Genomic DNA, 53859 nt, shown 5'->3' with positions numbered 1-53859 from the left:
GGGGGTGCTCGGCGTGAATGTGATCGCGCAGGCGGTGGCGGCGCGTGAGACCGCCAGCGGCATCGAGCTTTCGCTGTCCAGCAACCCCGACGTGACGTTTGAGCTGGCGCAGCGCCAGGCCGAAAACGGCCGGCCGCTGCTGAAGGTGGGCGTGATCAACCGGCAACTGCCCTTTATGCCTGGGCCGGCGATCACGCCGCCTGGTTTTTTTGACGTGTTGGTGACCGACGCCGCCGCCACGCACACCCTGTTCGCGCCGCCCAACGGCAAAGCCGGCACGGCCGACTACGCCATCGGCCTGCACGCGGCCAGCCTGGTAGCGGACGGCGGCACGCTGCAGATCGGCATAGGCGCGCTGGGCGACGCGATCGCCCAGGCCCTGATCGTGCGCGAGCGCGCCAACGCCGACTACCGCGGCATCATGGCCGCTCTATGCCCCAACGGCCCCGGCAGCCTGGACGGCCGCGAACTGGGCGGCTTTGAACAAGGCCTCTACGGCTGCTCGGAAATGTTCGTCAATGGCTTTCTGCAGCTCCTGCAAGCCGGGATTCTGCGCCGCGAGGTGTTTGACGACGAGGCCGTGCAGCGCCTCGTCAACGAGGACCGGATACCCGGCCTGGCCGTCACCCCCGACACCCTGGCCGCGCTGCTGGAGGCCGGGCGCATACGTCCCGCGCTGGATGCACAGGACCTGGCCTTTCTGCAAGCGCTGGGCGTGCTCACGGCCAAGGTCAGCCTCAGCGCTGACGGCAACCTGGACGTCCAGGGCCGGCGCATCCCCAACCGGCTGGACGATGCCGCGGTGCGCGCGGCGCTGCGCGACGCGGGCGGCCTGGGCCGGCGCCTGGCCGGCGGCGTGGTGCTGCATGGCGGCTTCTTCCTGGGCCCGACCGATTTTTACGAAGGGCTGCGCAACATGCCGCCCGAGGCGCTGGCCCGCATCGCCATGACGCGCATCGATTTCATCAACCAGCTCCACGGCCGGAGCGCGCTCAAGGCGGCGCAGCGCCGCAAGGCCCGTTTCATGAACACCACCATGATGGTCACGCTGCTGGGCGCGGCCGTGTCGGACGGGCTGGAGTCGGGCCAGGTCGTCTCTGGCGTGGGCGGCCAGTACAACTTCGTGGCCATGGCGCATGCGCTGCCCGATGCGCGCTCCATCCTGATGCTGCGCGCCAGTTATGAGCACAAGGACGGCCTGCGCAGCACGCTGGTCTGGAACTACGGCCACGGCACCATCCCGCGCCACCTGCGTGACGTGGTGATCACCGAATACGGTGTGGCCGACCTGCGAGCCCAGCCCGACGGCGAAGTCGTCAAGCGGCTGGTCGCGATTGCCGATTCGCGCTTCCAGGACGCGCTGGTGGCGCAGGCCAAGGCCGCCGGCAAGCTGGACGCGAACTATGAAGTGCCGGAACAGTACCGCCAGAACCTGCCCGAGGTGCTGCACGCCCGCCTGTTGCCCTGGCGGCAATCAGGCCTGCTGCCCGACTTTCCCTTCGGCACCGACCTGACCGAAGGCGAAATCGAGATGGTGACCGCGCTGCGGAAAATGCAGCAGGCCACGCGCCATCCCGTGGAACTGGTCGCCATGGTGCTCAAGAGCCTGGCCGGCACACGCGAGGCGCCGCCGGCCTACCTGCAGCGGCTGGGGCTGGACGACGCCACCAGCTTCAAGAAAATGTTTTTGCGCAAGCTGTTCGCCGGCAACCTTTGAGGGGACCACAGTGAGCGCCCTGCCGCCTTTTAGCGCCACACCGCCGATGGCCGACGCCCGTGCACGCGAAATCGCGGCGGCGCTGGACCTGCGCACCCTGCCACCGGATTTTTACGCCAACCCCTATCCGGTGTATGCCGCGCTGCGCGAGACCGAGCCGGTCAGGCGCATGCCCGACGGCTCTTTTCTTCTGACACGCCACGCCGACCTGGTGGCGGTTTACCGCGACGCACAGACTTTCAGCTCCGACAAAAAAGTGGAGTTCGAACCCAAGTACGGCTCGGCCTCCGCGCTCTTCGAGCACCACACCACCAGCTTGGTGTTCAACGACCCGCCGCTGCACACGCGCGTGCGCAAGCTCATCATGGGCGCGCTGACACGGCGCGCGATTGCAGACATGGAGCCCGGCCTTGTGACGCTGGTCGACGGCTTGCTGGATGCGATCGAGGCCAGGGGCGGCGGCGACCTGGTGGAAGATTTCGCTTCGGCCATCCCGGTCGAGATCATCGGCAACCTGCTGGGCATGCCGCATGCGGACCGCGCGCCGCTGCGCGGCTGGTCGCTGGCGATACTGGGCGCGCTGGAACCCAGATTGACACCGGAGCAGGAGGCCCTGGGCAACCAGAGCGTGCGCGAGTTCACGGCCTACCTCAGAAACTTGGTGGCGGATCGCCGCCAGCACCCGGGCGACCCGGAGCATGACGTGCTGACACGGCTGATCGGCAGCGAGGGAACGGGTGAGCAGCTCAGCGAAACCGAGTTGCTGCAGAACTGCGTGTTCATCCTCAACGCCGGCCATGAAACCACCACCAACCTGATCGGCAATGCGCTGGTGGCGCTGCAGGAACGGCCGGCGCCCCTGGCCGGCCTGCTGTCAGGCATGAGAGGGTTGGACGCACAGGGGCTGGAGGCGCTGCTGGTGCCGGCAATCGACGAGTTCCTGCGCTTTGAGTCGTCCAACCAGCTCAGCAACCGGCGCGCGCTGGTCAACGCCAGGATCGGCGGCGTGAACCTGCCCGCAGGCAGCCTGCTGACGCTGTGCATAGGCGCGGCCAACCGCGACCCGGCGCAATTTGCACAACCCGACGAACTGGACCTGGCGCGCCGGGACAACCGCCACCTGGCTTTTGGTTTTGGCATCCACCAGTGCGCCGGGCTCAGCCTGGCGCGGCTCGAAGGCCGTATCGCCATTGGCCGATTTCTCCAGCGCTTTCCGGGCTATCGCTTGACGGCCACCCCAACGCGCGGCGGCCGTGCGCGCTTCAGGGGCTTCCTGAAAGCGCCGTTTTCTATCGCCTAGCCGGCGCTTATCCAATGCTGCGGCGCCGCCGCCAGGGCCTGCAGCAAGGCCCGGGTTGAAGGCAGGTGGGGCGTGGCGGGCTGGCCTCCTGGCTGCGCCAGTGAATCGAGCAGGCGCGACAGGGTCTGCGCATGCGGCAGCAAGGGCCCGAGAAAACGCGTGCCGCCCGCATCGGCGACCAGCAGCGTGGGAAAGGTTTCCACTTCGATGTCGCCGACCAGTTCGGCCTGGTCCTCAATGTCCAGCCAGGCAAAACGGCTGCCGGGGTAGCGCCCCGCCATATCCGCAAAGAGTTCGCCGTAGTCGCGGCACAGGCCGCACCAGTCGGCGCACAGGCAGATGACCCAGTGGACCGGAGAATCCGGGCCGGGCGATACCGCTGGCGGCGTTGGAAGAAGAGACATGCAGGAAAACGCCGCCTGAAGCGGGGGACACGAGGGATTGACTATTATGGCGACGCCCGCAAAATGGTGAGCGACACGGGGCTATCACGACGGTAGCCCGGCTCAGGAGACACACCATGGACACCACGACCACGCATGGCGAGGCGGCGCAAGCCGGTCAACCCACACCAGTCCCACCCGTCGACCCGCGGAGCTTCGACTCCTTCGCGAGCTTCTACCCCTTCTATCTCAACGAGCACCGCAACCCGACCTGCCGCCGCCTGCACTTCACCGGCTCCAGCCTCACGCTGCTGTGCCTGGCGGCCCTGGTCGCCACGCGCAACCCTTGGTGGCTGCTGGCCGGCGTGCTGTGCGGTTATGGCTTCGCCTGGATAGGCCACTTCGGGTTTGAGAAGAACAAACCCGCGTCCTTCAAACGGCCGCTTTACAGCTTTATGGGCGACTGGGTGATGTACAGCGATATGTGGGTGCAGGCTTTAAAGCGCCTTAAAGGCGACTGACAGGCCTGACCTCAAGCGCGGGGCTAATGCGGGCCCTGCGGCTGGAAAGTGCTGGCTTTGAGCGCCTTCAGGCAGGCGGCGCCGGCATGCAGGGCGGCTTCATGTGTCGGATAGGGATGGTCGGAACCTTCGATGCGGACATCGGCGCTGCGCTCATCGGTGGACAACTGCGTAACCACCCAATAAAACAGGCCGACCGAAGGCTCTTTGACGCGGACCGCGAGCGGCCCGGGTGGCAGGGGCAGTGTGGGAGGCATGGCGCTCATAACACCCTCCCGAGTTCATTGCTCACGTCCTTGGCTGCGGGGCCGACTTCGGCCACGGCCACGCGCAATTCGAGTTCACTGCAGGCCAGCGCGGCGACCCAGTAGTTCAAGGAGGCTTGCTGGGTGATATCGATGCGCTGGTTCCTCAGGGCATTCATAGCCGCATCGGCGGGCGTATAAGCAGGTGATGTCACGGTTTCTCCATGGGTTGGTCAGGGATACCGAGCATCTTGGCCCGGACCGCGCGCGAGCCTTGTAAGAATCCGGCCCGCGAATTTGAAGTCACGCCCGAACAAAAGCAACGAAACGTGCCTGTGGTGACAAGGGCTTAACAACCTTGACAAAAGGTTGACGTGCTTAACACCTCTGCTTATGAGCTTCTGCGCAAACAGCGCGCCTGGAACGCTAAGCCTGTTTTTGCGCCGTGCGTTTGCGCGCCACCGGCTTGTCGCCTGCCGCGCCCGTCGGGCGGGAATCGGCGTGTTTTTCGGAGTAGCGTTTATAGAGCTTGGCCGCCACACCGGAGGTGATGGCAAGCACCAGTAATTTTTTCAGCATGAGAAATCTCCATGAAGTGAAGGGCAAGGCCAACTGTCAGCCTGTCTCACATCGTAGGAATTTCACCGCAGCGCGGAGGTGCGCTTATGCCGCAAACCGGTGTGCGGCCAGTCCGACTGGCCGCAGCACCCTCAGGCGCCGGGCTCGCCGTCCACGCGGATGCCGAGCTGCTTGATCTTGACACGCTGCTCCACGGCAAGGCTCCATTGCTCGAAGTCTTCGTTGGTGGGCGCCGGGCCGCTACCGGTCTGGTAGGCCCACATCTTGGCCGTCAGCTCGTCGTAGATCTGCTTGGCATCGCGCTGCTGCTGGCGCTCCTCGGCGATGGCGCCGTCAAGCTTTTCCCGGGCATTGGTTTTTGCTGGCATCTTTCTGTGTGTGCATGGAAAAACGGAGGTTTTTATTTTGTTACAAGGCGCCATCGCCAACAAGTATTCCCCGTCACTCCGTCGGTTTTTTCCGGGCGCGGCTTGCGTCTGGAGCAAATTCTTATAGCGCGTCGCGCAGCCGCAAGTCGGGCCAGCGGGCTTTTTCCCACAAGCCCTGCACCGCCTCGGCCTTGTCGAGCAGCAACTGCCGCATCAGCGGCTCCAGCGGCGTGGCGTCGGGGTCGGCCAGCAGCAGGAAGCGGGCCTCTTCCTCGCCTTCCGCTTCGTTGAGCTGGCCCACCCAGTCCAGCGCCACCAGGGTTTCCAGCACCGGCTCCAGCTGAAGCCCATCCACCTGCAGCCGTTCGGACAACTGAGAGGCGCTCAGGCCTCTTCGCGGGGTGGCCAGCGCCTGGTACAGCTGTTGCAGCGTTTCGATGGCAAGCTGGAAGTACCAGCCATGCGCACTGCCGCGGCGCGCCACACCGGCGAGCAGGCTGGGCAGGTAGGCCGCGATCACCGCGCCCATGAGCACGATGACCCAGGAGACGTAAATCCACACCAGCAGGATCGGCAAGGTGGCGAAAGCGCCGTAGACCAGCGAATAGGTGGGCACGGCGCCCAGGTAAAGGCTGAGCACCCGCTTGGCGACTTCGATGCCGGCGGCGACGAAGAGCCCTCCTACCCAGGCATGCGCCCACTTCACATAAGTGTTGGGCACGTAGCGATACATCGCCGCCATGCCGCCGGCAACCAGGAAAAACTGCAGGATGCTGAGCAGGAAGCGCAGGCTTACCGGCAGGGCACCCACCAGGCCGCCCGAGGCCGACAGCACGTAGGAAGTGACCGCCAGGCTGGCCGCCAGCAGCAGCGGCCCCAGGGTGATGGCGGCCCAGTAGATCAGCACGCGCTGGGTGAGCGGCCTTGCCTTCTTGACGCGCCAGATGCCGTTAAGGGTACGGTCTATGGTGAGGATCAGCGCGATGGCCGTGACCAGCAGCACGGCCAGGCCGGCGATGCCCAGCTTGTTGGCCTGGCGGCTGAACTGCGTCAGGTAGCCCAGCACCTGGCGCGCGATGTTGTCGGGGATCAGGCTTTGCACCAGCCAGGCCTGCAGCGCGCCCTGCAGCTTCGAAAACATCGGGAAGGCCGTGAAAATCGCCAGCGCCACGGTGAAAAATGGCACCAGCGCGATTGAGGTGGTGAAGGTCAGGCTGCTGGCCGTCAGGCCCATGTGGTCTTCGCGGAAACGGTCGCGCAGGGTCAGTGCCGTGCCGCGCCACGGGAAACGCGACAGGTTGGCCAGGAGGTCCCGCAGGGATTGCTGAAATTTCATCCCCGGTATCATGCCATTTAGATTCTTACGCTCATGAACAAAACAACACAAATCGACCTCACCCGCCGCTTGGCGCTGGCCAGCCTGCTGGGCCTCATCGTGCTGGGCCTGGCCTGGGAAATGTGGCTAGCGCCGATACGGCCCGGCGGCTCGCTGCTGGCGCTCAAGGTGCTGCCGCTGTGCATCCCCCTGGCCGGCATCCTGAAAAATCGCATGTACACCTACCGCTGGGTGAGTTTGCTGGTGTGGCTGTACTTCACCGAAGGGGTGGTGCGTGCCTGGAGCGACCGCGCGCCCGGCAACTACCTGGCGTTCATCGAGGTATTGCTGTGCCTCACGCTGTTCGCCGCCTGCGCGCTCCACGTGCGCGTACGCCTGAAAAACACCCCGGCCCCATCAACCCCCTAACCCTAACCCGAGCCCGAACATCGTGAGCACGTACAACCCCCTGATCGAATCCCTGYGCCAGATCGTCGGCGCATCCAACGTCCTGACCGACGGCGACCTGACGCCCTGGGTGCAGGACTGGCGCAAGCGCGAAACCGGCAAGGCCCTGGCCGTGGTGCGTCCGGGCTCGACGCCGGAAGTCGCGGCCGTGGTGAAAGCCTGCGCCGCGGCACGCGTGAGCATCGTGCCGCAAGGCGGCAATACCGGCATGGTGGTGGGCTCGACACCCGACGACAGCGGCACGCAGGTGGTGCTAAGCCTCACGCGCATGAACAAGGTGCGCACGCTGGATGCCGGCAACCTGACCATCACGGTCGATGCCGGCTGCGTGCTGCAAAACCTGCAGGAAACCTGCGAAAAAGCCGGTTTTCTGTTTCCCCTGAGCCTGGCCTCGGAGGGCAGCTGCACCATAGGCGGCAACCTCGGGACGAACGCCGGGGGCACCCAGGTCGTGCGCTACGGCAACACGCGCGACCTCTGCCTGGGGCTGGAAGTCGTGAACGCGCAGGGTGAAATCTGGGACGGCCTCATGGGCTTGCGCAAGGACAACACCGGCTACGACCTGCGCCACCTGTTCATCGGCAGCGAAGGCACGCTGGGCGTGATCACCGGCGCCATCATGAAGCTATATCCCATGCCGAAGTCCCAACTCACGGCCTTTGCCGCCGTGCCCTCGCTCGAAGCCGCCGTGGAATTGCTGGGCCTGGCGCACCAGCACCTAGGCTCTGGCCTGACCGGTTTCGAAGTCATGGGCCAGTTCGCCCTGGGCCTCGTGGCCAAACATTTCCCGCAACAGCGTGTGCCCTTCTGGCAGGAGCACGCCTGGTGCGTGGTGCTGGAGAACTCGGACAATGAGTCCGAAGCCCATGCGCGTGAATGCTTCGAGCGCCTGCTCGAGGCCGCTATGGAAGCCGGCTGCGTTGCCGATGCCGTAGTCGCCGAGAGCATGGCGCAGGCGCACGCGCTGTGGCACATCCGCGAAAGCATCCCGATGGCACAGGCCGAAGAGGGCCTGAACATCAAGCACGACATCTCGATCAACGTGTCGCGCATCCCCGAGTTCGTGGCTGAAACCAATGCATTGCTGCTCGAGCGGTTTCCCGGCGCGCGCATGGTCGTCTACGGCCACCTGGGCGACGGCAACCTGCATTACAACGTGCAGGCGCCGGAAAACGAAGACCAGGCGCGTTTCCTCAATGAAAAGGAAGTGCCGATGAATGCCCTGGTCTACGAGGCGGTGGACCGCTACCGGGGATCGATCTCCGCCGAGCATGGCGTCGGAAGCCTCAAGGTTGACACCCTGCCCAAGCACAAATCACCCGTGGCGCTGGACATGATGCGCGCCATCAAACAGGGCCTGGATCCGTTGAACCTGATGAACCCGGGTCGGGTCATGCGCATATAATGTGCGCATAGCTCATGAAGGAAGATCATGCTCAAATTTGACCATGCCCCCAAAAAAGCCACCAATCTGTCGCTCAACTCCAAGGTGTTGGAAGTTGCGCGCGAGATGGGCATGAATATCTCGCAAACCGTCGATGCGCTTTTGGCGGATGAAGTCAAACGACGCTACTGGGAGCAATGGAACGAGCGGAATAAAGGGGCGATTGCGTCTTACAACGCCCGCATTGCGAAGCACGGTCTTCCCTTGGCCAAATATCGCAGCTTTGCAAAGAGTCTGGGCGATGGCAGGCAAGAGGAATAAGCGTGGCCCGTTTTGACGTTTACAGCAATCCGGACAAGCCCGAAAATGCATGGATTCCCTTCTATCTGGACGTGCAAAGCGACTATATGCAGGGACTGGAAACACGAGTCGTGGTTCCGCTTTGGGATGCTGGCCACTTCGAAGGAAGGGCCGAAAATCTTCATCCAGAGTTCGAATTTGACGGTCGCCTGCTGGTGATGGACACACCTGCCTTGGGCGCTGTGCCGAAAGCCGCTTTACGCAAAGCGGTCGCCAATCTGACATCCCACCAACTCACTATTCAAGATGCGCTTGACACGCTTTTTGGAGCTTATTGATGACACAAGCTGGCTCACCGCCTATCCGCTCCCAATACGAAGATTTCATGCGCCACGTGGACAGCCACGGCGCCTTCAAGGCCGACCGCACGGGCACCGGCACCAAAAGCGTGTTCGGCTACCAGATGCGCTTCGACCTGAACGAAGGCTTTCCGCTGGTGACCACCAAGAAGGTCCACCTGAAATCCATCATCCATGAGCTGCTGTGGTTTCTGCAGGGCTCGAGCGACAACAACTGGCTCAAGGAACGCGGTGTCAGCATCTGGGACGAATGGGCACGGCCCGACGGCGACCTGGGCCCGGTCTATGGCGTGCAGTGGCGCAGCTGGCCCACACCCGACGGCGGCCACATCGACCAGATCAGCGAAGTCATCAAGACGCTCAAGACCAACCCGGATTCGCGCCGCATCATCGTGAGCGCCTGGAACGTCGCCGACCTCTCCAAGATGGCGCTCATGCCCTGCCATGCGTTCTTCCAGTTCTACGTGGCGCCGTCCGAGGTGCAGGGCCAGCCCGGCAAGCTGAGCTGCCAGCTCTACCAGCGCAGCGCCGACATTTTCCTGGGCGTGCCCTTCAACATCGCAAGCTACGCCTTGCTCACCCACATGGTGGCGCAGCAATGCGGCCTGGGCGTGGGCGACTTCATCTGGACCGGCGGCGACTGCCACATCTACAGCAACCACCACGAGCAGGTCGCGCTGCAACTGAGCCGCCAGCCCTTCCCTTACCCTACGCTTCAGATCAAACGCAAGCCCGCATCGATCTTCGACTATCAATTTGAAGACTTCGAGTTCCTGGACTACCAGCACCACGAGGCGATCAAGGCACCTGTAGCTGTCTGAAGCCCCGGAACTCAAAGTCATGACACGCATCCACATGATCTTCGCCCGCGCCGCCAATGGCGTGATAGGCCGCGACAACACCATCCCCTGGCGACTGCCGGAAGACATGGCGCGCCTCAAGCGCCTGACCACCGGCTGGCCGGTCATCATGGGTCGCAAGACCTGGGATTCATTGCCTGTGAAATTCCGGCCGCTGCCGGGTCGCGCCAACATCGTCATCACGCGGCAGCCTGATTGGAAAGGCACCGGTGCCACGACGGCCGCGAGCTTGGCCGACGCGTTGGCGCTGTGTACCTCGTCGGCCGAAGTGTGGATCCTGGGCGGCGCGCAAATCTACGCGCAGGCGATGCCGCTGGCCCACCGCATCGAAGTCACCGAGATTGCCGAAGATATTGAAGGCGACGCCTACGCGCCGACGCTGGGCCCCGAATGGCGACAGGCCGCGCGCGAAGACCACGTATCGGCGACCGGTATGAAGTTCAGCTTCATCACCTACGAAAAATAAACCATCCACAAACCACAACCACAACAACACTTGAGAGGGAATTGATATGTCAGGAGGCGGATTTCACGTACACGGGCCCCACGACCATGAACTCGAGCATGCGGCGCAAGGCGGCCATGGCGGCCAAGAAAGCGGCGGCGGCATGATTGCGCAGATCGCGGTGATCACGGCGATCATCGCGACCATAGGCGCCATCTTTGCCTACATGGGCGGTGCCACGCAGGCCAACGCGGGGCTCTACAAAAACAACGCGGCGATCAAGAAGACGGAAGCCTCCAACCAATGGAATTACTTCCAGTCGAAAAGCACCAAGCAGTCGCTGGCCGAACTGGCCCGCGACCTGGCGCCCGAAGACAAAAAAGCCGGCTACCAGGGCAAGGTGGACCGCTACGAAAAAGAAAAGAACGAGATCAAGGTGGCCGCCGAGAAGCTGGAGGCCGAATCCACGGTCTGGGATAAATCCTCGGACGAGCAGATCCACCAGCACCACCGCTGGGCCCAGGCCACCACCGTGCTGCAGGTGGCGATCGCCCTGGCGGCCATCGCGCTGCTGACACGCAAGAAATGGCTGGAATACGGCATGTTCGCCGTAGCCGGCGTGGGCCTGGTGGTGGGTGCACTCGCCGCGCTGCACATTTGACCGCTATTGAACCCGTCTTTTCCGGGGCTGGAGCCATTCCTCCCCGCTTTCAAAACTGCAGCGCAGGGCCTTGACCGTTCGAATGGCGTGAAGCAACGCGGTGGGGCCGACAGCGGCGTGGCCGGGCGCACAGCCGGCCGCCTCCTCTGATTGGAGGTTGACACCGAAAGAACTCTCCAGCTAGAAACGAGGCACCAGCTCAACCATGGGCGAGGGAGGGGAAACCATGCGCTTCAAGTCGAAAAAGCAGGCGGGCTTTCAGGTGTTCGCCGTCACCGGCATCAACACCGTGTCGTTCGGCATCGACACCACCGCCGCCGCGCGCAAAGGGCTCCTGGGCTTTGCCGTCGAACGCATTGACCCGGTGGAGAAGCAGCGCTACTTCATGCCGGGCTTCAAGGTGTTCCCTTCCGTCATCCCCAGCCCGGACGAAAACACCCGTCCCAGCACCTTCGACCACCCGGTGCAAAGCCTGGTGTGGGACGACTTCACCGCGAAATCGGGACGCAGCTACGAGTACCTCTTCTACCCCTTGCGCGGCACTCCGCGAAAGCTCGATCGGAGCCTCAAGCCGGTCAGTCTCAAAGTGACGACCGAGGCGCTTTACACCAATGGGCCGCATGACGTGTTCTTCAACCGCGGTGTCGCCAGCAGCCAGGCCTACACCGGACGCTTTGGCCGCGGGAAGCTCGAAAAGCTGCCCGAACCGAAGCGGCAACAGGCCAAGGATTGGCTCAGCCGCGATCTTGACGATGCCCTGCTCAAGTTCATCGCGCAAACGAAGAAGGGCGACGGCCTGCTGTGTTGCTTCTATGAGTTCCGCTACCTCCCGGTCGCCACCGCGCTCGCGGAAGCCATCACCCGAGGCGTAGACGTTCGATTGATCATCGACGCAAAGGTGAATGAGACCAAGGACAAGAAGACCGGCAAGATGAACGAGAGCTTTCCGCGGGAAGACAACTTGCGGATGCTCAAGACGGCAAAGATTCCGAAGGCGCGCGTGACGCTGCGCGAGGCCCGGACCAATGACATTCAGCACAACAAGTTCATGGTGCTGCTGAAAGGCAAGAAGCGCGCACCGACGGAAGTATGGACCGGCTCGACCAACATCTCCGATGGCGGCTTGCACGGCCAGACCAATGTCGGCCATTGGGTGCGGGACGAAGCCACCGCCACTTTGTTCGAGAACTACTGGAACCTGCTGAAGAAAGACCCCGGCGCCGTCGACGGGTCCTCGGCCGAGGGCAAGCGGGAGAACGCGGCCTTCTACACAGAGGTCGAAACCATTTCGCCCACGGTGACCGAGATCGACGACATCCCGACCGGCATCACCTCGATCTTCAGCCCCCGCCGCGGCCCGGCCGCGCTAAAACTCTATGTGAACCTTGTCGACAAGGCCAACGAATCCGGATTCATCACCCTGGCGTTCGGCATCAACAAGGACTTCAAGGATGCCTTGAAGGCCCACACGGGGGCCAGCCCGATCACCTTCCTGCTGCTCGAGAAGAAGGACGAAGCGACCGAAAAGACCACGGACACGTTCGTCGCCATCAACGCCTCCAACAACGTCTACAAGGCCTGGGGCTCCTTCATCAAGGATCCGGTGTACCAGTGGGCGCGCGAGACCAACGCCAAGATGCTGGGCGTCAACAAGCACGTCAGCTATGTCCACTCGAAGTTCCTGCTGTTCAATCCCCTGGGCACAGACCCTATCGTGGTGACGGGGTCTGCCAACTTCAGCAAGGCTTCGACCAATTCAAACGACGAGAACATGCTGTTGATCCGAGGTGACCAGCGGGTGGCCGACATCTACTTCACCGAGTTCAACCGCATCTTCAACCACTACTACTTCCGCTCCGTGGCCGAGGAGACGCGGGAGCGCGTCGACGCGGGCGCCGCGCCGGCTGCGGAAGGAAGCCTGTTCCTGAAGGAAACAGACGCGTGGACCGCCGGCTACGCCCCCGGGAAGCTGCGCCAGAAGCGCCTGGCGCTGCTGACCACCATGACCGGTTTCAACTGATCGCGCGGCCCGGCGAGGTGTTCCGCTCATGATCCGCATTGACCGTTCCTCCGTGCCGGCGCCGAAGGCGCTCACAGACTCGCATGCCGAAGCTCGGCGGACAGCCGCAATTGAATACTTCGCGCGCGCCGAGTCGAAGCGGCAACAACGGCGCTTCGACTTCAGGCTGGTGTTCGCCCAGCCGGAACTGAACGAGCGCCTGCGCGCCTTGTTCAAGGACAAGTGCGCATACTGCGAGAGGCTTGTCAGCTTCGACAAACCGGGAGTTCCCTTCCTCGACCGGTTTCGCCCCGTCTCAGGGGCCATCGGCGGCGATGGCAAGGTCACGGTCGACGCCTACTGGTGGATGGCGTTCGAGTGGCAGAACATGTATGGCTGCTGCGCCATGTGCAATCGGGCAAAAGGCAGCCGCTTCCCGATCACCGGGACGCGCCTTACCTACCGGGACCGCCTGAAGATGGCGCGCGAGCGGCCCTTGCTGCTGGACCCCTGCGCGGACGACCCAGATGAGCACTTGCTGTTTCACGACGACGGCAGGGTGAGCGGTACCACGGATAGGGGGCGCACAACGGTCGAAATCCTTTCGCTGAACCGCGAGGAACTTCTCACTCTTCGGGGTGAAGTGGCGAAGGAAATGCTCGTGATACGGGACTCGTTGTCCTCGTCCGACCCCAGCGGGTTGACGCTCGACCCGGCGTTGTCATTTACCGCGATGCGGCGCCAGCTGTTGAATCGCGCCCGCCAATCGCCGACCCGCCAGAAGACGCTGCAGAGTTCGGCCCGCAAGGGCCAAGTCGCTCACGAAAGCAAGCATGCCGCCTCAAGCTTGGATGCGCCGAATCGTGACGTCCAGCGCGAGCGGGCTCGCACGCGCTACATCCAATCGGTGACCCTGCGCAACATTGGCGTGCACCATGAACTCAAAGTGTCCCTGGGTGGCGCCGACGCGACGGGAGCCCCCTGGATGGTGCTGCTCGGCGAAAACGGTGTGGGCAAGAGCACCCTCCTCAAGGCCATCGGGTTCGCATTGGCTGGCCAATCCCAGTGGGAGCAACTGGGGCCGTTTGCGCTAGGATTGCTTCCGACCCGCAAGGGTAGCGACGGCAAGGTGGGTGAGATCGAGGTAAGGCTCACGGATGGCGAAATCCTGCAGCTGAGGATCGACGCCGGACGCCAGTTAGTGAGCGGCACGGCCAGCGACGCCAAGTTGTACGTCCTTGGCTTCGGCGCGACACGGCTGCCGCCGACGCACGCGCATCCGCCTCCGCCTGAGCCATCTTATTTGCGCCTGCTGAACCTCTTTGACCCGTTCTCACCCTTGGGCGACGCGGTGCATTGGCTGTGTAGCTTGTCCGCGCTACAGTTCGAGCGCGCGGGGCGGGCGTTGCGGTCTCTTCTGGATCTACCCGAAACCGCCGTGTTCCATCAGCGCCGTGGCACAGTCTGGCTTGACGAATCAGGCACCGCCACCCCCATTGACCAGTTGTCCGACGGCTACCAGACCATCATCGGCGTCGGCTGCGACATCATGTCGGTGCTGCTGCAGTCCGACCTGCCGATAGAGCTTGCCGAGGGCATCGTCCTCATCGACGAGATCGGAAACCACCTGCACCCGAGCTGGCGCATGCGAATCGTGGCTGCGCTGAAAGTCGCGTTTCCGCGCATTCAGTTCATCGCGACGACGCATGAGCCGCTATGCCTGCGTGGGCTGGACAACGACGAAGTGGCTGTGCTGCGCAAGGATGCCATGGGTCAGGTGGTTTTGCTCGCCGATCTGCCGCCCATCCGCGGGATGCTGGTGGACCAGATCCTGTCGTCCCAGTACTTCGGCTTGAGCAGCACGGTCGATCCTGATTTCGCGGCCAAGCTCGACACGTACTACGGGCTCATGGCGAAGAAGGACAAGAGCGCGGCCGAGCAAGCGCATCTGGCCGAGCTCGCGCCGATGATGGACCGGATGCGCCTGGTGGGAGATTCCCCCCGCGAGCAGATTCTTCTCAGGGCCATCGATAACTTTGTGATGGAAGCGGACAAGTCAGCAAAGCCTATTGATCCCGCACAACTGCCGGAGGACGTGAAAAACAACTTGCTGGGACTGCTGTCGGACCTGGGATTGCCCGGAGACGGCGCAGGGGAGCCGCCCACATGATCCGGGTTGAGCGCCCAGCGGCGCCTGCCTGCCTTGAAGGGCTCGCCTCCGCCGCGGCGATAGAACTGGCCGCATCGGTGGCGCACTACACCAGCACGCCGCCAAAGAAGGAGTCCTTCAAGTACACCGTCTACAGCTCGGCGCCGGTCAAGGAGACGCTGGCCAAGGCGTTCAACAACAAATGCGGCTACTGCGACATCGACTATGGCGGTGCGCCGCTGGATGTGGAGCACTTTCGGCCCAAGGGCGCGATCGTGGAGATTGACCTGGAAACCCTGAAGCCGAGGGGCACGCAATACGTGACCAAGCCCGGCTACTACTGGCTCGCGGCCAAGTGGACCAATCTGCTGCTGGCTTGCATTCATTGCAACCGCCCGGAAAAGCACGCGTTTCCCGACGCCCAGGACGAAGTCTCGGGCAAGAGCAATTTCTTCCCTGTCGGTGCCAATACCGCCCGCACGCTTGACCGGAACCTGGACAGCGAGGCCCTGGAACAACCCCTGCTGCTGGACCCCTGCCGGGACCAGCCGGAGGCACATCTCGAGTACGGCCCCAAGGGGACCATACGGCCCAAGACCCGGCCGGACGCGGACGACCTGCGGGCACGGGTCTCTATCCGGGTGTATGGGCTACAGCGCGACCCCCTGGTTCGCCGCCGCGAGTCCACGCAGACGCTGCTGGCGCTGCGCATCGCCGAGGCCAGGAAGGCCCTCGCCGCCTTGGCGGAAAATCCGGCCGACCAGCAGGCCCGCCAGGACCTCAACGCCAAGCTGGCCGAAATCAAGGACCACTACCTGGCGCCGTCCCGGCCGTTTCTGGGCATGTGCCGGCAAATGGTGCGGGAACAGTTGGTCAGCATCGTACGCCCCTGAACGCGCGTCGCGCGGCACACCCGTCGGTCAATGCGGCGCTTTTCCATGGCACCCGGCAAAATGCGGTTTGCAATCATCCGAAAGCCTTATGGCGCAGCCTGCGATTCGCCGGGCCGGCCGGCGAGCCAGGCCGCAGCATGTGAGAACGTCGAGCACCCGAGGAATGCAAGCAGGCATCGCAGGAATTTCAGATGAAGGCTCTGCTGGGAGCCTCGCGAGAGAAAATCCGGCAGAAAATCAGCCCAAACAAGTACTTAGGACTTTTATGAAAATCGCGACCTGGAACGTCAACTCGCTGACCGCGCGCCTGGCCCATGTGCTGGACTGGCTGGCCGCCAACCCGGTGGACGTGCTGTGCCTGCAGGAACTCAAGATGACGGACGACAAGTTCCCGCTGGAGGCGCTCAAGGCGGTGGGATATGAAGCCGCCGCCTTCGGCCAGAAGACCTATAACGGCGTGGCCATCCTGTCGCGCACACCCATGCGCGAGGTGGTGAAAAACATCGTGGGTTTTGAAGACGAACATTCGCGCGTCATCGCCGCCACGGTGGACGGTCCCGCGGGCCCCCTACGCGTGATGAACGGCTACTTCGTCAACGGGCAGGAGCCCGGCAGCGAAAAGTTCGCCTACAAGATGCGCTGGCTGGACGGCCTGCAGGCCTATGTGCGCGCCGAAATGGCGGCCCACCCGCAGCTGGTGCTGCTGGGCGATTTCAACATCACGCCGGAAGACCAGGACTCCTACGATCCTGAAGGCCTGCGCGACACCATCCACCACACCAGGGAAGAGCGCGAACACTTCCGCCAGTTGCTGGCACTAGGGCTGACCGACAGCTTCCGCATGTTCGAGCAGTTGCCCAAAAGCTATTCATGGTGGGACTACCGCATGCTGGGCTACCAGAAGAACCGGGGCCTGCGCATAGACCACATCCTGGTCAGCGAAGCCCTGAAGCCGCAAGTCAAAGGCTGCACCATAGACCGCGTGCCGCGCAAATGGGAAAAGCCCAGCGACCACGCACCTGTGACCGTAGAGTTGGGCTGATAACCCCCACCCCATACGCCCTGAATCTTCAAGCCAGCATGAGCCGCGGAACCGGCTTTGCCGGGCCGCAGGCGCAGTCCCCTGCAAGGGGAAAAGGGCTACACGCAGTGAGCCCGATAGGGGTGTGCCAATTTTTCGGCTTTGCCGGGCCGCAGGCGGGCGGCCCCCTCGGGGGGCAGCGACCCACACGAAGTGGGGGAGCGTGGGGGCTCTTATTCCAGATGGAGCTCCTGGATCTTCCGCGTGATGGTATTGCGCCCTATGCCCAGCTTCTGGGCCGCTTCGATGCGGCGGCCACGGGTATTGGCCAGCGCGGTCTGGATCAGCTTGGACTCAAAACGCCGCGTGAGCACGTCCCACACATCGCTGCGCCCGGTGGCCAGCAAGGCCAGGGCTTCGGCTTCAAGGCCGGTTTCCCAGCTTTGCTCCACACCGCCTGCCGGCACGGGCAAAGCCGCTTCGGACGCGTGGGCGGCCGGCGGTTTGTCGGTGGCCGCGGCCCATTCCATACGCGGGGCTTCGGTCCTTTCAGCCGGAACCTGGGCCTTGCCGGACTCCGGGATCATTCCCAGCACTTCAGGCGGAAGGTCTTTGGGTTCTATCACCTGGGCCGGCGCCATTACCGTAAGCCAGTGGCAGATGTTCTCGAGCTGGCGCACGTTGCCGGGGAAACTGAAGTTACTCAGCTGTTGCAGGGCGGTATCGGAAATCCGCTTGGGCTCAACGCCGAGTTGCTTGGCGCTTTGCTGCAGGAAGTGCCGCGTCAGCATGAAGACATCTTCACGCCGCTCGCGCAAGGCGGGCAGGCGCAGGCGAATCACATTGAGGCGGTGAAACAAGTCCTCGCGGAAACCACCTTCTTTGACGCGCTGCTCGAGGTCCTGATGGGTGGCGGCGATGACACGCACATTGGCCTTGACGGCGTTGTGCCCGCCGACGCGGTAGAAGTGGCCGTCGCTGAGCACGCGTAGCAGGCGGGTCTGCAGGTCAAAGGGCATGTCGCCGATTTCATCGAGGAACAGCGTGCCGCCCTCGGCCTGCTCGAAGCGGCCGCGCCGCATGGTCTGCGCGCCGGTGAAGGCGCCGCGCTCATGGCCGAAGAGTTCGCTCTCGAGCAAGTCCTTAGGGATGGCGGCAGTGTTGATGGCAACAAAAGGTCCGTTGGCGCGCGGCGAATGTTTGTGCAGCGCGCGCGCCACCAGCTCCTTGCCGGAACCCGACTCACCGGTGATCATCACCGTCACCATGCTCTGGCTCAGGCGCCCGATGGCACGGAAAACGTCCTGCATGGCCGGCGCCTGGCCCAGCATCTCGGGCGCGGAGGCCATGCGCTCCTCGGCCACTTCTTCGCGCTGGCTTTCCTCCACCGCGCGGCGAATCAGCTCGACTGCCTTGGGCAGGTCGAAAGGTTTGGGCAGGTATTCGAAAGCCCCGCCCTGGAAGGCGGAGACCGCGCTGTCCAGGTCGGAAAATGCGGTCATGATGATGACCGGCAGGCCGGGCAGCTTTTCCTTGACCTTTTCGAGCAGGTCCAGGCCGGAGCCGCCGGGCATGCGGATGTCGCTCACCAGGATTTGCGGGCCGTCTTCTTCGGTCGCGTTCTCCAGCGCGGCAAGCACTTCGCGGGGGTTGGTGAAACTGCGCGTAGGAAGGTCCTCGCGAAGCAGGGCCTTTTCCAGAACAAACCGGATGGACTGGTCATCATCAACGATCCAGATCGGTTTCATGTATGCAGTCCCTTTTGTCATGCTTTCAGCGCGAGGCCCTCTGTAAGCCCTCCGCGCCGATCGCGTTATGTATCAATCATGAAGGAGACACATTTCAAGGAAGCGGTATGAGCAGCTTGAAATCTGTACGGCCCGGCACACTGTCGCACTCGATCAAACCGTGGTGTTGCTGCACAAAGGTTTGCGCCAATGTCAGCCCCAACCCCGAACCGCCCTCTCGCCCCGAGACCAGGGGATAGAAGATGCGGTCTTTGATGGAGTCCGGCACACCCGGTCCATTGTCGATAACATGCAATTCCAGTGCCAAGCGATAGCGCTGCTTGCCAAAAGTTACCTGCCTGGCGATTCTGGTCTTGAAAGTGATCTGCGCATTGCCCGCCGCGATGCGCTCGGCCAGGGCTTGGGCGGCGTTGTGGGCAATGTTCAGCACCGCCTGGATCAGCTGCTCGCGGTCGCCGCGGAAATCGGGAATCGAGATGTCGTAATCCCGCGTGACCTTCAGCCCCCTGGGAAACTCCGCCAGGATCAGCGAGCGTACGCGCTCGCAAACCTCGTGGATATTCACGTCGCCCACCAGGTGCGGGCGACGGTGCGGCGCCAGCAGGCGGTCCACCAGCGTCTGTAGCCGGTCCGCCTCGTGGATGATGACTTGGGTGTATTCGGTCAGGTCCTTGCCGATTTCCATCTGCAGCAGCTGGGCAGCACCGCGGATTCCGCCCAGCGGGTTTTTGATTTCATGGGCCAGGTTGCGTATCAGTTCCTTGTTGGCCTGCGCTTGGTCGATCAGGCGCTCTTCCCGCTCCTGCTTGGCCTGCTGCTCGAGCGGAAGCAGTTCCACGATGGCCTCACCCGGGGTGTCGGTCTGCGCCACCACCACATGGACCGGCAGGGGCTCATGGTTCAGCCGCCTGAGCCAGGCGTCATAACGCAGGGCGGCGAACTCATTGCTGCCCGCGCCCTCGAGCGCGTTCTGCAGGATCAGCGGTTCGGTGAAACAGTCGGGAAGCTGGGACCCTTCAATGGTCCGCCGGGAGGTGCCCAGCGCGTCTTCCAGTGCGGCATTGGCGAACACCACGGTGCCGTCGGTGCGGACGACGGCGACCAGCGTGGCCAGCAGGTCGAAGGCCTGAAAGCGAGGAAGCCCCGAAATCAGGGCGGAGGAGGATGCGGTGCGGATGGATGGCTTGTTCAAGCCATCCATTTTCACTCAGAAGCCGGCGCTGCGCGCTTAATTGAGGGTAGGAGCGCCCGAAGGAAGCCGGGATATCTCGCGTTTGAGGCCTGCAATGTCGCTCTGGTTGCGAGTGATGCTGTCTTTGAGCTCGGCCACGCGGTCCAGGTAGCGCTGGTAATTGCGGCCTTCGATGCCCTGCTTCTCTGGCTCACCGTTGTTGTATTCTTTTTGCTGCTCGGCCAGCTTGGCCTCGGCTTTTTTCAGCTCGGCTTCCAGGATGGCGCGCGAATCGCTGTCGCGGGCGCGCTGCTCTGGGCTGCCGTCGGTGCGCGGGCCGCCTGAACCGGCCGCTGCCGCCACACGGACAGCGGGCTTGGGCGTGCTGCTCACCGGCGTACTCTGTACCACTGTGACGTTGCCGCCCGAGACCAGCTTGCAGCTGCGGGTCTGCGCTTCTTTGGCGTTGTTGATGTATTCGGGCGTGGAGCCGCCAACGCCGGCGCAGCGGAAAACCTGCTGCGCCCATGCGGCATTCCCCGCGCCGGCTAGCAGCAGGGACAAGGCAGAAAGCAAAAAGGTGTTTTTCATAGGAAACTCCCGATGCCGGTAAGGGCTAGGACGGTCTATCAGTATGCGGCAAAGGGGCAAAAATACAAAGCCAGCACACCCACAACCTGCCGGGACAATAAAAAAGGACGGCATTTGCCGTCCTTTTTTGGACACAAACTGTGAAAAACCACAGTGAGCGGCTGAGCGCGAGCCCTCCTGTTTACAGGGAGTAATACATCTCGAACTCGATGGGGTGGGTCGCCTGGCGCAAGCGGGTCACTTCACCCATCTTCAGTTCAATGTAGGCGTCGATCATGCTGTCAGTAAACACACCGCCCTTGGTCAGGAAGCTGCGGCCCACGTCGAGCGCGTCCAGCGCCTGGTCCAGGCTGTGGCAGACGGTTGGCACTTTTGCATCTTCCTCGGGCGGCAGATGGTACAGGTCCTTGGTGGCGGCTTCGCCGGGATGGATCTTGTTTTCCACGCCGTCCAGGCCGGCCATCATCAGGGCCGAGAAGCCCAGGTACGGATTCATCAGCGGATCGGGGAAGCGTGCTTCGATACGGCGGCCCTTGGGGTTGGCGACGTAAGGGATGCGGATCGAGGCCGAGCGGTTCTTGGCCGAGTAAGCCAGCTTGACCGGTGCTTCGTAGCCGGGAACCAGGCGCTTGTAGCTGTTGGTGCCGGGGTTGGTGATGGCGTTCAGGGCACGTGCGTGCTTGATGATGCCGCCGATGTAGTACAGCGCGAAGTCGGACAGGCCTGCGTAGCCGTCGCCGGCGAACAGGTTTTTGCCATCTTTCCAGATGGACTGGTGAACGTGCATGCCGGAACCGTTGTCGCCGACGATGGGCTTGGGCATGAAGGTCGCGGTCTTGCCGTRGGCATTGGCCACGTTCTGCACCACGTACTTCAGGATCTGCGTCCAGTCGGCGCGCTGCACCAGCGTGCTGAACTTGGTGCCGATTTCATTCTGGCCGGCGCCGGCGACTTCGTGGTGGAACACTTCGACGGGAATGCCCAGCGATTCGAGGATCAGGGCCATCTCGGCGCGCATGTCCTGCGTGCTGTCGACGGGAGGAACGGGGAAGTAGCCGCCCTTGACGGTCGGGCGGTGGCCGCGGTTGCCGCCTTCGAGCTTGGCGCCCGAATTCCAGGGAGCTTCGTACTCTTCGATCTTGAAGAAGGTGCCCGACATGTCGGTGTTCCAACGCACGTCGTCAAAAATGAAGAATTCGGGTTCAGGACCGAAGTAAGCGGTGTCGCCCAGGCCGGAAGCCTTGAGGTAGGCTTCGGCGCGCTGCGCGATGGAACGCGGGTCGCGGTCATAGGCCTTGCCGTCAGCGGGCTCGAGCACGTCGCAGCTCATGAACAGCGTCGTTTCTTCAAAGAAAGGATCGATGTTGGCTGTTTTGGGGTCAGGCATCAGCTGCATGTCGGAGGCTTCAATGCCCTTCCAGCCGGCAACCGAAGAACCGTCGAAGGCGTGGCCCGACGTGAATTTGTCTTCGTCAAAGTGGGACACGGGCACGGTCACGTGCTGCTCTTTGCCCCGGGTGTCGGTGAAACGGAAGTCAACGAACTTGACTTCGTTTTCCTTGACCATTTTCATGACGTCTGCGACGGTCTTTGCCATCAAAATCTCCTGTGCTGGATGGGTGGTTGAAAATTATCTTCAGGCCTGTTGAATGCACTTTTTGTGCCAAAGCCGTTGGCTCTACGCTTTCCTGCCAAGCCTCGGATTGTGCCGTTATCTGGCCTCACTTCCAGCCTTGGCGAGGCTGAAAAGAGAAAAAACACCTTGCCGTAACGGTTGCACCATTTAAGTGCGTCACTCCAAATGCACCTTTTAAGTGCAAAAAATCAACGCACCAACTCGGGGCCGAACTTGAGGTCAAATTTGTGCAGGCCGGCGAGCATGGCGGGATAGGCCAGATTCACCGCCTCGGGCGCGCCTTTGACGCCCAGCTCAATATGGCGGCCGTATTCCGGGTGGTCCACGCTGGGCAGGCTGAAGACCTTGACGCCGGCATGCGCCGCTTCAATGGCGAGCATCAGCGGCGTGAGCATGGCTTCCATGGACCCAAAAATGATCACCGATTTTTCGGTGTAAGGCGACTTTTGGTGCAGATGGGCATAGTGCGTGTCGAGCGCCCATTCGATCATCGGCCAGGCCATGACGGGGAAACCGGGAACAAAGTGAACCGCCCCCAGCCCCGCCCGGCAGGTAAAGCCGGGAATCTTGTTGTAGGGGTTCGGGATGATCTCCGCGCCCACCGGGAACACCCCCATGTTGAGGCGGTGGATGTTGTCGTCGCGGTCGGGCTCATAGGGCGTGCCCTGCTCCTTGGCCACGTCCGCCATGCGTTCGAGGATCAGGGTTTTGGCCGTGGGGTGCAAGGCCAGTTCGACCCCCAGCGCCTTCGCCGCGCACTGGCGGGTGTGGTCGTCGGGTGTGGCACCTATGCCGCCACAGGAAAACACCACGTCGCCGTTGTCGCGCGCCGCCGAGAAGGCGCGCGCCAGCGTGGCGGTGATGCGCGCCGGGTCGTCGCCCACATAGTCGGCATACGCCAGCTGCAGGCCGCGCGCGCCCAGCAGTTCAATGGTTTTGGGCAGGTGTTTGTCGGCGCGTTTGCCCGAGAGGATTTCGTCGCCGACGATGATGAGGCCGAAGTGAGGATTCATGTTCAGGGAATTCAAGGCAGGTGTAAATCGGGCTTGCCGCCCATGGAGCCAAAGCTGGGCGCTGGTCCCGGCAGGGCCTCGGGGGCCAGTTCCGCCGCCATGGACGTGATCGCCTCTTGCGCGAGTGGGTCCGGAACGAGCGCATTGTTCTTCTTGCGAAGCTGCTCCAGTGCGGCCAGGGTGTAGTGGGCAAACCAGAGGGATGAAAAGGCAAACACCAGGGTGTAGATCCAGATCGCCACCGGCACAAGGATGGGCGCCATGGCCACGAACATTGCGCCCGAGGCCCAGAGCACGCTAGGCGCCGCGCCGAGGTAGCCGCTGAGCACGCCTATGGCGAGCAAAGGCATGCGGTGCTCCTTGAAAATCTGCCGCCGCTCTTCACTGCTGGCGTGGTCCACCATCGCGTCATAAGACATCACGCGGTAAGTCAGCCAGCCCCAGATCAGCGGCGGCAGCACCAGGATCAGCGGCGGAATCAACCAAAGCGGAATCGAAATGACCAGCGCCAACAGGGCCAGCAAGGTCGAGCCCAGCGACCAAAACAGGCTGGTGAACAGGGAACCTCCCCGTTTGCGCTCCATTTGCGGAAAGCGCCGTTCAGCCACCAAGGCCACCATGGCAGGCGTCATGAGCAGTGCCACAAAGAGCAGCGAGACAATGATGATGACGGGAATAATCAACAACAACAGCAGCACCTTGGGCAGTACGGTTTGCAGTTGACTTAAGCCCAATCCCTCCAGCCAGCGAATCATGATATCGACCAGCTCGAAACTCCCGAGTTGCACGCGAACGGCTTCGGCAGCGCTGTCCCAGAAGAAGTGGGCCAAGGTCAGCGAAATTACGGCCATGATCACCAGCGGCAGGATCGATAGCACGATGACCCGCGGGTGCAGGCAATACATCACGGCGCGCCAGAAGGCGTCAAGAAGTTTGCTCATGACCGACAGGATACCGCAGCCCCCACGCTCCCCACTTCGTGTGGTTCGCTGCCCCCCGAGGGGGCGCTGCGCCTGCGGCCCGGCAAAGCCGGTTCCGCAGCCCCGCTGGCTTGAAGACCTCAGCCCTCAGGCGCGGCCGAAGAGGCGCTTCAAGCCAATCCATTGCTGCGACCAGAAGCCCTTGCCGTAGTCCCGTTTGACCTCCACCTGGTCGCGAACGCCGGTAGGGTCATACCGTTGCTCAAAATTCGCCGTGCCAAACAACACATCCCACCAGGGCAGCAACACACCGAAATTGTGTCCACCGAGCACCGTGCGTTCGGCTTTGACGGTTTCATGCCCAATACCGATGCTGTGGTGCAGCCGGTGAAAGCGCGGGCTCACCCACAGGCGCTCGCCGATGCGGCCGAACCAGATGCGCACATTGGCGTGCTGGAAGCTTTCACTGAGCTGGGTGAAGGCCACGATGGCGACGAACTGGCCGGGCGGCACGCCTATAAGCTGGGCCACCAGCACGACGATGGAGTCGACCAGGACGTCGTCGATCAGGTGGTTGCGGTTGTCGCTCCACATGGTCATCTGCCGCTGCGCGTGGTGCAGCGAATGCAGGCGCCACCACCACTCGAGCTGGTGCTGGCCGCGATGCGTCCAGTAAGCCACGAAGTCGAACACCACCAGGTAGATCAACAGGCTGACCACCGCGTGGTCACTCACGCCGGGCCAGAGCTGGTCGAGATGGAAAGTGCCGTAGCCGGCCGTGCGCAGTGCGCCGAAGGCTTCGTCGAACCACGGGTCCAGCGTGAAGAACAGCGCGATGCGAAACAGGCCCAGCCGGTGGATCAGCGTGTACAGCACGTCGGTGCGTATGGTGGCGCGGTCAGTCACCGGCTCCACCGGCCGCCAGCGCTGCAGCGGGCCGATCAGGGCCAGCAGGATCACGACCTGGATCACGCCCACCATGAACCAGGCGGTGGCATCATAGCCGTCTTCCAGCAGGTTGCCCATGCCCAGCGCGAACATCGCGGGTTGCACGGCCGCCTCGAACAGCCATTGCTGCGCCGCCGAGAAATAATTACTGAACCAGTCCATGGCGCTTATTTTGCGGGCCTGGCCGGTGCCGGGCCGGACTGCGCGTCAATCCAGTCTTTGTACTGGGGGTGCTCGCGCAGTGTCTTGAAGCAAAAGCCGCGCGCTTGCAGGCCGGTGACCAACGGCTCCAGCACCTTGGGTGCCCACGGATCCTTGCGCGACCAGATGCCCAGGTGCGCCAGCAGGATGTCGCCGGAGCGCACGTCGCGCAGCGCCTTCTTCAGCAGGAAGTCGTTGGGGTATTTTTCGCTGGCCAGTTCGTCACCCAGGAAGCCCGCGGGCGACCAGCCCACATGTTCATAGCCGCAGGCCTTGGCGGCGGCCAGCAGCGCGGGCGAGGTCTTGCCGCCCGGCGCCCTGAACAGCGGCAGCGTTTTTTTGCCGGTGATGGCTTCCAGGCGCTTGCTGGATTTGCTGATTTCTTCGCAGTACTGCGCGGCCGTCCAGGTGAAGTCCTTGCCCTCCAGCGGCCCCGCCGAGGGGCGCATCCTGAACTGCGCCTGTGCCCCCGGCACAGCGGGCACGTCGCCGCGCCAGTAAACGTGGTCCCAGGTGTGCGAAGCAAATTCGTGGCCCTCAGCCGCGCGTGCCTTCCACCAGAGCGCCCACTCCGCGCCCAGGCTGCCGTCACCGGTTTGCGTGCGCTCATTGGCGGCGAAAAACGTGACCTTGACCTGGTGCTTGTTCAGCACCTCGGCCATCAGGGGCGCAACCGCCATGTGGCCGGTGTCCAGTGTCAGGTAGACGGGTTTGCAGGGTGCCGCAGCCGAGGCTGGCTGCAGGCAGGTAACCGCCACAAAAACGGCAAGCAGCGCAGCTGCCGGGGCTTGCCTACCTTGGCGAGTGATCAAGGGTCCAGACGCCATGCGGGCTCTTTCCAACGTTAACCTGGCGCACCACCTTGCGGGTCGCCACGTCGATCACGGTGAGCTTGCGCGCCCAGCGCGATGTCACCAGGATCTGCTTGCCGTCGCGGCTCACGTCGATGCAGTCTGGACCGCCCGGCGCGGGAAACTGGTCGACCATCTCGAGGGTTTGCAGGTCTATCCGGCTGATGGTGTTGGCCACGCGGTTGCTGACCAGCACATGGCGTTTGTCGCCGAAGGCGCGAAACGCGTGGGCGCCGGCGCCGGTCTTGATGACCTTGGTGCGCTGGGGCTGTGCCCCGCTCACGTCATAGACCTCGACCGCGTCGCCGCCCGTCAGGCCCACCAGCATGAATTTGTCGTCGGCCGTGCCGTAGACATCGGCCGGGATGGAGCCGGTCTTGGTGCGCCATTTGATGGACTGGCTGCCCAGGTCGATGGCGATCAGCTCGTCGCTGTCCTGCATGGTGGAATAGATCGTCGTGCTTTTGCTGTCTATCCACAGATGGCTGGGGGTCTTGCCGGTGGCCACGCGTTTGGCCAGCGTGATGTCCTTGCCGTCCCATTTGTAGATGTCGATGTGGTTCAGGCGATTGGCGGCCGTGACGAACCATTTCATGTCCGGCGAAAAGCGCAACTGGTAAGGATCCAGGATGCCGCGTATCGTGCGCTGCACTTCGGCGGTTTTCGGGTCTATGAAGGTCAGCGAGTCCGACAGGGCATTGGCCACGATCACCGATTTTTCGTCGGGCGTGAGGTAAAGGTGGTGCGGCTGCTTGCCGGTGGCGATGCGCCGGGTCTCGGTCCAGGTGGCCGGGTTGATCACGCTGACGGTGTCGTCCAGCGAGTTGAGCACAAAGACGGGTGTGGTGATCCCGGAAGCGGCCGGAGCCGCCGCAGTCTGGGCAAGAGCCGGGAAACTTGTCAGGGCGGCAAAGGCGCACAGCCAGGCGGCTGCAAAACGGGCGGAAACATTCACAAAAACGGTCTTTCTAGGTGCAACCAGCTAGTGTAGCGGCGCGAAGTTGCCGCAAAACCACTCAAGCCGGCAAATAGCAGCCTGCAGGAGACCTAATGCGCTGGACGCCCTATCCGTTTACATCCCTTACGATGCGGTGATGAATTTGACGGAGATGGTGGAGATCAACGGGGTGCGCCTGGAAGTCAGGCGCATTGCCGGGCGGGCCGACCTGGCCACGATTGTTTTCCTGCACGAAGGCCTGGGCTCGGTCGCCTTGTGGACGCAGCGCGGGCTGGACTGGCCGCAGGCCGTGTGCGAAGCGACAGGCAGGGCCGGCATCGTCTATTCGCGGCGCGGCTATGGCCGGTCCGCATCCATACCCAACGTGCGCGGCAGCGGGCGGCTGCCGCCGGACTATATGCACCGCGAAGCATGGGAAGTGCTGCCCGCCCTGCTGCAAGCCTTGAACATCCATCAGCCGGTGCTGCTGGGCCATTCCGACGGAGCCAGCATCGCCCTGCTCCACGCCAGCCGGCATCCCGTGTCGGCCTGCATCGCGATGGCGCCGCATGTGCTGGTGGAAGACATCGCCGTGCAAGCGATCACCGAAGCCCGGGTGGCTTTTGAATCAGGAGGCTTGCGCGAGCGGCTGGCGCGCTACCACGCCGAGGTGGACGTGGCTTTCTGGCAATGGAACGACGTCTGGCTGTCCGAGGCTTTTCGCCGATTCGACATCCGCGAGGAATGCGGCCGCATCACGGCGCCGCTGCTGCTGGTCCAGGGCCTGGACGATGAATACGGCACCCTGCGGCAGCTGGACGAAATCGCGCGGGTCGCGCCCCACGCGCAGCAACTGCGGCTGACGGCCTGCGGACATTCGCCGCAGCGCGATCAGCCCGCCAAGACCGTAGAGGCGGTCACAGACTTCCTGAAACCGCCAGCCTGAGCTTCATTGAGGTCAGGCTTCCTTGACCTCAATGTGGTAAGTCGCCCAGGGGCACCAGGCAAAGCGCGCGGGCAAGGGCTTGGCCGCCATCTCAGGGAAGCGGTCGGCATCATAAACAGCCCACAGCGGGCCCAAGCCGCCCAGCGACAGAGGCTGGCCGTCCATGTGGGTGGCAACGATAAACCGGTACTTGGCGATTTCGGCAGCCGTCACATGCGCCGCATAGCCGTCCACCGCGCGCAGGAACACCGTGGTCTTGTCGTTGACCTTCACGCCGCTGGCTTTCAGGACATCGGCCAGCAGCGGGCCTTTGAGCGTATGCGGCTTGCTGTCGTATTCGAGCGTGGGCTTGATGGTGACGGCCGGCAGCGCGGCCAGGGCGGCAAAATCAAAGGCCTGGGCCTTGTCGAATTTGATCTTCTGCTTGGCCATCATCTGGTCCAGCGCCGGGTCGAGTGCAGCGCGGTTGCCGGCGCCTATGAGGCCGCTGACGGTCAGCACGGTCGGGCTTTTTTGCGCCTTGGGCGCCAGCTGGGCCTGCGCCAGTTCGGGCAAGGCGACCGCGCCCAAGGCCGCGATCCCCATAAATTTGCGCTTGTCCATGTTTTTCTCTCCTCCTTGTAAGCAAATGCATCGAGACGCGAATTTCGTCTAAAAATTCACACTAAATCAGTAATACAACGCCAATTTCACGACACATCTCAAGTCAAAGTGCGCAAATCGGCGCATATTGTAATTACCCGTAACAAACCAGGAGTTCGTCGTGTACAGAAACTCAGAATGGTCACCGGCAGGGCAGCTTCACATGCCGCATCTCGCCGAATGGTACAGCTTGTGGGCACGCTGGGTAAACCGCGGAAAACGCCGCATTCCCAAACACTGGCCTCTGCACGCGCGGGTTTTGATGAACAGCGAGGAACTGCGAACCTGGCACTGGATGATCGGTACTTTTGACGATCACCATGTGCTGGTGAAGATGCCGGTGACCCGTTTCACCAGGCCCAATGCCAGTGAGAACAGCCTGTACTGGTATGAAATGCTGCAGAACACCACCTGCACCTTTTCAGTCTGCGCCGGCGACGGCCACGTGGTCGGCTGCGTGGACGTCCCCAAGTCCTTCGGCCTTTCCCATAAAGCCAGAAGCCTGAAGCGCAACTTGCTGGCGCAATGCGGCATTTCCTACGCCGTGCTCAACCCGTCCATGCTGCCGAACCCGGACGAACTTCGCAACGAATTCTTCGGTGAAGCGGCCACCAAAGCCCGGCATCTCAAGCGTGAAGAAGCAGTCCTCGAAGTTGCCCGCATCAGTCTGAAAAAAACCCTGGCGCAACAGCGGCAGATACGCACCCACATGGACCAGGAGCACAGCAGCAGCATGCCCGGCCACTGGCACGACTCGTTTCTCATACAGTCCAACACCCGGCCGGCCGAATTGCGATAAGGCGGCGCCGGCGGATGTCCGCGACGCTCAGGCCGCGATGCGGGCCAGGTCTTGCGCCGTCAACCAGCGCCACTCACCGGCTTTCAGGTCGGCCGGCAGATCCAGGGAACCTATGCGCGAACGGTGCAGGCCGCCGACCTCTTCCACCCGGTTGCCCACGGCGGCGATCATGCGCTTGACCTGGTGGTATTTGCCCTCTGTCAGCGTCAGGCTCAACTGGTTCTCGCCGGTTTTCTCACAGGCCGCGGCCCGCACCGGCTTGGGGTCGTCGTCCAGCACCACGCCGGCCAACAGCTTGGCCACCTGTTTGCCGTCCACCGGGTGTTTGGCCCGCACCTCATACACCTTGGGCACGTGGTGCTTCGGGGAACTCATGCGATGGATGAACTTGCCGTCGTCCGACAGCAATAAGAGCCCCGTCGTATCCTGGTCCAGCCGGCCGACTGCCTGCACACCGGCGGCGGCCCCGCCGCCGCGCTGGCGTATAGGCGCCGGCAGCAGCGTGTAGATGCTCGGGTAGGTGCTGGGTTTTTGCGAGCACTCATAGCCCGCGGGCTTGTGCAGCATCAGATAGGCTTTTTCATGGTATTCCCAGGCCATGCCCTGCACCGTGAAGCGCAGGCCTTCGATAGGCTCGAATTCGGCGGCCGGATCGTCGCACGGCGCGCCGGCCACCGTCACATGGCCCTGTTGAACCAGCCCCGCGCACACGCGGCGCGTGCCAAAGCCCTGGGAGAAGAGAATTTCCTGAAGTTGCATGCTTGCCATGGGCGTATTGTCGTCGCGAGTACAAAACGGTCGGCGAGCGCCATCGGGCGCCCATGAAAAAAGCCCGACGGTTGAAGGTCGGGCTTTGGTGAAATGGTGGCTGGGGACTACTGCAAGATATCTTGAAACCCTAGCCATATATGGGGATCGATTGATTTAATAGCAAACTGTTCCCCCTTTTGTTCCCCCATTTGCCCCGCGGCCCCCATGAGGCGCAACCACTCCTCCAATTAGAGGTTGTCATTCTCATGCGTGAAGCGCAAATTGTGATGAGCTCACCTTGGCTAAGGAGTACACCGATTTAGCTTCGTTGTGTGAGCTTCAAGTTGTGAGTAGGCATTTGGCCACCACTTAAAGGGGTAACTTATGAACAACCAAGTAGAGCCGGACAAAGGCGCTCACGGAGGATGGCGGGTAAGGTTAGAAACGTTAAATCCGGATGTAGCGGATGACGTGCTTGCAGATTGGGACGTTACTTGTACCTGCAACCTTGGCGGAACTTCGCAGTGGAAAATCGAGAACAAGAATAGAAGTGACGCCTGGCAATCAGCGAACGACGATTGTGCGCAAAGGTGCCCAATCGAATGAAGCAAGCGCCCCGACTCACCTAGGCCAAGCCTGCTGATACATCAGGGAGTCAGAGGCGTGTCGGCCAGCTGTTTCCGCCAGCCCTGAATATCGTCCTGCGCACTGTTCGAATACGTTTTCTGCGGCTGAGACTCGCTTGCGGACGGCATCGCAGGAAGCGCCGGGCAGGTTTGCGGCAGAGCGGGTGAGATCGTTCCGCAAGCCTGCAAGCTCAGTGCGGACGCCAGCAGCATCGCGGCGGAGAGTTTCTTCACGTTTCGTTCTTGCATTGGTGGCCTCCATGACCATGGATTGACGCCGCTGCTCGAAGCGGCGGTTTTCGGCATTTGCTGCCGCGAGCTGTTCGGTTTGCTTCAGTTTTCCGGCGTTCCACTCCGCGCGGGCGTCGGCAAAGTCCTGTTTCTCCCCGGCTAAGCGCACGGTCTGCACGCCGGCCGCGGCGATGGCCAGGGCCGCCACGCCGCCGGTTATCCAGGTGGTCAGCGGGATGGGCATTACTGCACCTCCATACATTGCGCGTGCCGTTTGAGTTGGCGGGTCCACACGCCGGCGCATACCTTGTTCCCAGGTGTGCTGCAGTCGTACCCGGCGGAAAACTTGTAAGCCAGCAGGGCATCGCACGCGGCGAGATAGTTGCCGGCCAGGATCTGCCGGCGCATGCTGGATTTGCCCCAAGCACCGGTGCCGTACTGGTAGACCCAGTCCATGTAGATGTCGAATTCGGCCTGGCTCAGGCTGGCGCCCTGGAGCGAGGCGCGGAATATCGTTTCTTCCTTGCTGATGTGGGCCAGCGCCTTGACCAGCGCGCGCGGTGGCGTCGTGGTGTCGCCCATCTTCACCCGCCGCCCGTCTTCGTGGAAGGTACTACCGAAGCCGACAGTGGGAACGTCGCCCTTGGTCGGGATGACGGCCTTGTCGGTATAGGATTCGTCGTTGACGATGGCCACCAGCCCGGCCGCACTGAGCGACAAGGCGGCAACTAGGATGCGAATGCCCTTCATAGCGGCGCCTTGTCGGATTCTTCGGCCTCATATTCCTCGACGGTCAGCAGCCGGCGGCGGCGCTTCAACCAGCCCCGTGACTCGAAAACCGGGCGTAAGACCTTTTTCCAGATCCACTCCGACAGCACCAACACGCCGTAAATTGCAGCAGCGATTTTGGCGATCAGGTCCCAAGGGAAAGAGTTAATAAACATCCAAGCGTCATAGCTGGCTGTCGTTGTTGCGGCGCGCGCCACTTGGCCGGCCACATCGGTGCTGGCTGCTACGGCGCCGGCGCCCGCGGTGGACGCCTTCAAAAAGGGGCGGCTGATGTCATTGTGGTCCATGCAGTTCCTTATCGGTGGATGTGGTTGCCGCTGGGCGCTAAGTCGTCTAGAACGTCGGCGGTGATGTTGGCCAGCATCCCGCGCCGGTCCGAAAGGAGGCACAGGGATTTGAGGTGTTTGCTGAAAGTGAAAGCCCGGCCGGGCCAGTGCCAGAAAGCGATGGCCAGCGTTGTGTAGTTCGCCAGCATGTCGGGCAGAAACCCGAAGATTCCGAAGAAGTGGCACAGCTTCCACCATCCGCCGCGCTCGYGCTGAATCCAGAGAAAGTACAGCAGGCCCAGCGCCGGCAGGTGCAGCACTAGGTACAGGGCAGCCCAGCTCATGGCAGCAGCTCCCGTAGCGGAACGATGAGCGCTTCAAGGGCCACCAGCCTGGCGTAAGCCTTGTCCGGTTGCGTCATCAAAATGGCGTGAACCTGAGCCTCTGTCATGCCCGCAGCAGCAGGTAGCGCGCAGGCCTCTTTGAGCAGCGCCGCAATCAGGAATTGCCGCTGTATCTTTTTAATGTCATCCTCGAATGGCGCTTCGAGGGAACGGATTTGCGCAAGGGCCGCCTCGGCCGGGGTCGCGGGTGGCGCAGTTGGGCCGCTCTCATTTTCCGGCGCGGCTGCATGGGCGGCGACATAGTCGGCCAGCAGCGCGGCATCGGTGATGCATTTTTGTGAGCCCTGAGTGCATTCAATTTGCCCCTCGGTGCCGTCCCACTGGACGGCGCGAATGCCATCCGGGTACATGAAGCCGACCGGACGGCGGAGCACGCCATCAATGATGATGACGTTGTCGGGAACGATGACGGAGAGTTTCATGGTGTCCTCAGAGCTTGATGAGCCGGTTAACAATTAAGGTCGGCTGCGTGTTCTGGTGCGCGCCGCCGGAGCCCGCGTTGTTCATGGTGATGTTGGTGCTGACGTGGGTCGTAGCCGTAGAGCCGGACTGCACAAAGACCGATGAAATGTTGGTGAGCTGCCCGTAAAGCAGCATCAGGCCGGCCATGCTGTGGCTGTGGCCCGGGTCGTTGAGCCCGTGGGCATGCGCTGGCATTTCGGCGGTGGTCAGCGTGACGGTCTGAGCCCCGCCGGATGCGCCCAGCGTGGTGCCGACAATGCCGGAAGCGCCCGAGGTGAGGCGGCCCGCCGTGCTGCCGCCCATGTCATCCTTGCCAGCGGAGACGCGTCCGCGAGCATCCGGCAAGGTCAGGGTCTTGCCGTTGTTGAAATCGTTGGTGGCGTTGCCCGTGCGGCCGCCGGATACCGGCGCTTCCGCATTGGTCAGCGTGGTGTACGCCAGGATGTAGAGCGCCAGGCAATCGGCGTGGGCACGTTCGGTGGCACCAGATGCGGCGTTACCAATGGATCTGCCAGCCAGGTACACCCAGCCTGTGCGCGCCGTGTTGGAAAGCGTGTCCCGAATGTCGCCAGTGTCAAAGCCCTGTTCCGCGGAAGCAGCACCGATATCACCTAGGACTTGCGCTGGGGTGCGGATCTCAAAGCCTGTTTCATCCGACTTGATCCGGAGGAAGGCTGACGCCTTACCCGTCAAATCAGCGATGGTTTTGTCCCGCAAGCCGGCAATGAACGCCGAAAGCGTCCGAAAGTAATCATCCGCCGTCGTGGGGTTTTCTGACCCGCTAGGCGAGTTCAGTCCCGGCGTCGTGGATAGGTCATTAATTGATGCTGGTACTGGCATATGCGTCTTTCGGGCATAAAAAAACCGCCTCTAGGGCGGTTTGGTGGTTTCAGGTGTTTGGTCTAAGATTCACGAATGGAAAATGATGATTTCTCCCAAGCTGGTGCATCGATCTTCGTTATCGTCATTGGCTCCGCCATGGCGTTAGGCGGTATTGGTCTTCTAGTTCTGGGCTTGATAATTTAGAAGCCCGCTGCCAATCAGTGAATTAACCTGGGAATTCAACATTCGCGGGTCGATATAGTTGTTCTTGGTGGCGCTTTCCACAGCTTTGGCTGAAGTAAGACCGCGCGCCATCCCATTTGCGCCAAACATAGCTAACCCGGCGCCAACGGGCACCAAAGGATTCAAAAGCCCGGCAGCAGCACCAGCACCGCCTGCGCCAACAGCGCCAAGTAACCCGCGCGCAGCGAGGTTTGCGCCGGTTCCAGACGGATTCGCCCACATCTTTGAGTTTTCACGCATCATCGCGGCAGCCTTTGCCACCGCCGACACATCGGCCATGACCTTTGCAGAATCCTTAAAGCCGGAAAAAAGCTCAGTCCGTGCCTCCGGCTTCATCTTGTTCCAGTTGGTCAAAAATGTCTCGGGACTCCACACTGAGCCCGACTCGTTTTGAACGCCGTTGGTCCCTTTGCCAAGCCGCTCTATAACCGTCCCTGCAACACTACCTCGCGCGCCTTCTGGCAAAGTCTTCTTCACCGCACGAAGCGTTGAAACGTTCTCTTTGGTCGCTTGCACCATTGCTGTGTAAGCCTGCTCCGGGGCCACTTTGTCCGCAAAGGGTGCAACTCGATCCAGTCGGTCCACACCAGAACGACTGAAGTTAGATGCGCGGTTAAACGCTTTAGTCGCTTGAGTCCCGCTGGCATTGGCGGTCTTCTGCATGTCATCAGAAAGTGCGCCATAGAGTGAATTCCACTTGCTGCGAGGCACTGATGGCATCAGCCCACTGTCCGCGATCTCATTTCCCACCAGCGTGCGCGTCTGCTTGACCGCTTGAAATGGCAGGGAGTCCGTAGAAGATCCAGGAGTCGTCAGCAATCCCTGGGAGCGTGTGACAGGCCCATTCATAAGTCCACCACCGCCAACAGTCTGAACCAGCAAGCCTTGAGGTGCTCCAGCCGTATCTGCCTTCATTGCCTCCTCGATGGAAACGATGCGGGCGTTCTTAAACTGCTTTGAAAGTTCTGGGGCACCTGGGATGTCGGCATTCAAGATCGAAAGCGCGCGCTTGGTGCCGGCAACGTTGGTCGGGGTCTGTCCCGGGATGAACGCATCCATCTTGTCGTATAGCGCGCCCTGCTTCGTCTTGAAGTCATCACGAAAGGATTTGATTCCCGCTTGGATGGACGTGCCGGCCTCAAGGGCACCGCGCTGTGGTGAAGCCGCCTGCGCTGCGCCAGAAGTCTTACCTTCCAAGCCAGCAACAGCGGCGTCACGCGAACGGCGCATCACACCGATAGCACCAGGCGTGCTCTGCAAGAGATTTTCGACACCGCCAATCAAGCGGTTTCCAGAAGCCAACCCCATCGTGGGATTATCAACACCGGCATTTTTCAGGTCTTGGACACGCTGAGCCATCGCCCTCCGTCCCTCTTCGCCCCCTCTGATTGCGCGCTGCGACAGATCGATTGCACCACTTTGAAGAGCCGTTGGACTCATGCCGGCTGCTATTGCAAGTGGAGCGCTGCCGGTAGCATCAAATGTGGCCTTCCCTAGCGTAGTTCCCGCTACCGAGCTTGCAGCTTGATTGGTCGCCTGCAGCACAGTATTTGGGCGAATGACCCCGTTTAAGCCGCCACCAATGGCCTGCGCATACCCGCCTTCGAAAGCCGGGTTTGCTGGGTTAACCATAAAGTTGCCCGCGCGTGTTTTACTAAGGTTCTTGACCAGGTTGTCGCCAGACCCAACGACGTTCGCGCGGTCCACGAGCTCCAACCAAGACGGCGGCGACCTCCCTGTCGCAGCAATGTAGGGAACTCCAAGGGCGGCCTTCCCAAGGTCCATCACATTTGCAACGACATCCACTGGCATGCCCGCCAAGCGAGTCAGACCACGGAAATAGCCTGTGCCCACTGCATTCCCAGCATCGGCCGCAACGTTACGCCCAGTTGGAGCTGGCAGAACCTCGTAGCGCCCAGCGGGGGCCGGTTCGTCAAGTACTTCGTAGGCCATTATTCAGGCTTCCATTGCAAGCCGTTTGACACCATCACCTTACCGGTGGTCGTGTCGCGCAAGCGTTGTCCGCGGTTCCCGGCATTAGGTGTCGGGAGCGATTCCAGCACTTTCGGGGCCGGCTCTTGTTGTGTCGGCACGGGAGCAACGTCGTAAAAGGGCGCCATGCTCGCCAGGGCTGGATTGCTTTTGATCACTTCCAGCTTTCGCCCGTGTTCCGCCTGCATGTAGCTGGCTGCGCGTTTGGCGGCACCGGCAAGCTGTTTGATTTCGCCGGGCGTCATAGTGATGTCGCCGGAGGTTGCGCGCTCGGCCAGCTTGCTTTCGCTTTCCGTGATTGCACCTTGACCGCGCATCTGCGCCCGGCCCTGCAGCGTGAGCTGTGACAGCCCCTGCAGCGCTTGGCGAGTGTTGGCGATTTTCTCGGAATTGGTGTTCCCACCGATACCCAGCGTGTCGGAGATTTGCGCGGCCGTCAGGCGCAGCTCCGCGCCAGTGCCGGCAAACATCTTGTTCGAGTCCACCGCAGAGATGATGCGATTGGCCGCGTCGATCTGCTTTGCAGCGCCCTCTGCGGCGGACACAGACTCTTTCATCATCGGGCCAACCTGGGCGGCTAAGCCATCCCCCGTTTTGTTTTCTACGCGGATGTTCGTATTGCTGGCGCCCGCCTTTGCGAGGTCGCGCTTAACACCAACAAGCGGGCTGTTCGGCGTGAAGCCACCTTGGCCATCGGCAATGACGAGGTCCGAGAACGGATTGCCAGTCTTTGGCGCCGCTGCCTTGGGTTGTCCGGTGAACGGATCCAGTYCGGCAATCGCTCCGCCCGTATCGGCGAAGTGCAGCTTGTCCATACGCACCAGGTCTGCATAGTTCTTGGTTTGCGCGTACTTCGCTACCGAGGCCGGCGTGAAGTCTTTCACGTCAAGCTTGTTGATAGTCGAGTCCTTTGCCATACTGGCCTGCAAAGCCATTGCCTGACCGGGAGTCATGAGCCCCTTGTTCAGGGCGGTGTTCGTGTAGCCTTGCACGTCAAATTGCGGGGCGCGCGCCGGGGTTGCCGGCATGGCGCCCATCTGCATTTCAGGCGGCAAGGCAGCATTCACGTCCGCATTGCCCGCCGTGCCCGCGCTGCCTGGCGTGAAGAACTGCGACTGCAAGCCGAGCAATCCCTGCTCGTTCGTCTCGTCGCGCCGAGCTTTCGACAAGGCAAGCGCCGCCATCTCCTGCTGCGTGGCGTTCTGGCGCTGGGTTTCAATGCGATCCTGCGCACCCGTGTAGCCGCCCAACCCAGCCAGGCCCGCACGCCCGAGGCTGTTAATGGGTTGCCCACGGCGAGCGCCAGCCAAGCCCCCGAAGGTAGCCGCAAGCAAGCCTTGCCCCTCTGGCGTGTTTACAAAGTCCAAGAGTCCAGCCATTTAGACGCCTCCCAATCGTTGACGGCGGCGCATGCGCTGCTCGATTTCTGCCTGCTGGCGCTGCAGGTTGTTTTGCTCAAGCGTGTTGTAGAGCGTCGTAAGCCCTTGCGCGCCACCACCGTACTGCATGACCGGTGCTGCCTGAATCTGTGGCGCTGGTTCGTCAGCCATGAGTCCCTTTACCTGGCTTGCAGCGCTGGCCGCCTGCCCGACGGGCTTCATGTACCCAGCAATCTCGCCAACTTTCCCCAGCGTGCCAGCTGTAGTGCCAGAACCGACGGATCCAGCAGTACCACCTGCACCAGTGATCGCGCTGCCCAAGGTAGAACCCTCAGTCGCCCCGGTTGCCATGTAAGCGGCAAGAGGATCGGCAAGCAGACCAGCAGCGGGGGTTGTCGCGGAACCTGCTGCTGCAGCACCCGCGGCCTCAGCGCCAAGCAAGCCGCCGGCCCCAGCAGCGGTACTGCCAGCCGCGGCGGCTCCAGCTCCCGCGGCAGCGCCTCCTGCAGCAGCAGCGCCACCCGCAGCCCCCGCTCCTGCGGCTCCTGCGCCCAGCAAACCACCAGCTGCAGCACCACCCGTCATCCCAATCCCGGCGCCGATTGCAGCGCCACGAAGAGGGTTTTTTTTGTCAGCGAGCGCGCCCGCAGCAGCCATGGCGAGCGGGATCATCCAGATCATTTGCCACCTCCACCAGATTGAGTCGTGCTGGACGAGCCCCCGAGCCCACTGCCAAACACCCCGGACATTGCGGAGAGTTGCTTGTAGGGCAGGTTCTGCTGCTCCTGAAACTGCGAGTAGCCGAAGTCCCTGTTCTGCTGGTCCTGGTCCTGTTGAATCTGGCCGGCCTCAAGCAGCTTTCCAGCGTCGGTGTAGGCCTGGTTGCCGTAGGTCGGCGCCAGACTCAGCGCTTGCATCTGTCGCGAGCGGTCACCGTCATAGGCCGCGCCATACATCGAAGTTGCGATGTCGCCCATCTGTCCTGCTGCGGCTTTTTGCTGGTTCTGCAGGGTTTCGGACAGGCCGGAGTTACCAAAAGACCCGCTGCGCACCATTGCGCTTTCGGTTTGCGGCTTGACCATGTTGTTGAAGTTATCCACAACGGAGGACTGCGCCTTCTTGACCATGCCATCAAGGTATGGGTTTGTCTGGCCGCCGGCGAGCGTGGTTTGCAGGGTCTGGGTGGCCTGGTCCATCGTCGGATCGCCGTTCGTTGCCCGTTGCGTGATGGCGTCGATCCCAGCGTTTTGCGTCGAGTTCAGGTCAGCATACCGTTGCTGTCCGTAGGGCGTGTATCCGGTATTGGAGAGGTTGATCGCCTTGTTGGTGTATGCCGAGGCGAGTGGCTTCAGTTCATCAGGGATGGACTGGGTAGTGGTTGACGTGCCGCCACTGCTGCCCCCGCCGCCACTACCGCAGATAAGGCGCCCATCAATCCGCTTAACCGTCGCGCAATCGCCGAACGGCTCACCGGCGGCGTAGAGTTGTTTTCTGGAAAGTGTCATAGCTCGACCTCGATGATTTGATAAACAGACTTGAAGCCACACTTGGCGGCGTACAGACGGGCTTGAGCTGGCCCGGCAGCACATCTGAGGCGCGAGCAGCCGGCGCTTGTTCCGATGGTTTTGATTTCTTCGAAGAATCGTTCAAAGTGCGCACCAGGCGCCACCAGGTCAGTGATGAACAGAACCCGCATGTTTGGCAGCTGGTCAATGCGAATGGCGCCCCAACCCACCGTTCCGTCTTGATCGACCATGCGAAGCAACGTACGCTCACCCCGGCTCAATATCATCTTGAGCTGGTCACCGGTAATCTCTCCGCCCGACGTATCGCAGGCCCGGGCAAGGCATGCCGCCCCATCGGCCCAAGCCCGATCAATGAAATTAGCGGGGACGGTTTGCAGTTCCATCAATTGCCAGTCAGAAAACGGCACTCAACCCATGTTCCAGGCGAGCCCGAAACTATGCAGATGAATTCCTTAACCACGTACTTGCTACCAGGTGAGCCGAGCTCAGCAGGTACGCCGTTACGGATGGTGTCGCCTTGCTGGTAAACGCCCATTGCTGGGGGTGTCGTGGCGGCGTTATGGACCGCGCCAATTCGCCCCTCTGTCAGGTCGTTGACCTGGCGGGCGTGTCCGTTCAGTTCACGCTGCAAGTCGGGATCGCGCGTGGCAACCCGGGGTGTGAGGCTTAGCTTCATCGCTTGCCCGTGGCCTTGATCGCCGGCTTAATGCCTGTCACCTTCACCGTGCCCGTAAAGTCAAACCTAGCCTTGTGCCAGCGAGCGGATTGCCGAAGGTCGAACTTCCCGTCATTGACGGCGCCGCTGGGCCCGTTGGTGTAGGAGTCCCCGGAGTTCATCTTGTACAGGCCAAAAGCGGTTGCCGTGGTGGGTGCTGCACCGGCCGCATACCGCAGGCGAATCTCGGTCAGGCTGGACACCTGTGAATCGTCGCCCGCGTCGCCAGTAGTAAAGCTGCTTGCCGCTGGTTCGCCGGTCAGGCTCTGCAACTGGTTTGATGGGTCGAAAAAGGACATGGCAGAGCCGCCGCTGAGCCAGTACTGGGAGTCATAGGAGACCTGCGGCAGCGAATCGTAGGTTGCGCCGTAGCTGTCCCAAGTGTCGAAAGTCGCACCGCCGCTGACGTAGTTCAGCAGAGCCTGGACGGTGCGGTCATCGCGGCCCCATTGCCCGCTTTTGACGTGATATACCAGCGCGCTGTCGCAGACTTCGGACCCGCGTGAGGCGTAGGCGATGGTCACGCGATTCTGCTGACGGTCAAAGACGCACTTGGTCTTGTAGCTGCTTTGCGGATCGAGTTGGTCAAAGAACCACTGCCGCACCTTCTCGTTGCCGACTGGCTGCGGGCGCGTGCCGTCGAATACCCAGAAATTGTCTTGCCCGACAAAGAAGTGCAGGCCGTCGATGTCGCACAGTGCCTCTTTGCCCACACATCCAGCCTCACCACCTGGTACAAGGATCCAGTCCCATACCACCGGGGAGCCAACATACTGGCCCAGGTACATGGACTTTGCCTTGTAGGCAACCGCGTATTCGCCCAGGCGCAGGCCTGCTGTCAATGCACCGGGGGTCGCCACAAGCTGTCCGCTTGCCGACTGCGTTGCAATGGATTCCGTCCAGTCCGTGTCATCAAAAGCAGCGCAGCAGTGCCACCCGTTGGGTTTCTCGCCGCCGTCGTTCAGGTTCAGCGCCATGACAAAAGCGCCGACCGAGAAAACAATCTCAGCCGATGGGGCACCGGCAATATCCACAAACCCGGCGCCGACACTTCGCTGCATCACATCTGCGCGGTTCGCAGCAATCGAGGTGCTACCAAACTGGGTAAAGCTCCAGCGTGTGTCAACGCCACCGTTGTAGTCGCCTACCCGTGACCGGTCTATCCACGTCCCGCCGGCGACCTCATAGAGCTTTTCTTCCGTGCCGGCAAATATGCGCCTGGTCCCGTCCAGCAGTGTTGCCACTACCGCGCCGCGGCAGTCGTCAGCCAGCACCGGCACATCCACTGGCGTGACGGGCGTGGGAGCGGCCTCCATGCCAGTGAGATATGGAATGAAATGATCGCAATCCGTGATCACTCCCGGCGTCGTCGCCTCCATATCGGGTGCAAATCCAAGCAATGGCGTCATCGCGGGCGAATCCTGAGAGGGCTGCCGCTGGTGAGGGCCTTTTTACTCGAGCCGTTGGCCTTGTCTACTGCCTGCAGATAGAGCGCACCCCAGGTTGCCGCACGCGGGTCGTCAATCATGAACAGCGCGGCCTGAGACAGAGCGCCGTAAAGGTAAATCTGTGGGTGGCTGGTCAGCAGGAAATTGGTCGGCGTGGTCGCCAGCGGGTCATTGCGCTTGTAATAGGCAACGTCCAAGGTCGCGGCTACGTCGCCGATGCCCACTAGTAGATTTGTGCCCTTGATGCCGTAATAACAAGGTTCAGATCCGAGCCAGCGCTTTGCATCCGCTTTAAATCTGTTGGCGGTCGCGTATTCCAGCGGTTCGTCATCGAAATCAACCTCTTCGAACTCAAGCCATCCCTCTGGCAATGCGACTACCCCACTACCTGGCATGGTGGTCATTTGGTCTTCCACCAGCATCTGACGTACGCGCACATCGTCTGCAATGTTGGATTCCGCAATAGCGATGAAGTCAGGAATCTGAGCGTTCAGGTCTGAACGGTTCATCCATGAGGCTACGGACGCCTGCAGTTCGGTGTAGTTCGAAAGAGCCATCAGGTACGCCTTGTTGGCTCAAACATCCGGAAAGCCGGGTTTTCAATGAAGAAGTCGCGGATAGCCCTCTTCCGCTCTTCGCGGTCGGCGATCACGCAAACCTTGGCGTAGAAGGCCGGGGGGATGTGCCCGATGAACTTGCCTTCACCGAAACGCTGGCCTGCAGTGGCCTCGCGTGCGCGGCGGGCGTACTCAAGGTGGGGCGTTGCATCGAAGGACTTCTGCGTGATCAGGCTGTCACCTTCAAAGTGCAGCTGCGTGCGGACGCCGGTATGCAGGTCAAGACCTTCGTCAATCGTGACGTTCTCTTCAAAGCCGCGTTTTCCCATTTCGAACCCCTAAATGAAAAAGGGCTCTCGGTGTGGAGAGCCCTTCATGCTTTAGTCAGCGGTTGCCCGCTGATGGATCAACCGCCGGTCAGGTCGGCAATCTTGAACTGCGCAACCTCGGAGGTGAGGCGCACAGTCGCATCGACCAGAACCTGCTCTTTGGTGCTGTCGCCGGTTTTGCCCAGAGGCGTTGCCTGGAAGCTGCGCAGGTAGACAATGTCGCCGTATTCGGGGTCAAGGCCGTAGACCGAAGTCGAGCCCGCCATGATGTAGTGAGGGACAACTTCCATTTCACCGAAGTCGGACATGTACACGTCTGCACCGCCCACGATGGTGGCCTGCTTATGGTTGCCGACCTCCTTGCGGGTTTCGGCAATACCGGTGAAGCCTGAGAACACCGTCTTGTGGTTCGGCGACATGTACACAGCTGGAGGAATGCCGCCGCTGGCAATGTAGGTCGCGCTAACTGCGGTCTTCAACAGAGCCTCCGTCAAGGCGCGGCCAGTACCAGCGACAGGTGCCGTGGTCGGCGCGCCGGAGGTATGAGCCGTGGTCGAACCACCTGCGCCATGCTGCGCGTTGGTGTAGATCAGCACGCCCAGGCCGCCAGCCTTGGCAGCCGCAGCGCCAGAACCAGCAACAGCAGGGTTTGCCGATACGACCATTGCTTCCATGTCGCGCTGCAGCTCTTTGTACGCTTTGGCCTTGTAGTAGGCCATTGCGGACTTCATGCCGGCCTTTTTCACCCGCTCAGCACGACCGGACACGGCGATGGTGTCCTGGAAGATTTGGCAGATGTTGGCCACGCGCACGGGTGGCGTTTTGGTGCTTGCCGTTGCGTCGTCGCCGTCAATCGCGGCGTTGTCCTTGTTCGGCGTGCGCAGGTTGTCGCGCTGCCATTCGTGGTACGTGTTTTCTGCCGTGGCCTTGCCGAAAGCCGAGATGATCGGCGTCTTTTCGGGATTGGTCATGGTGATCTTGTCGATCAGGTCTTCACGGACGTTGGTGCCCGCGTCGTAGCGGTCATAGAGGTTTGTGGGTTGTGCCATTTGTGGCTCCTTGAATCAACTGTTTGCGATGAACGCAGCAAGGTCGCTCAGCTTGGCCTTGCCGGCTTTGAACCGGCCATCAAGCTGACGTTTTTGCTGCTCGTTTCGCGGGACGGATTGCTTTTGCGCCGGCAGTTTTGGTGCGTCAGTGACCTTCTTGGTTACCGCCGCTTTTTGCTTGAGAAGTGCGCGATACTTCGCGGCGTCCTGCATCACCAGCACTGCTTTGGGGTCGTAGATCGTGCCCAGCACGTCCTTACCAATCCCGTAGTCCTTCTCGATGGTCTGGTAGATGTCTGCCAGCTTGGCCTTGTCGATGCCCTTGCTGCTCAGTTCTGTCCAGGCCGCCTGGAATTGCTGTTGCGTGGCCTGCTGCTGTTGCTGCTGCTGCAAGGCATGCTCGTGTTGCACGCGCTGCTCGATGTCGCCAAGCACGCCATGAATGGCTGCTGCCCGTTCCTTTTCCTGCACCCAGGCCGCGGGGTCCGTTTGGGCGAGCTGTGCCATTTCCGCGGGACTTCTCAGACCGGCGATGTGATGGATTGCTGCCTGTGCGTACTGCGCCTGACTCAGAAAATGGTTTCGGCCTTCTTCAAACTTCTGGCTTACTGCCTGCGTTATTTCCCGCTCCCGCGTTGACAACTCCTGCGTCTTGCGGGTGTAGTCCGCGTGTCGCTGGTAGCCTGCGATGAGTTCTTTTTCGTCCACCTCAATGGTGGAATCGGCCCCGTCTTCGCCTTTCACTGGGACTTTGAATTTAAGACCGCTTGGCTGCTCTTTGGCGTCTTCGGATTTCGGCTCATCGCCGCCATCGTCAGCAGGGCTGTCGTCATCTGCAGACTCTTCGGAGTTGTCCACACCAGTGGATTCGTCGGAGTGTTGTTGATCGTCCGTTGCGAGAGTCTCGGGGGCATCAGCCTCCGGGGTGCTCTCAAGAAAATCAACCAGATCCATGTCTTCGAGGCCTGAGGCTTGTTCGAGTGGCATGTTTCGTTCTTTCAGTCAAAACCACCCTCTTGTCACCCAGAGTGGCTGCGGCACGTCTCTCGACGGAGGCCAAATGGGCAGGGGACTACCCGATAACCTTGCGCAGAGCTCGCCGCGCTTTTGATTCGTTGCGTTCGTTGTCGAGGTCAATCTTGTGCTGTGCGAGCTTGCCGGCCTCAATGGCGCCGGTCAGCATCCCCTCGAACTTGTCAGCCAGCTTGATGAGCTGCAAAAGCAGGCGCTGCCCTTCCACGTCTCGAACGGGGCAATCCTTCCACTGCTGGATGATCTGGGCCTTCAGGCCTGCGTGCGCGTTCTTGTAGGCATCGCTGTCCAGCAGCATGCAGGCCTCATGAGCGGTCTGAACCGCCTTGAAATCGGCTTGCTGGTCGCTCATGGCTGTAATCCTTGCTGTGACTGCTCAAACTGCTGTTGTTGCTGTTCGGCCTGGCTCTGCGCCCCGGCCGCAAGGGTCGTCTGACTCGCCAGCACTGCAGCATCAGTGCGTGCGCCGGCTGCAATTTCTGCCACGATGATCTTGGTTTCGTTGTCTTGGTCGATCTTGTAGCGGTCGAGCTCCAGCTGCCGCAGGGCGATTTCTTGAGCGTTCTGGTCTGCCAGAAGCTGCCGCTGTGCATCCCGCTCATCATTGGAGGCCTGCAAGGTAAGCTCGTTCTCCTGCTCTCGCTGCTTGGCCTGGGCGTCGAACTCCATGCGCTCCCGCTCAAGCTGGCTCGTTGCCTGGAACTTCTGAGCGTCGGCCTGTAGCTTCTTGTCGGCAATGATGACTTGCGGATCAGGCGCCGGCGGCTTGGGTTCTGGCTTTTTGTCGCCCGGGTCCATGAAGAAATCACCCACATTCTTAAAGCCGGCGTTCTCCACCAGCTTGGCCTGCGTGTTGTAGACCTGCTTGGGCGACACCATCAGCTCTCCCCATGGGGATTGAGCAATCAGCGCCTGAGCCTGTCCAATGGCCTGCAGGACAACCGTCTGCTGCTGCGTGTCGCCGGTGCCCAGGCCTACATTGCTGGTCATGTCGTAGCTGTCGCGCCATTCGTTCGGGTCGTACTCCACGAACTCGCCTCGTAAACGCATGGCGATCTTCTCCATCTCGCCATCGGTCAGCAGTTTCAAAATGCCTTGAAACGTGGGTTTCAGCAGCACTTCAGCGAACACCCGAGCGATGAGCTTGATCCGCATCTTGGCGGCGTTCATCACCTTGGTTTCGTAGGCCCCGCCGCGGTTGATGCTGTTGGGGTCAAGGCCCTGGCTCTGCGGTGATACGCCGGTGCGCTTTTCCAGCATGCTGTCTTTGTATTCCAGCATGGGGAACATCTGCCCGCCAACCCAAGGCGTAATCATTTCCTGCACCGCATCGGCACCACGCATGCGGACAATGCCGCCGGCGCGAGAGTCTAGAAGGTCGTCAATGTTTGCAAGAGGTGCATTGTTGGAGTCCGTCAGCACCTTGGTGCGCGGGTTCAGCGCCAGCCGGCCAGAATCCACCATCTGGCGGGTCAACTCGGTGCTGAGCACCTGGAGGTCGCTAACAGCCTCGGCAATGCTCATGCCATCCCAGCGGTGCTGGATCAGGATGGGCGATGCGGTGGCGATTGGCACATGCGAGCACTCCTCATTGCTCAGAATCTTGTCTTTCAGACGGTAGATGCAGCGGCGCTCGGCTATGCCATCACCGTCATAGTCCATCAGGACGAACTCGATGCGCAGGTAGCCGCGTGTCATGGCCTCGTCGTCGGTCGAAAGCTCCTGATTGATGGCGGTGTCGTCAGCCGTACCAGCGCGGGTCTGGCGAAACGAGCTGTCTGCGCTCAACCCCGCCTCATCGGAGCTGTCCAGATCTTCTGCCGTCACGTCCTTGTAGCCCATTTCGTGGAGTTCGGACAGCGTTACAGCCATGTTCCGGCACACATAGGGGCAATCAGTCAGCAGTGGCGTGGTCCAGTCGCGTTTTACCAAGAGGTCTTCAGGCGGGAAGGCGTCCACCTTGATGGTGGTTTTCGACTCGTACCGGGCAATCCGGGCCTTAAACAACTGCTCACCCATGATGGGCTGGAGAGTCAGCGGGTCAATGGTGGGCTGCACCGGGAGCGGTTCTGCACTCTCAATTTCGGCATCGTTACCGCCCTCGGCCAGCAGCATGGTCAGCATTTCCAAGCTGGCGCCGTTGACCGGCTCTATAACCTTGGTGCGCCTTGTCTCTTTGCGCCACATGATGGCGCAGTTCTTGACCTGCAGCGCATCCTTGAAGGCTGTGTACAGGTTCAAAAATCCGTTGTTTTGCTTGTGAAAGACGTAGTTCACCGCGTCGGTGGCCTGCTCTGCGCCCTTTACGTCTTGCGCGCGGGTCGGCTCGAATACAACCGCCTTGTCCGTGCTGCAGAAAATGTCCAGCAGGTCAGGCATGATCCATTCAATGGTGTCCTGCACCTCGCTGGTGACGATGGAAGAAAGGCCCTCTTCCTCATTGCCGTAGGGCATGCGGAAATACTCCCGCATATTGCGCTCGCGCTGCTGCCCGAGGCGCCCCCACGTAAAAGCGGACGAATCCTCTTCCAGGGCCTGGAGTTGGCCCAGCAGTGTGTCATCGTCCATTCTCTTCATTTACTTGGCCTTCTTGGCGTTCTTGCGTGGCGCCTTGGCAGCGGCTGGAGCGTCTGCGGTGGGCTGCACCAGCGATGTCTCCACATGGTCAGCAGTGACAACGCTCGAAAGGTCAGACGCATCGGGCTCAGGGCTAGCTGTGGCAGCTTCGGCCGCACGCTCGATGGGCGATTTCTTTGGGAACGGAGGGCAGCCCACGACTTGCGAGCCATCGGGATACGTGTGAACCTGGTTCATAACAACTGGCTCTTCTGCCTGGTCTTTGCTCATTTCGATGCTCCTTTGTGTGAACTACGCCAGATACTTGCGCTTGTATTTGATCGGTGGCGGCGCCATGCCGGCCGGTGGTTGGTAGGCGACGCACATAAGGCCGAACGCATCGGCCCCGTGACTCGCCCAGTCATGCTCTGGACCAAGGCCAATACCCCGAACCTCGTCTCTTTTCTCGTGATACCAGCCCAACGCATCAAGTCCGGCCTGCGTCGATTCCTGATGAAACCGCATGGCCGGGAACAGCCTGCGCGCAGCTTCAATGCGGGCGGATGCCGCGCCCTTGCCCTGATTGGGGATGACGGTCACCGAGTAGCCAGCCGCACTCAGGGCGCTCTCATATGACACGTCGTAAACCTTGTCCTGCGTGCTGCCGTCATGAGGCAGCCAGATTTGGGCACGCTCCTTGGTGTAACCCCTCGACCGCATCCATTCCAGATGCGCACCTAGCGGCTGGCCAACCTGCTCGTAATAGTCCAGCACTCTGATTTCCAACCCGATGAACTGTGCCGCCCACAAAGTGAACGCATCAGCCCTGGCGCCCGTACCGCCTATGTCGGCAAACAGGCGGATTGTCATCAGTGGATCGGCCGGCACAAACCCGATTCGGCCGGTCGCCTTGGCTTCAGTGAGGTGCTTGGCGAAGTAGGCGCCCTCCAGAACAGAGGCAAACTCGCCTTCCCAGATATGCGGGTACTGTTCAGGCCGCTCTTCCAAATCCCGTTGCCGCTCGCGCTCCAGCTTGGCGGGGAACTTTGGGTTATCGCGCCAGTTGCACTTAACTATCTTGATCCGCGGATCCGAGGAGCTGGCAAACCGCTTCTCAACGGCCGCCGTCTTGCGTTTCCTGTTCCAGGTAACCCAAAGCTCTGCATTCCAGTCGTCGCCCTCTTCCCGCAGCGTTGGGATCAGTGTGGTGAATGCCTCATCAGTGACCGGCTCGGCCTCGTCAACCCAGCAGATCAGGATCCGGCCCTTGGATTTGATGCTGGCGATGTTTCTGTCCAGGCCCGCAAAAGCGAACTGGATCATGCCGTCACGGCTCTTTATGTACTTGTCGCCAATCTCGTAATAGGCGGCAAGGAATGGTTCTTCCTCAATGGCCCGCTTGCACTCCTCCAGGGAGCTGTCCTCAAGCGAGTTCATGAACTGCCGGCCGCAGAGCAGAATGCCCTTGATGCCAGCCTTGCCGTAGATGTAGCCGCGGGCCGCGATCATCTTGGCAAAGCTGCGGGTCTTGCCCGAACCCCGCCCGCCCTCAGCTCCTCTTACATCTGCCTCACCCTCGAATACCGGAATGAGGACCGGGACAATCTCAAGCTGTACGGCTGCCAAGGGCTACCAACTCAATGCGAGTCACGGTTTCAATTGCGCCGCCGTTGCCACCGACGTGCTCCGTGCGGTTCAGCTTCGGTGCAGCGAACTCGGCCAGCTTTGCCAGCAGGTCCAGAGCCTTGCCTGGGTCCGCCTTGTCCGGGTCGCCACCGCCGTCAGCAACGGCCAACAGCCACTTACCAACGTTCTCGCCGTTGTCCTCGAGCAGCCTGGTTACCGTCTCGCGGAATTCCCTCGTGGCCTTGTTGACCGCTCCCTTTGGGCGGCCCTTGCCGGCAGCTGGAGGCTTACGTTTCTCAGTATTGCGCACTACTTTAGTGCTGGACACCGCCTTTTTCATGTTCGTCCTTTCGGGGCCTCGCGGCTTATCCATACCCCATCAGACTTACCCTCTCGGGCTGGGGTGGCGCTGTTCTCGCTCGCGTCCTGCTTGGCACTGAGTGCGAGTGCTGGAAAATCCGCCAGGTTTACCCGCCTGGCGCAAGCGCTGGACTTGCTTGATGTCTCGGGTGGGCGTTAAAAAGCCCGCTGGTTGAGGGCGGGCGGCTCATCCTCTAAATAGAGGGTGTTAGTTGGTTTCTGCAGGCATACGATGGCCGAATAACGGGGGATCGGTATGCCGCACTTTTTACTGAGCTTTCGCATCGAAAGCGACAGCACCTATCAGGAACGCTATGACTCTTTGCAAGAGACACTAGACGGCATCGCTATCGGCACTCCGTGGAAGGAAACGTCCTCGGTCTGTATTTTTTCCGCCGCAGGGACGGTGGAAGTAGTGGCTGACCATCTCTACCTAAAAAGCAAAGTCGCCACTCGAGATCAGCTTGTAGTCATTGATCTCGATAACAGAACACACCGCCAGTACGGGTGTAAGAACCCAGCCTTGCTTAAGGCGAATTTGGGCTTCTAGGAAGCACGAGAAAGCAAGGCGCGCCCGCAGGGGCTGTTTGAACACGGTTTCGCTATTAAGGTCTACCGTTCAGGACTAACCTGATTGGGCAATTCGGCATGTAGTCGAGGGCGAGAAAGCCAGCGCTTTCTGCGAACTCAGGAGCAGCGTGCGATTTCCTTTATCAGCGTAAACGGGTTTTGATTGATTGCTGAGCCCGGCTCACGCAATCGTCCATGAAATTGACCAGGCGCCGGCCCGTATGACCGTACCTCAGATTCGTCTCGCCAGTACTGCGGCAGGTGTTGCAAGCCCTACCCGATAGGGCAGGCGTCCCAGCAATTGATTGGTATCGCCGTCCGTGGCAGGTCCGACAGACGTTGGACAGCCACCATGCGATAGCCGCGGTGGCGACTTCGCCCGCATGTTCGACATTCCACCTGCCTGCCTGCGCAGAAAGCTGCTCATGCACGCTTGAAAGGCTTTTTAGGCCCATCTGCAGCAGTCCTGTATCGCTACCATTTGGCGGCATACCAAGGCCGTCAAATTCTGTGCGTAGGCGCATCAGTGAGGCACCTAGGCGGCTTGAACTCCAGCCGGCCGCGATCAGAACGTCCGCCGCACTGGTTTGGCTGTCCTCGCGCGTCTCCATGCGAAGGTTCGCTGAATTCACTGAGCGTGAATACGTTTCCTCGACGGTGGGTTTATCCAGGGCTTCTTGCATTGCGGGATCATCCGCCCGAATGGCATTCGTAATCCCGAAAACATGTACTTTAGAGCCACAGGAGTAAGCTGTATTCCTCTATTGGAGGAAGCCATGACTAAACCCGTGAAAACCGCTCAGGAGTTGAATGACCTCGTGGCCCAACTCGTCAATCAGATACCAGAGTTGGTTGACGATCTAAACAACCAGCCAAATCTGCACGTCATCCCAAGTCCGGTTTACTGGCATGAGCGTGACGAGGAAGGCTGCAATTGGAACATTGCTGGTGGCAGGAATATTGGCCCATACACTACCGCCATTGTCGGAATCGTCGGAGACCTACGCCGCAAGTTTGATATCGCCGAATGATCTCGCAGGGACGGACGACATGATTAAGTCAATTCCGCGGTCCTCTCCCCGTTCCGCACACTGCCCCGGGTCATAGGCAGTTCCGGCGTGAGCCGTTGCCGCCAAAGTGCCAACAGGCGCTCCCCGTCGGCATGCTTGGGCTCTACGTTAGAGTTTTTGTAGCCCGCCAAGGTAGACACCGGGATAAAAACGGCCGCGCTGACGGCCTCCATGGTCATCCCGGCTTTACTCAGGTCGTCCATGACCTTCCACCAGTCAACGCGCCGTTGTGGGTCAAGTTCCATCAGACAAGCTCCCGCTTTTCGGCCTTAATCCGCTCGCGGGCGCGCATGGTGTGGCGGATCGCGTCGGCGACTTGGTGCACCACCTCCTCATGGTCAATGCACACCGGAACATAGTCCGTGCGCCTGTCCTCGCTGTACGCCTGCCGGTTGCTGCTAAGCATGTCCTCGACAGGTTCGACGTGTAGCGCGTTCTGACTTTGACTCCAGAGCAGCACCCAGAAGGCTGAGCGTTGCAAAGGCCCACCTTGTGAGGGCTGTACGGGCGACAAGGCACGGGTGGGGCTAGTGGGTGTGTTCATGATCTTCCCGGTTGGAGTAATCGACATAGCAAAAGTAAAAGGGGCGACTGCTTGAGCGGTACTGCATGGTTGCTTTGTTGAACCAGAGGGAGAGGCTGAAGTTTTGAACGCCGTCTTCGCGCTGCTTCATGAGCTCCAGCTTTGCATCCCGCTCCCCGGTGTTGTCTGGTTGGGCCTCATCCTTCTGGGCTTTCCAGACGCTGAAAATGTTGTCCACGCCGTTGGTGAGATGGCCGCTGCCGGCGACATCCATCTTTCCCGGGCCTGCGGTTTCGTCGCGGCCTTTGCGCGGGTGGGCAACCAGGTGGACATGCACGCCGTACTGTTTGGCGAAGCCGCAGAGCTTGGCGATGGCCTCTTTCTGGGCGGTGTTGGCGCGCGGGCCGTCATCGGGCACGTCGGTGGTCATCAGGCTGTCAATCACGAAGTGCGTTGACCCATAGCGGCGGTGGGCGTAGGTGAAGACTTCCAGCAGCCGGTCAATCTTTGCCATGCCCACTTGGTTGAAGACCCAGCACTTTTCGGCCAGCCAGTTGCCCACGGCATCGATGTACGGCACAGAGGGGCGGTCTAGGCCGGTGGCCTGTTTGACCATGCGCTTGAGCTGACGGGCGGGTTGCATTTCTCCCGAGAACACGGTGAACACCTCACCCTGCTTCATGAGGCCGAGTGACACCTGCGACAGCAGCATGCTCTTGCCATGGCCGTTGATGCCGGTCCAAAGCGTCACCTCACCGCCTCGGAACTCAAACCACGCGAATTCCTGGTCCAGGCGCAGGCGCGGCGGCCGGGCAGCACCCTCGACGGGGTAAAAGCTGGCCTTCACGTCGCTGATGAAGTCGGATATAGCCCGCAATTCTTCCGGGTCCATCGACTTGGCCGCGTCCAGCACCTCGATGAAGTCGGAGCGTTCACAGCCCTTTTGGAGCATGTCGTTCGCGTCCTTCGCCTCGTAGGTGTACTTGGCGCGGCGGCAGCGATCAGGCCCCAGGCGCTGGATGACTTCGCGCGCGCCCTTCTCGCCGGATTCATCGCAGTCGTAAAAGATGATGATTTCGCTGAATCGCTCCAGGCGCTCCCAGTCGCTTTCGATCCACTGGTGATTGCCGGCGCCAGCATTGCAAGACAGCGCTGGTATGCCCATCTGGTGCAGCGTCATGGCGTCGATCTCGCCCTCGGTGATGGCGATGGTCCGCTGCTTGGGGTCAATCAGGTGCCAGCCGTACAGGCAGGGCATGGCGTCGGCTTCTTGCCGCATGTCCTTTTTTTCGTCAATGTTCCGACTCTTGCCGTTGATGTACTCGCCCGACTCGGAAAAGTAGGGGAACAGCGCGTAGACCTTTTCCCCGCGCTGCTGCTCGACCACCTTGAACGCGGCGATGGTTTCGGCAGTCAGCCCGCGGCTGGTCAGCCATTCGAGCGCCCGGCCCTGGGCCAGCTTGCCGCGCGGCTTTTCCGGCTTGGTGTAGACCTTCGGCGGCGGCTGGTTCGCCGGCATGGTGTCCCGGATGCCCAGGTATTCGGCGGCGTCCTTCATGGCCTCGGGCAACGTGTCGCCGCGCACTGCCATCCAAAGGTCCAGCATGTCGCCGCCCTTGCCGCCGTGGAAATCCTTCCACACGCCGCACTTTGCGCCCTGCACGCACACGGACAGGCTGTCGCCTTCCTCACCGTCAACGCTGCCCACCTTCCACTCCCGGCCCCGGCGCTTCCCGTTGGGCAGCAGGTAGGTCGCCAAGCTCTCGGCCTGGCTGGCCATGCGGTCGGATAGCTCTTTGGCGTTCATGCGGCCGGGCCTTTCCCGGGGCAGTCTTCACGGTCGCAGCTGTCGAGTTCCAGCACATCAGCATCCGCCACGGAGTCGTAAAGCACGAATCCGGTGAACACCAAACGCGGGTTGGGGATGCCGAACACCTCACACAAGGCGGGGTGCTGGATGATGAATTTCGCGCCGCAGGTCGCGCAATCGTGGGTGATTTCGGCTGTCACGCTGCCACCTCGGCGGCCACACGCTGGCGGTTTTTGAACTGGTGCGCGGTGTGCGCGTAGCACCCAAAATTAGCGGCTTCGTGGACGTTGTCGAAGCCGGCGACCTTGCACCAGTCGGGCACTTCGGCCCGGGTGTCCGTCACCGCGATGTCGGTCCAGCGCTCGCCGCGCAACCAGCTCGCCGGCAGTGGGTTGAAGCTGTTGTCCTCCCTCCAGGGCCAGCGGCGCAGCGCGGCCAGCATGCGCTCCTGCAGGTCGGCATCGGGTGCCAGCGCAAGCCATGCCTTCACCGCGTCCTTGCGGGCGTCCTTCCGGCGGTATTCGGTGTACCACTCGACAAACCCTGGCGGATCTTCCGTGCCGGACTTCGGAGTCTTCACACGCTTGCCCCCCTTGGGGGGCGTAGAGTTATCTAAGACATATCCCTTAACCTTTTCTTCTCCTTTCCTTTCCTTTTCTTCTCCTTGTCTTCTCTTGGACTCTGTATCAGTGTCTGTCACAGGATTAGGCACAGGCGCTGTGACGGCAGGCTTAGCGGTCAGTGACTGGACCTTTAACTGACCCTGTTGAACCTTTAAGATCTCAGCGGCGTAGTGCGCTTTTTCGCTGTCGCTGGTGGTGGCGTCCATCTTTTTGGTGAGCCCGGCGATGCGTGCATTTGCCGTTTTGCTGCGCTGCGCCACCTTGACCGCCAGTGCGTTGTTGACGCCGTCCGCCACGGTGGGGTGATAGAGACGGCCATCGCTGCATTCCGCCCACCCGTGCAGGGCGATGGTCTTCACCTTGAGCCAGCTCTTTATGTCGCGGCCCAGTTCAGCCAGGCGACAGAGCGAAACGTCATCGCAAGGCAGGCTGCCGGCCGGAACTTGGTCCCAGGCCTTGAGCCATAGCGTGACGCCCGCCCGCCACTCGGCATCATTGGCCTGGGCGTGGAAAGTTGAACCGAACAGCTTGGCGCGAAAGATCGGCACATGCGGGAAGTCCCGCAAGTCACCAGCCACTGGAGTGAGGGGCGCAGTCATTTGCCATGCCCGGGTTTGAAGTTGTCGTATGCGGTCATCCAGCGCGCGGCAGATACCGAGCGCAGCCGGATGCAAAGCCAGGCAAACCGAACCGGTGCCGGAAGCAGGGTCCACAATTGCACGCGGTCAATG

62 protein-coding genes (1 of these 62 only partly in view) are annotated in these 53859 nt (G+C 61.5%); 18 read left to right on the top strand and 44 right to left on the bottom strand.

The annotated features are described in order from the left end of the window. Both AC1D1Y_RS04820 and AC1D1Y_RS04815 read left to right on the top strand, forming a co-directional pair. On the top strand, positions 1 to 1717 hold the 3' portion of the coding sequence (locus tag AC1D1Y_RS04820) for an acetyl-CoA hydrolase/transferase C-terminal domain-containing protein (protein WP_477681348.1). 431 nt of this gene lie to the left of the window's left edge; the window shows 1717 of its 2148 coding nt (coding positions 432–2148); its start codon lies beyond the left edge, outside the window; it ends in the stop codon at positions 1715 to 1717. A 46-nt stretch (positions 1718 to 1763) separates the two neighbouring features. Next, positions 1764 to 3017, top strand: a complete 1254-nt coding sequence (locus AC1D1Y_RS04815) for a cytochrome P450 (protein WP_477681353.1) — start codon at positions 1764 to 1766, stop codon at positions 3015 to 3017. Here the strand turns inward: AC1D1Y_RS04815 and AC1D1Y_RS04810 are convergent. Then, entirely contained in the window at positions 3014 to 3421 is a 408-nt protein-coding gene (locus AC1D1Y_RS04810) for a thioredoxin family protein (protein ID WP_477681347.1), read from the bottom strand. The genes AC1D1Y_RS04815 and AC1D1Y_RS04810 overlap by 4 nt on opposite strands. 116 nt (positions 3422 to 3537) lie before the next feature. On the opposite strand from AC1D1Y_RS04810, the gene AC1D1Y_RS04805 reads away from it, so the two are divergent. Further along, on the top strand, positions 3538 to 3921 hold the full coding sequence (locus tag AC1D1Y_RS04805; protein WP_477681346.1) for an Mpo1-like protein: 384 nt from the start codon (positions 3538 to 3540) through the stop codon (positions 3919 to 3921). Positions 3922 to 3944: 23 nt separating this feature from the next. Here AC1D1Y_RS04805 and AC1D1Y_RS04800 read toward each other — a convergent pair whose 3' ends face one another. The 5 genes from AC1D1Y_RS04800 to AC1D1Y_RS04780 form a co-directional block, all read right to left on the bottom strand. Continuing rightward, a complete protein-coding gene (locus tag AC1D1Y_RS04800) occupies positions 3945 to 4187 on the bottom strand; it encodes a hypothetical protein (protein WP_477681345.1) in 243 nt (80 codons plus the stop codon). Further along, entirely contained in the window at positions 4184 to 4381 is a 198-nt protein-coding gene (locus tag AC1D1Y_RS04795) for a DUF3606 domain-containing protein (RefSeq protein ID WP_477681344.1), read from the bottom strand. Before AC1D1Y_RS04795 ends, AC1D1Y_RS04800 begins: the two co-directional genes overlap by 4 nt. A 211-nt stretch (positions 4382 to 4592) precedes the next feature. Next, the gene (locus AC1D1Y_RS04790) at positions 4593 to 4745 is read right to left on the bottom strand and encodes a hypothetical protein (protein WP_477681343.1); all 153 of its coding nucleotides are present in this window, start codon (positions 4743 to 4745) and stop codon (positions 4593 to 4595) included. A gap of 131 nt (positions 4746 to 4876) precedes the next feature. Beyond that, complete coding sequence (locus AC1D1Y_RS04785; protein ID WP_477676577.1) at positions 4877 to 5113, bottom strand: hypothetical protein; 237 nt, start codon at positions 5111 to 5113, stop codon at positions 4877 to 4879. 121 nt (positions 5114 to 5234) lie between these two features. Beyond that, entirely contained in the window at positions 5235 to 6449 is a 1215-nt protein-coding gene (locus AC1D1Y_RS04780) for a YihY family inner membrane protein (protein ID WP_477681342.1), read from the bottom strand. Between the two features lie 33 nt (positions 6450 to 6482). Here AC1D1Y_RS04780 and AC1D1Y_RS04775 point away from each other — a divergent pair, with 33 nt between their 5' ends. The 11 genes from AC1D1Y_RS04775 to xth all read left to right on the top strand — a co-directional run bounded on the left by AC1D1Y_RS04775 (position 6483) and on the right by xth (position 16988). Next, a complete protein-coding gene (locus tag AC1D1Y_RS04775; protein WP_477681341.1) occupies positions 6483 to 6857 on the top strand; it encodes a DUF2069 domain-containing protein in 375 nt (124 codons plus the stop codon). 22 nt (positions 6858 to 6879) lie between these two features. Next, positions 6880 to 8301, top strand: coding sequence for an FAD-binding oxidoreductase (locus AC1D1Y_RS04770; RefSeq protein ID WP_477681340.1), 1422 nt, complete (start codon positions 6880 to 6882; stop codon positions 8299 to 8301). Positions 8302 to 8328: 27 nt separating this feature from the next. Further along, positions 8329 to 8601, top strand: coding sequence for a type II toxin-antitoxin system CcdA family antitoxin (locus AC1D1Y_RS04765; RefSeq protein WP_477681339.1), 273 nt, complete (start codon positions 8329 to 8331; stop codon positions 8599 to 8601). Between the two features lie 2 nt (positions 8602 to 8603). Next, complete coding sequence (locus tag AC1D1Y_RS04760; protein WP_477681338.1) at positions 8604 to 8918, top strand: CcdB family protein; 315 nt, start codon at positions 8604 to 8606, stop codon at positions 8916 to 8918. Next, positions 8918 to 9760 (top strand): thymidylate synthase, encoded by an 843-nt coding sequence (locus tag AC1D1Y_RS04755; protein WP_477681337.1) that lies wholly within the window; start codon positions 8918 to 8920, stop codon positions 9758 to 9760. Before AC1D1Y_RS04760 ends, AC1D1Y_RS04755 begins: the two co-directional genes overlap by 1 nt. A 19-nt stretch (positions 9761 to 9779) precedes the next feature. Beyond that, positions 9780 to 10265: a dihydrofolate reductase gene (locus tag AC1D1Y_RS04750; protein WP_477681336.1), complete on the top strand. Its 486-nt coding sequence runs from the start codon at positions 9780 to 9782 to the stop codon at positions 10263 to 10265. 46 nt (positions 10266 to 10311) lie between these two features. Continuing rightward, on the top strand, positions 10312 to 10905 hold the full coding sequence (locus tag AC1D1Y_RS04745) for a DUF4337 domain-containing protein (RefSeq protein WP_477681335.1): 594 nt from the start codon (positions 10312 to 10314) through the stop codon (positions 10903 to 10905). A gap of 226 nt (positions 10906 to 11131) precedes the next feature. After that, positions 11132 to 12925 carry a phospholipase D-like domain-containing protein gene (locus tag AC1D1Y_RS04740; RefSeq protein WP_477681334.1) on the top strand — a complete coding sequence of 598 codons (1794 nt, stop codon included), beginning with the start codon at positions 11132 to 11134 and terminating at the stop codon, positions 12923 to 12925. A 28-nt stretch (positions 12926 to 12953) separates the two neighbouring features. Next, entirely contained in the window at positions 12954 to 15074 is a 2121-nt protein-coding gene (locus AC1D1Y_RS04735) for an AAA family ATPase (RefSeq protein WP_477681333.1), read from the top strand. Then, positions 15071 to 15946 (top strand): HNH endonuclease family protein, encoded by an 876-nt coding sequence (locus AC1D1Y_RS04730; RefSeq protein WP_477681332.1) that lies wholly within the window; start codon positions 15071 to 15073, stop codon positions 15944 to 15946. The genes AC1D1Y_RS04735 and AC1D1Y_RS04730 overlap by 4 nt, the downstream gene beginning before the upstream one ends. 265 nt (positions 15947 to 16211) lie before the next feature. Continuing rightward, complete coding sequence (gene xth / locus AC1D1Y_RS04725) at positions 16212 to 16988, top strand: exodeoxyribonuclease III (RefSeq protein WP_477681331.1); 777 nt, start codon at positions 16212 to 16214, stop codon at positions 16986 to 16988. Between the two features lie 212 nt (positions 16989 to 17200). On the opposite strand, the gene ntrC is transcribed toward xth, so the two are convergent. From ntrC to AC1D1Y_RS04680, 9 genes are all read right to left on the bottom strand, one after another. After that, the gene (ntrC, locus tag AC1D1Y_RS04720) at positions 17201 to 18715 is read right to left on the bottom strand and encodes a nitrogen regulation protein NR(I) (RefSeq protein WP_477681330.1); all 1515 of its coding nucleotides are present in this window, start codon (positions 18713 to 18715) and stop codon (positions 17201 to 17203) included. A 94-nt stretch (positions 18716 to 18809) separates the two neighbouring features. After that, positions 18810 to 19916, bottom strand: a complete 1107-nt coding sequence (gene glnL, locus AC1D1Y_RS04715) for a nitrogen regulation protein NR(II) (protein ID WP_477681329.1) — start codon at positions 19914 to 19916, stop codon at positions 18810 to 18812. A gap of 27 nt (positions 19917 to 19943) precedes the next feature. After that, complete coding sequence (locus AC1D1Y_RS04710) at positions 19944 to 20477, bottom strand: hypothetical protein (RefSeq protein WP_477681328.1); 534 nt, start codon at positions 20475 to 20477, stop codon at positions 19944 to 19946. A 181-nt stretch (positions 20478 to 20658) separates the two neighbouring features. Then, on the bottom strand, positions 20659 to 22074 hold the full coding sequence (gene glnA / locus AC1D1Y_RS04705; RefSeq protein ID WP_477681327.1) for a type I glutamate--ammonia ligase: 1416 nt from the start codon (positions 22072 to 22074) through the stop codon (positions 20659 to 20661). Between the two features lie 227 nt (positions 22075 to 22301). Then, the gene (locus tag AC1D1Y_RS04700; protein ID WP_477681326.1) at positions 22302 to 23126 is read right to left on the bottom strand and encodes a competence/damage-inducible protein A; all 825 of its coding nucleotides are present in this window, start codon (positions 23124 to 23126) and stop codon (positions 22302 to 22304) included. Positions 23127 to 23137: 11 nt separating this feature from the next. Then, on the bottom strand, positions 23138 to 24067 hold the full coding sequence (locus tag AC1D1Y_RS04695) for an EI24 domain-containing protein (protein WP_477681325.1): 930 nt from the start codon (positions 24065 to 24067) through the stop codon (positions 23138 to 23140). Between the two features lie 126 nt (positions 24068 to 24193). Further along, on the bottom strand, positions 24194 to 25156 hold the full coding sequence (locus AC1D1Y_RS04690; RefSeq protein WP_477653638.1) for a sterol desaturase family protein: 963 nt from the start codon (positions 25154 to 25156) through the stop codon (positions 24194 to 24196). Between the two features lie 5 nt (positions 25157 to 25161). Continuing rightward, on the bottom strand, positions 25162 to 26022 hold the full coding sequence (locus tag AC1D1Y_RS04685) for a polysaccharide deacetylase family protein (protein WP_477681324.1): 861 nt from the start codon (positions 26020 to 26022) through the stop codon (positions 25162 to 25164). Continuing rightward, entirely contained in the window at positions 25988 to 27001 is a 1014-nt protein-coding gene (locus AC1D1Y_RS04680) for a YVTN family beta-propeller repeat protein (RefSeq protein ID WP_477681323.1), read from the bottom strand. The genes AC1D1Y_RS04685 and AC1D1Y_RS04680 overlap by 35 nt, the downstream gene beginning before the upstream one ends. Positions 27002 to 27140: 139 nt before the next feature. Here AC1D1Y_RS04680 and AC1D1Y_RS04675 point away from each other — a divergent pair, with 139 nt between their 5' ends. Beyond that, entirely contained in the window at positions 27141 to 27929 is a 789-nt protein-coding gene (locus tag AC1D1Y_RS04675) for an alpha/beta fold hydrolase (RefSeq protein ID WP_477681322.1), read from the top strand. Between the two features lie 12 nt (positions 27930 to 27941). On the opposite strand, the gene AC1D1Y_RS04670 is transcribed toward AC1D1Y_RS04675, so the two are convergent. Beyond that, entirely contained in the window at positions 27942 to 28532 is a 591-nt protein-coding gene (locus AC1D1Y_RS04670) for a putative pterin-binding protein (RefSeq protein ID WP_477681321.1), read from the bottom strand. A 301-nt stretch (positions 28533 to 28833) separates the two neighbouring features. Between AC1D1Y_RS04670 and AC1D1Y_RS04665 the strand changes: the two genes are divergently transcribed. Next, on the top strand, positions 28834 to 29370 hold the full coding sequence (locus AC1D1Y_RS04665) for a hypothetical protein (RefSeq protein ID WP_477681320.1): 537 nt from the start codon (positions 28834 to 28836) through the stop codon (positions 29368 to 29370). Between the two features lie 27 nt (positions 29371 to 29397). On the opposite strand, the gene AC1D1Y_RS04660 is transcribed toward AC1D1Y_RS04665, so the two are convergent. The 23 genes from AC1D1Y_RS04660 to AC1D1Y_RS04550 all read right to left on the bottom strand — a co-directional run bounded on the left by AC1D1Y_RS04660 (position 29398) and on the right by AC1D1Y_RS04550 (position 48512). Then, complete coding sequence (locus AC1D1Y_RS04660; RefSeq protein ID WP_477681352.1) at positions 29398 to 30129, bottom strand: pseudouridine synthase; 732 nt, start codon at positions 30127 to 30129, stop codon at positions 29398 to 29400. A gap of 612 nt (positions 30130 to 30741) precedes the next feature. Beyond that, on the bottom strand, positions 30742 to 31221 hold the full coding sequence (locus AC1D1Y_RS04655) for a hypothetical protein (protein WP_477681319.1): 480 nt from the start codon (positions 31219 to 31221) through the stop codon (positions 30742 to 30744). Next, positions 31221 to 31727, bottom strand: a complete 507-nt coding sequence (locus AC1D1Y_RS04650) for a lysozyme (RefSeq protein WP_477681318.1) — start codon at positions 31725 to 31727, stop codon at positions 31221 to 31223. The genes AC1D1Y_RS04655 and AC1D1Y_RS04650 overlap by 1 nt, the downstream gene beginning before the upstream one ends. Beyond that, positions 31724 to 32053, bottom strand: a complete 330-nt coding sequence (locus AC1D1Y_RS04645) for a hypothetical protein (protein ID WP_477681317.1) — start codon at positions 32051 to 32053, stop codon at positions 31724 to 31726. Before AC1D1Y_RS04645 ends, AC1D1Y_RS04650 begins: the two co-directional genes overlap by 4 nt. A gap of 8 nt (positions 32054 to 32061) precedes the next feature. Continuing rightward, the gene (locus AC1D1Y_RS04640; RefSeq protein WP_477681316.1) at positions 32062 to 32376 is read right to left on the bottom strand and encodes a hypothetical protein; all 315 of its coding nucleotides are present in this window, start codon (positions 32374 to 32376) and stop codon (positions 32062 to 32064) included. Beyond that, entirely contained in the window at positions 32373 to 32858 is a 486-nt protein-coding gene (locus AC1D1Y_RS04635; protein ID WP_477681315.1) for a hypothetical protein, read from the bottom strand. Before AC1D1Y_RS04635 ends, AC1D1Y_RS04640 begins: the two co-directional genes overlap by 4 nt. 7 nt (positions 32859 to 32865) lie before the next feature. After that, complete coding sequence (locus tag AC1D1Y_RS04630) at positions 32866 to 33738, bottom strand: hypothetical protein (RefSeq protein WP_477681314.1); 873 nt, start codon at positions 33736 to 33738, stop codon at positions 32866 to 32868. Positions 33739 to 33900: 162 nt separating this feature from the next. Next, positions 33901 to 35916, bottom strand: coding sequence for a hypothetical protein (locus AC1D1Y_RS04625; protein WP_477681313.1), 2016 nt, complete (start codon positions 35914 to 35916; stop codon positions 33901 to 33903). Further along, entirely contained in the window at positions 35916 to 37334 is a 1419-nt protein-coding gene (locus AC1D1Y_RS04620; RefSeq protein WP_477681312.1) for a hypothetical protein, read from the bottom strand. Before AC1D1Y_RS04620 ends, AC1D1Y_RS04625 begins: the two co-directional genes overlap by 1 nt. Then, positions 37335 to 37505, bottom strand: coding sequence for a hypothetical protein (locus tag AC1D1Y_RS04615; RefSeq protein WP_477681311.1), 171 nt, complete (start codon positions 37503 to 37505; stop codon positions 37335 to 37337). It lies immediately after the preceding gene. 506 nt (positions 37506 to 38011) lie between these two features. Then, on the bottom strand, positions 38012 to 38839 hold the full coding sequence (locus tag AC1D1Y_RS04610; protein ID WP_477681310.1) for a hypothetical protein: 828 nt from the start codon (positions 38837 to 38839) through the stop codon (positions 38012 to 38014). Beyond that, positions 38836 to 39243: a hypothetical protein gene (locus AC1D1Y_RS04605; protein ID WP_477681309.1), complete on the bottom strand. Its 408-nt coding sequence runs from the start codon at positions 39241 to 39243 to the stop codon at positions 38836 to 38838. The genes AC1D1Y_RS04610 and AC1D1Y_RS04605 overlap by 4 nt, the downstream gene beginning before the upstream one ends. Next, positions 39243 to 39536, bottom strand: a complete 294-nt coding sequence (locus AC1D1Y_RS04600) for a hypothetical protein (RefSeq protein ID WP_477681308.1) — start codon at positions 39534 to 39536, stop codon at positions 39243 to 39245. Before AC1D1Y_RS04600 ends, AC1D1Y_RS04605 begins: the two co-directional genes overlap by 1 nt. Next, on the bottom strand, positions 39533 to 40984 hold the full coding sequence (locus AC1D1Y_RS04595) for a hypothetical protein (protein WP_477681307.1): 1452 nt from the start codon (positions 40982 to 40984) through the stop codon (positions 39533 to 39535). The genes AC1D1Y_RS04600 and AC1D1Y_RS04595 overlap by 4 nt, the downstream gene beginning before the upstream one ends. Next, the gene (locus AC1D1Y_RS04590) at positions 40981 to 41580 is read right to left on the bottom strand and encodes a phage adaptor protein (RefSeq protein ID WP_477681306.1); all 600 of its coding nucleotides are present in this window, start codon (positions 41578 to 41580) and stop codon (positions 40981 to 40983) included. Before AC1D1Y_RS04590 ends, AC1D1Y_RS04595 begins: the two co-directional genes overlap by 4 nt. Next, the gene (locus AC1D1Y_RS04585; RefSeq protein ID WP_477681305.1) at positions 41580 to 41909 is read right to left on the bottom strand and encodes a hypothetical protein; all 330 of its coding nucleotides are present in this window, start codon (positions 41907 to 41909) and stop codon (positions 41580 to 41582) included. The genes AC1D1Y_RS04590 and AC1D1Y_RS04585 overlap by 1 nt, the downstream gene beginning before the upstream one ends. Before the next feature lie 77 nt (positions 41910 to 41986). Then, positions 41987 to 42958, bottom strand: coding sequence for an SU10 major capsid protein (locus tag AC1D1Y_RS04580; protein WP_477681304.1), 972 nt, complete (start codon positions 42956 to 42958; stop codon positions 41987 to 41989). A 15-nt stretch (positions 42959 to 42973) separates the two neighbouring features. Further along, entirely contained in the window at positions 42974 to 43945 is a 972-nt protein-coding gene (locus tag AC1D1Y_RS04575; RefSeq protein ID WP_477681303.1) for a hypothetical protein, read from the bottom strand. A gap of 85 nt (positions 43946 to 44030) precedes the next feature. Continuing rightward, the gene (locus AC1D1Y_RS04570; protein ID WP_477681302.1) at positions 44031 to 44342 is read right to left on the bottom strand and encodes a hypothetical protein; all 312 of its coding nucleotides are present in this window, start codon (positions 44340 to 44342) and stop codon (positions 44031 to 44033) included. Continuing rightward, on the bottom strand, positions 44339 to 46567 hold the full coding sequence (locus AC1D1Y_RS04565; protein ID WP_477681301.1) for a portal protein: 2229 nt from the start codon (positions 46565 to 46567) through the stop codon (positions 44339 to 44341). Before AC1D1Y_RS04565 ends, AC1D1Y_RS04570 begins: the two co-directional genes overlap by 4 nt. Further along, on the bottom strand, positions 46568 to 46837 hold the full coding sequence (locus AC1D1Y_RS04560) for a hypothetical protein (protein ID WP_477681300.1): 270 nt from the start codon (positions 46835 to 46837) through the stop codon (positions 46568 to 46570). Positions 46838 to 46858: 21 nt separating this feature from the next. After that, positions 46859 to 48172: a phage terminase large subunit gene (locus AC1D1Y_RS04555; protein ID WP_477681299.1), complete on the bottom strand. Its 1314-nt coding sequence runs from the start codon at positions 48170 to 48172 to the stop codon at positions 46859 to 46861. Then, entirely contained in the window at positions 48153 to 48512 is a 360-nt protein-coding gene (locus tag AC1D1Y_RS04550; RefSeq protein WP_477681298.1) for a hypothetical protein, read from the bottom strand. Before AC1D1Y_RS04550 ends, AC1D1Y_RS04555 begins: the two co-directional genes overlap by 20 nt. Positions 48513 to 48788: 276 nt before the next feature. On the opposite strand from AC1D1Y_RS04550, the gene AC1D1Y_RS04545 reads away from it, so the two are divergent. Continuing rightward, positions 48789 to 49082, top strand: coding sequence for a hypothetical protein (locus AC1D1Y_RS04545; protein WP_477681297.1), 294 nt, complete (start codon positions 48789 to 48791; stop codon positions 49080 to 49082). 163 nt (positions 49083 to 49245) lie between these two features. On the opposite strand, the gene AC1D1Y_RS04540 is transcribed toward AC1D1Y_RS04545, so the two are convergent. Continuing rightward, the gene (locus AC1D1Y_RS04540; protein ID WP_477681296.1) at positions 49246 to 49785 is read right to left on the bottom strand and encodes a hypothetical protein; all 540 of its coding nucleotides are present in this window, start codon (positions 49783 to 49785) and stop codon (positions 49246 to 49248) included. Positions 49786 to 49878: 93 nt separating this feature from the next. Here AC1D1Y_RS04540 and AC1D1Y_RS04535 point away from each other — a divergent pair, with 93 nt between their 5' ends. Continuing rightward, positions 49879 to 50133: a hypothetical protein gene (locus AC1D1Y_RS04535; RefSeq protein ID WP_477681295.1), complete on the top strand. Its 255-nt coding sequence runs from the start codon at positions 49879 to 49881 to the stop codon at positions 50131 to 50133. 283 nt (positions 50134 to 50416) lie between these two features. Here AC1D1Y_RS04535 and AC1D1Y_RS04530 read toward each other — a convergent pair whose 3' ends face one another. Genes AC1D1Y_RS04530 through AC1D1Y_RS04515 form a run of 4 tightly spaced genes read right to left on the bottom strand, consistent with a single transcriptional unit; the run spans position 50417 to position 53841 of the window. Continuing rightward, a complete protein-coding gene (locus AC1D1Y_RS04530) occupies positions 50417 to 50653 on the bottom strand; it encodes a hypothetical protein (RefSeq protein ID WP_477681294.1) in 237 nt (78 codons plus the stop codon). A gap of 46 nt (positions 50654 to 50699) precedes the next feature. Further along, positions 50700 to 52502, bottom strand: coding sequence for a bifunctional DNA primase/helicase (locus AC1D1Y_RS04525; RefSeq protein ID WP_477681293.1), 1803 nt, complete (start codon positions 52500 to 52502; stop codon positions 50700 to 50702). Next, positions 52499 to 52705 (bottom strand): hypothetical protein, encoded by a 207-nt coding sequence (locus AC1D1Y_RS04520; protein WP_477681292.1) that lies wholly within the window; start codon positions 52703 to 52705, stop codon positions 52499 to 52501. The genes AC1D1Y_RS04525 and AC1D1Y_RS04520 overlap by 4 nt, the downstream gene beginning before the upstream one ends. Beyond that, positions 52702 to 53841, bottom strand: a complete 1140-nt coding sequence (locus AC1D1Y_RS04515; protein ID WP_477681291.1) for a hypothetical protein — start codon at positions 53839 to 53841, stop codon at positions 52702 to 52704. The genes AC1D1Y_RS04520 and AC1D1Y_RS04515 overlap by 4 nt, the downstream gene beginning before the upstream one ends. Between the last annotated feature and the right edge of the window lie 18 nt (positions 53842 to 53859).

Source organism: Polaromonas sp. P1_G1 (genome assembly GCF_056405595.1).
The sequence above is the reverse complement of the archived record's forward strand: the minus strand, read 5'-3'. Positions and strand labels throughout refer to the sequence as shown.

What these genes read in the sequence shown, in the direction of transcription:
- AC1D1Y_RS04815 (WP_477681353.1), top strand. Translation starts at nt 1,764, where the DNA reads ATGGCCGACGCCCGTGCACGCGAAATCGCGGCGGCGCTGGACCTGCGC.
- AC1D1Y_RS04810 (WP_477681347.1), bottom strand. Translation starts at nt 3,421, where the DNA reads ATGTCTCTTCTTCCAACGCCGCCAGCGGTATCGCCCGGCCCGGATTCT.
- AC1D1Y_RS04805 (WP_477681346.1), top strand. Translation starts at nt 3,538, where the DNA reads ATGGACACCACGACCACGCATGGCGAGGCGGCGCAAGCCGGTCAACCC.
- AC1D1Y_RS04800 (WP_477681345.1), bottom strand. Translation starts at nt 4,187, where the DNA reads ATGAGCGCCATGCCTCCCACACTGCCCCTGCCACCCGGGCCGCTCGCG.
- AC1D1Y_RS04790 (WP_477681343.1), bottom strand. Translation starts at nt 4,745, where the DNA reads ATGCTGAAAAAATTACTGGTGCTTGCCATCACCTCCGGTGTGGCGGCC.
- AC1D1Y_RS04785 (WP_477676577.1), bottom strand. Translation starts at nt 5,113, where the DNA reads ATGCCAGCAAAAACCAATGCCCGGGAAAAGCTTGACGGCGCCATCGCC.
- AC1D1Y_RS04780 (WP_477681342.1), bottom strand. Translation starts at nt 6,449, where the DNA reads ATGAAATTTCAGCAATCCCTGCGGGACCTCCTGGCCAACCTGTCGCGT.
- AC1D1Y_RS04775 (WP_477681341.1), top strand. Translation starts at nt 6,483, where the DNA reads ATGAACAAAACAACACAAATCGACCTCACCCGCCGCTTGGCGCTGGCC.
- AC1D1Y_RS04765 (WP_477681339.1), top strand. Translation starts at nt 8,329, where the DNA reads ATGCTCAAATTTGACCATGCCCCCAAAAAAGCCACCAATCTGTCGCTC.
- AC1D1Y_RS04755 (WP_477681337.1), top strand. Translation starts at nt 8,918, where the DNA reads ATGACACAAGCTGGCTCACCGCCTATCCGCTCCCAATACGAAGATTTC.
- AC1D1Y_RS04750 (WP_477681336.1), top strand. Translation starts at nt 9,780, where the DNA reads ATGACACGCATCCACATGATCTTCGCCCGCGCCGCCAATGGCGTGATA.
- AC1D1Y_RS04745 (WP_477681335.1), top strand. Translation starts at nt 10,312, where the DNA reads ATGTCAGGAGGCGGATTTCACGTACACGGGCCCCACGACCATGAACTC.
- AC1D1Y_RS04740 (WP_477681334.1), top strand. Translation starts at nt 11,132, where the DNA reads ATGCGCTTCAAGTCGAAAAAGCAGGCGGGCTTTCAGGTGTTCGCCGTC.
- AC1D1Y_RS04735 (WP_477681333.1), top strand. Translation starts at nt 12,954, where the DNA reads ATGATCCGCATTGACCGTTCCTCCGTGCCGGCGCCGAAGGCGCTCACA.
- AC1D1Y_RS04730 (WP_477681332.1), top strand. Translation starts at nt 15,071, where the DNA reads ATGATCCGGGTTGAGCGCCCAGCGGCGCCTGCCTGCCTTGAAGGGCTC.
- xth (WP_477681331.1), top strand. Translation starts at nt 16,212, where the DNA reads ATGAAAATCGCGACCTGGAACGTCAACTCGCTGACCGCGCGCCTGGCC.
- ntrC (WP_477681330.1), bottom strand. Translation starts at nt 18,715, where the DNA reads ATGAAACCGATCTGGATCGTTGATGATGACCAGTCCATCCGGTTTGTT.
- glnL (WP_477681329.1), bottom strand. Translation starts at nt 19,916, where the DNA reads ATGGATGGCTTGAACAAGCCATCCATCCGCACCGCATCCTCCTCCGCC.
- AC1D1Y_RS04710 (WP_477681328.1), bottom strand. Translation starts at nt 20,477, where the DNA reads ATGAAAAACACCTTTTTGCTTTCTGCCTTGTCCCTGCTGCTAGCCGGC.
- AC1D1Y_RS04700 (WP_477681326.1), bottom strand. Translation starts at nt 23,126, where the DNA reads ATGAATCCTCACTTCGGCCTCATCATCGTCGGCGACGAAATCCTCTCG.
- AC1D1Y_RS04695 (WP_477681325.1), bottom strand. Translation starts at nt 24,067, where the DNA reads ATGAGCAAACTTCTTGACGCCTTCTGGCGCGCCGTGATGTATTGCCTG.
- AC1D1Y_RS04690 (WP_477653638.1), bottom strand. Translation starts at nt 25,156, where the DNA reads ATGGACTGGTTCAGTAATTATTTCTCGGCGGCGCAGCAATGGCTGTTC.
- AC1D1Y_RS04685 (WP_477681324.1), bottom strand. Translation starts at nt 26,022, where the DNA reads ATGGCGTCTGGACCCTTGATCACTCGCCAAGGTAGGCAAGCCCCGGCA.
- AC1D1Y_RS04675 (WP_477681322.1), top strand. Translation starts at nt 27,141, where the DNA reads ATGAATTTGACGGAGATGGTGGAGATCAACGGGGTGCGCCTGGAAGTC.
- AC1D1Y_RS04670 (WP_477681321.1), bottom strand. Translation starts at nt 28,532, where the DNA reads ATGGACAAGCGCAAATTTATGGGGATCGCGGCCTTGGGCGCGGTCGCC.
- AC1D1Y_RS04665 (WP_477681320.1), top strand. Translation starts at nt 28,834, where the DNA reads ATGAACAGCGAGGAACTGCGAACCTGGCACTGGATGATCGGTACTTTT.
- AC1D1Y_RS04660 (WP_477681352.1), bottom strand. Translation starts at nt 30,129, where the DNA reads ATGCAACTTCAGGAAATTCTCTTCTCCCAGGGCTTTGGCACGCGCCGC.
- AC1D1Y_RS04655 (WP_477681319.1), bottom strand. Translation starts at nt 31,221, where the DNA reads ATGCCCATCCCGCTGACCACCTGGATAACCGGCGGCGTGGCGGCCCTG.
- AC1D1Y_RS04650 (WP_477681318.1), bottom strand. Translation starts at nt 31,727, where the DNA reads ATGAAGGGCATTCGCATCCTAGTTGCCGCCTTGTCGCTCAGTGCGGCC.
- AC1D1Y_RS04645 (WP_477681317.1), bottom strand. Translation starts at nt 32,053, where the DNA reads ATGGACCACAATGACATCAGCCGCCCCTTTTTGAAGGCGTCCACCGCG.
- AC1D1Y_RS04635 (WP_477681315.1), bottom strand. Translation starts at nt 32,858, where the DNA reads ATGAAACTCTCCGTCATCGTTCCCGACAACGTCATCATCATTGATGGC.
- AC1D1Y_RS04630 (WP_477681314.1), bottom strand. Translation starts at nt 33,738, where the DNA reads ATGCCAGTACCAGCATCAATTAATGACCTATCCACGACGCCGGGACTG.
- AC1D1Y_RS04625 (WP_477681313.1), bottom strand. Translation starts at nt 35,916, where the DNA reads ATGGCCTACGAAGTACTTGACGAACCGGCCCCCGCTGGGCGCTACGAG.
- AC1D1Y_RS04615 (WP_477681311.1), bottom strand. Translation starts at nt 37,505, where the DNA reads ATGGCTGACGAACCAGCGCCACAGATTCAGGCAGCACCGGTCATGCAG.
- AC1D1Y_RS04610 (WP_477681310.1), bottom strand. Translation starts at nt 38,839, where the DNA reads ATGACACTTTCCAGAAAACAACTCTACGCCGCCGGTGAGCCGTTCGGC.
- AC1D1Y_RS04605 (WP_477681309.1), bottom strand. Translation starts at nt 39,243, where the DNA reads ATGGAACTGCAAACCGTCCCCGCTAATTTCATTGATCGGGCTTGGGCC.
- AC1D1Y_RS04600 (WP_477681308.1), bottom strand. Translation starts at nt 39,536, where the DNA reads ATGAAGCTAAGCCTCACACCCCGGGTTGCCACGCGCGATCCCGACTTG.
- AC1D1Y_RS04595 (WP_477681307.1), bottom strand. Translation starts at nt 40,984, where the DNA reads ATGACGCCATTGCTTGGATTTGCACCCGATATGGAGGCGACGACGCCG.
- AC1D1Y_RS04590 (WP_477681306.1), bottom strand. Translation starts at nt 41,580, where the DNA reads ATGGCTCTTTCGAACTACACCGAACTGCAGGCGTCCGTAGCCTCATGG.
- AC1D1Y_RS04585 (WP_477681305.1), bottom strand. Translation starts at nt 41,909, where the DNA reads ATGGGAAAACGCGGCTTTGAAGAGAACGTCACGATTGACGAAGGTCTT.
- AC1D1Y_RS04580 (WP_477681304.1), bottom strand. Translation starts at nt 42,958, where the DNA reads ATGGCACAACCCACAAACCTCTATGACCGCTACGACGCGGGCACCAAC.
- AC1D1Y_RS04575 (WP_477681303.1), bottom strand. Translation starts at nt 43,945, where the DNA reads ATGCCACTCGAACAAGCCTCAGGCCTCGAAGACATGGATCTGGTTGAT.
- AC1D1Y_RS04570 (WP_477681302.1), bottom strand. Translation starts at nt 44,342, where the DNA reads ATGAGCGACCAGCAAGCCGATTTCAAGGCGGTTCAGACCGCTCATGAG.
- AC1D1Y_RS04565 (WP_477681301.1), bottom strand. Translation starts at nt 46,567, where the DNA reads ATGAAGAGAATGGACGATGACACACTGCTGGGCCAACTCCAGGCCCTG.
- AC1D1Y_RS04560 (WP_477681300.1), bottom strand. Translation starts at nt 46,837, where the DNA reads ATGAGCAAAGACCAGGCAGAAGAGCCAGTTGTTATGAACCAGGTTCAC.
- AC1D1Y_RS04550 (WP_477681298.1), bottom strand. Translation starts at nt 48,512, where the DNA reads ATGAAAAAGGCGGTGTCCAGCACTAAAGTAGTGCGCAATACTGAGAAA.
- AC1D1Y_RS04545 (WP_477681297.1), top strand. Translation starts at nt 48,789, where the DNA reads ATGCCGCACTTTTTACTGAGCTTTCGCATCGAAAGCGACAGCACCTAT.
- AC1D1Y_RS04540 (WP_477681296.1), bottom strand. Translation starts at nt 49,785, where the DNA reads ATGCAAGAAGCCCTGGATAAACCCACCGTCGAGGAAACGTATTCACGC.
- AC1D1Y_RS04535 (WP_477681295.1), top strand. Translation starts at nt 49,879, where the DNA reads ATGACTAAACCCGTGAAAACCGCTCAGGAGTTGAATGACCTCGTGGCC.
- AC1D1Y_RS04525 (WP_477681293.1), bottom strand. Translation starts at nt 52,502, where the DNA reads ATGAACGCCAAAGAGCTATCCGACCGCATGGCCAGCCAGGCCGAGAGC.